We start from the raw sequence: 42,057 nt of genomic DNA on the forward strand, positions 1-42,057 counted from the left end.
GGTGCGCGGGTCGGCCATCGCGAACCGCAGGAGCCCGCGCGCCGCCCCGTCGGCGATGTCGGCCCAGGTGAGCTCGGTGTGCCCGGCCATCTGACGGAGCCGGGCCGCTGCCTCGGGGGCCAGCCCGACGGCCACCGGCGACAGCATCGTGCTGACCCGCGGCGGCACCGGGATCCCGGCGGCCTGGAGCCGCAGCTTCAGCAGCCGGTCGGAGGAGATCCAGGCCAGGTCGTGGTGGTAGCGGCCGCTTTCCAGTTCGCTGTCGCTGAGGGTGGGCGCGTAGTCGAACGCGAGCCGCAGCCCGGTGTCCTCCTCGATCTCCGGCAGGACCGGTTCGAGGTCGCGCAGGTCGGAGCTGGCCAGCACCGAGACGGTCGTCGGCCTGTCCCTGGGGGAGCAGGTCACGGCCAGGCCGACCACGAGGAGCAGGAGGATGGCGACTGCGGTCAGCCGCGGGCGCGTCATGGCAGCCGCCGGCAGGCGGGGAGGAGTTTCCCGATCATCGTTTCCAGGATGTCGGCGCTGGGCAGGTCGGCGATGGTCTCGTCGGCCTCGGCGCGGCCGCCCGGAGTCTTGTCGGATCTCAGGTCGCGGAACGGCGGCAGCGGGATGCCGCGGCGGGTGAGTAGCGCGTCCAGCTCGGGTTCCTCTCCGAACGCCTGCTTGTCGAGCAGGCGGAAACCCAGTTCGACGGCGCGTCGGCGCAGCGGCTCGTCGGTCTGCAGGAGGCGGCCCAGCTCGTCGGCGCCGCTGCCGTCGCGCAGCGAGATCAGCTCGGGCTGGGTGACGATCTGCGGGTTCGGGTAGAGGAGCACCCGGTCGCGGTCGATCTCCTTGCCGGCGGCTCTGCGTTCGAGCTGCAACGCGAGATACTGGTGTTCGTAGATCGCGACGATCGGTGCGATGCTCGGCCCGCTGGGCGACTTGTAGTTGAGGAACAGGTCGTCGTCGGCGAGCGCGTCGACCTGCATCAGCCCGCGGATCTTCTCGGCGACGGCCTCCGCGTCGGCGGGGCCGGTGACCTGGTTCCGCTGACGCACATAGGCGACGAGCCCCAGATAGGTGATGGATCCGTTGGACGTGCACAGATCGGACGTCCGGGCGGCGATCCAGCCGTTGTTGTTGAGGCTTCCGTCGAGCCCCTTCCAGCTGGTTCGCCGGCCCACCAGATCCAGATATCCGCCCATGTCGAGGGTGAAGTAGAGGGCCGTGTCGGCGGTCCCGCCGACCGGTTCGGCCACGCCCGCCCTGGTCAGCGCTTTCGCGAACGCGCGGAAACTGCCAAGGACCAGCGGGCTGACGAACGGCCGGTACTCCTCGGCCCGCATCCGGTTCGCCCGCAGATGCTGCACGAGTTTCAGCCCGTACGGACGTCCTGAGGGGAACGCGAAGTCGTACCGTTCGGTGCCGTACAGCGGGATCTCCCGCGACCCCGTCTTCGTCAGCACGACCCGCAGGTTGTGCCCCAGCAGCAGCCTCCTGACCTCGGGATCGTCGAGGTAGTCGGCTTTGGAGGCGATCGCCCCCTGCAGGGTGCGGATCGGCCGGAGCGGAACACTCAACCGGTCGGTGACGGCCAGCACGGTCAGCCCGACGGCCGTCGCGGCGACGAGGCTGAGCAGCCGCCGTTCGGCGAGCGCACGGAGCAGCGACCACTTCGGCTCGACCTGCAGTTGTCGCCGCTCCAGCATCTGACTCGTCATCCGCCCTCCGCCACCCCGCCCCAACCGAGGATCACGCTAAGGGGACACACCCGCATAGAGCCGACAAGTACCAATTGTTCATCTTTCACCGCCCCCAGGCGAGCCGGCGGGCCTGGCTCGGTGCACGGCGGCTCTCCTCAGTGAGTTCGATCGTGCCTGCGGCCGCGCCGAATGCCGGAGACGGCTGCCGTCTCCCATCGAACGGAGTCTGAGCGGAAGCGAAAGACGGGCCTGTTTTGGGTGGACTTGGGGGTCAATTGAATGTAATGATCAGTCCATGGAAAGTGAGGGTAGGCGGCGGTACAGCATGGGCTCACGGGCGGTGGCCGTGGAGGTGACGCGGCTGCGGGTGATGCAGGCGGCCGCGACGCTGTGGGCGCGGCACTGGCATGACGAGGTGACGCTGCAGGACATCGCTCGCGAAGCGGGCGTATCGGTACAGACCGTCGTCAATCGTTTCGGTGGGAAGGACGGGCTGGCCGAGGCCGTCTCCGACTGGATCGCCGAGCAGACGCTCGACGCGCGTCAGGCCCCGGTCGGAGACGTACCGGCGATCGTGGCGGTGCTCTTCGACGACTACGAGAGCCATCCCGAGGCCAACGTCCTCTGGATCGCGCAGATGGACCGCGTCCCCCTGGCCAAGCGCGCCGCCGCCCACGCCCGGCGCGAGCACCGTGCCTGGCTGGAGCGGGTGTTCGCCGACCGTCTTCCCGGGCAGGGGCCGGCGCGGGCGCACGCACTGAACCTCCACTACGCCGCCACCGACGTCTACCTCTGGAAACTGTGGCGTCTCGACCTCGGCCTGCCGCGCGAGGACGCGGAGCGCGCCATGCACGATCTGCTGATCTCGATCGACCCCCGAAGGAGCACCGATGTCTAAGGACTTCCTGTTCGCCGTCTGGTCCGGAGGTGGGGCCGTGCCGCCCGTCCTGTCGGTCGGACGGGCTCTGCGCGAGCGCGGCCACCGGGTGCGCGTCCTCGCCGACGCCGGCCTGCGCGACGAGGTGGCCGCCGCCGGGCTGGAGCACATCGCTTGGACGACCGCGCCCAACGGCGATCCGTCGGATCCGGCCAAGGACGTCATCCGGGACTTCGAGGCGCGTACTCCCATCGGTGCCTTCGCCAGACTGCGCGACAACATCGTCTGCGGCCCGGCGGCCGGCTACGCGCGCGACACCGCGGCCGAGCTGCGCGCCCGTCCCGCCGACGTCCTGGTGGCCGACTATGTGCTTGTGGGGGCGCTGGCGGCGGGCGAGGCGGCCGGGGTTCCGCTCGCCTCCCTGGTCACCACCATCTACCCGCTGCCCGCCGAGGGCGCGCCGCCTTTCGGCCCCGGGTTCGCTCCGGCGCGAGGCCCGCTCGGCCGGCTCCGCGACAAGGCCGTCGCCGGTCTGGCGGTCCTGCCCTGGAAGAAGGGGCTTCCCGCGGTCAACGCCGCCCGCACCGGCCTCGGCCTGCCGCCGGTCGGTTCCGTCATCGAGGCGTTCGAACGCGTCGACCGTATGCTCGTTCTGTCGCCGCGCTCCCTCGACCACGAGGCCCGTCGTTTCCCGCCGAACGTGCGCCATGTCGGCGCGCGGCTGGACGATCCGGCCTGGACGGACGAGCTCGTGCTGCCCGAGGGCGACGCCCCGCTGGTGCTCGTCGGCCTGAGCTCGTCGTTCATGAACCAGCGCGACGTACTGGAGCGCATCGCCGAGGCGCTGGGAACCCTGCCGGTCCGCGGGCTGCTGACCACCGGTCCCGCGGTGGATCCCGCCACGGTCAAGGCCCCCGCGAACGTCCTCGTCACCCGTTCGGCTCCGCACAGCGCCGCCTTGCGGCACGCCGCGCTGACGATCACCCACGCGGGCCACGGGACGGCCGTCAAATCCCTGGCCGCGGCCGTCCCCCTGGTCTGCGTGCCCCTAGGCCGCGACCAGATCGAGGTGGCCCGTCACATAGAACTCCTGGGAGCCGGAAAGACGATCCGCAAAACCGCCTCACCCCGGACGATCGCCGCCGCCGTCCACCAGGTCCTCACCGACCCCTCCTACCTGCGCTCCGCACAACGCCTAGCCGCCGATTTCGCCGCCGAAACAGCCACCGACCACGCCCTCCTCGAACTAGAAGCCCTAGCCCACCAAACAGACCAAACCCCCCTCACCTAGCGGAATCTCATGGCCACGGAGCCGAGCCGGCGAGTAACTTGGTGGCCTCGCCAAGGAGGGTTGACGTGGAAGCATGGCCGACGGGCGTTGCCGCCATCACCTTGTTCTTCGAGGATCTGGAGGCGGGTAAGCGCTTCTACCGGGAGGCGTTCGAGCTTCCCGTGTATTTCGCGGACGACGACTCGGCGGTCTTCAAGTTCGGCAGCATGTTGATCAATCTGCTGCGGGTCGAGGCGGCTCCCGAACTCATCGAACCCGCGACGGTGGCTCCACCGGACTCCGGCTCCCGCTTCCAGCTCACCCTCCACGTCGACGACGTCGACGCGCTCTGCGCAACCCTGCAAGCACGCGGCGTGGAACTACTGAACGGCCCCATGGACCGCCCGTGGGGCCCCCGCACCGCCAGCTTCCGCGACCCCGCCGGACACATCTGGGAGATCGCGACCTAGACCCGCCCAAATCCCTCTCGGCCGTTTCAGTCGATGTCGAGGTCGAGCTGCTCCCAGGTGAGGGAGATGTCGATGGGGTCGGTGGTTTCGCGACAGGACTGGAGTGCGCCCAGGCCTTGAGAGCGTGTGCAGGACGGCGAGGCCGGTTCGGTGGACGGCTAGGTGGCCCCTGGTTTGGTCATGCCCGGCATAGGTTCGTTTCATGACCGACATCCTCAACGTCACGACGGCCACAGGTACGAGAGCCGAGGCGCTGGCCGTACTGCGCTCCGCCGTACACAACAAGTTCGCCGCATCGGGCCAGGTGACAGGCCCGGTCGCGGCGGCGTGGTGGCACAACGGCGAGTTCGGCGAGAGCGAAGAGTGGGTCGTCCAGCTGAAGACGACCAGCGAACGGCGCACCGACTTGGAGCGGCACCTCGCTGAGGTCCACCCGTGGGGCGGGGCCGCGGAGTTCACCGCGGCGCCCGTTGACGGGTCCACGTACTACTCGGAGTGGGTCAGGCGTACGACGCTGGGTCGGTAAGCCGGCCCCGTCGAAGTGAAGACGTCGCGCCGCGTAGGCGACGGTCAGTTTGTCTCCGGCAGGTCGGTGGGGGGAGCGGGCGAACAGAAGTCGCGGTAGGCCTCGCGCAGGTCTGCGGCCTCGGGCAGACGCCTGGTCTCGACGGCGTCGATCACCTCTGCCGCCCGCCAGTAGTTCGACGGGACGAGCAGTCCGCTCGTGACGGCCGTCAGCGTCTCGCGCGCGGCCTCGTCCGCCTCACCCGAAGCGATCAGCGCCAGCGACAGATCAAGGCGGGCGGACGCCGCGCGGCGAAGACGGGGCGGCCCGTCGGGCGGCGCCTGCATGTGGGCGAGGACCTGCCGGGCGAGCGGCTCGGCGGCAGGGTCTCCGAGCCAGGCGAGGGTCGTGGCCGCGTAGGCGGTGGCCTTGGCCGGGTCGTACCGGTAATGGTGCTCGGGCCTGTCGGGCGTGGCCAGGCCGCCCGCGATGCCGGTCACCCGGTCGAGCAGGAGATGGGTCTGCCGGTGGTCTCCGAGCCGCGACCAGGCCCGCCCTTCCTGCGCGGACGCCTGGATATAGGCGGAACTCGCCTTCGGCGCGATGCCCTGCGCGGCCTGCGCGAGGGTCACGGCGCGCTGGTAGTCGCCATCGGTCAGGGCCTGCCACGCCTCGGTCTCCAAGCACCACGCGGTGATCTCAGGATGCCCTGCCTGCTCGGCGAGCTGGACGGCGGTCCGCAACCGCGCGCCTGCCGTCGGCCGCTGGTGCAGGTCGACATGGCAGGTCGCGGCGAGCAGGGACAGCCAGCCGCCCGTGACGAGCAGACGGCGATGCTGGCCAAGGGTCTTACGTCCGTCGAGGAGCCGTCCGACGTAGGCGAGGTGCCGGCGGACTCGGCCGAGGAGTTCGGCGGGCGGGGTGCGGGAGTAGCTGGTGGCCAGGTCCTCGAAGGCGAGTTCCAGGTGGGTGAGTGTCTCCTCTCCGACGTCGCTGGCGGCGACCCGGCGGGCGAGGCCGAGCGCCTCGATCTCATCGTCGACAGCCGGTACGGCGGGCGGAGCGAATACTTTGTGGCAGAGCTGGAGATAGCGGGCGCTCCGCTCGTGTTTGCCCGCCTCCCACTGCTTGATCATGTCCATGAGGCTGGCGTCCGACGGCAGCGCTTCGTTGGCCACCGCGCGCAGACGGCGCGCAAGGTCGGCCCGCGACCATCCGCGTGCCTCGCGCTCGGCGCGCAGTCCTGCGCCCGTGCTGATGTCCGGCATGGCGTGCACCCTTCGCCACCGGGGGAGGTCCCTCCCCTTCGCCCTCCCCCCAGTCTCCCCTGCCGAATGCGCGACGCGGCGGGTCACGGTCGCGCCCGACGAAGTGAGCGAGACCCGGGGGAACACCCTCATGGAAGACAGCCGGGACGACCTCGTCGCCCGGCTGCGGTCGCAGGAGGACAACGGCGGCGAGGCCGGATAACGGTGCCCCGTTCCCGGCTCCCGCCACCCACTGGCATGTGTCGGTTCCAGGGCGGGGGCCGAGTTGTCCCAGCGGGAACGTGGATGCGGGTCAGCCGAGGCGGTTGTTGGCTTCGGTGGGATCGAAGGCGGCCGGGTCGAGGTCGGTGGGGGAGTACAGGTCGAGCCACTCCAGGTAGTGGGCGTGCTCGGGGTGGTGGGGGTCGGCGAGGGCTTCGCGGAGGTGGAAGTAGCCGGGGATACCGCCGCAGTCCTCCGGTGGGCAGGCGCCCGCGCCGGCGGTGCAGAGCGGGTAGGCGGTGCTTTCGTCGGCGGGGAGGGTGGCTTCGACTTCGATGGTGTGGGTCCAGCCGTCGCCGAAGTCGTACTCGTAGGTGAACCGGCGGCCGAGGGCGGAGAGGTTGACGCCGGTTTCGTCGAGGAACGGCAGGTCGTGCATACCGGGTTCGGTGTAGGTGGTGCCGTCGGCGGCCGTGAACGCGTGCAGGTGGGAGAACTCCCAGCCCATAGCATCCTGGATGATCGTGTGGAGGCGGGTGAGGGGCGCCGTCGCGGGGACGAGGACGCGCCGCCAGATCTGCGGGTCGGCACTGCCGTCCAGGGTGATCTTCAGCTGGTGGACGGGGTCGCCGGGGAGCGGGGCGCCGAAATGGCGGGCCAGGACGTAGCGGCCCAGATCCGACAGGGTGATCGGGTCCGCGGCGGCGGTGAGGCCGAGATCATGGAGGGTCTCGGCGAGGATGCGGACGTCGCGGTCGCCGAAGCTCCGCAGAGTGCCGAGCTTGACGTCGGGGATGTCGTCGAGCCAGTACGCGGTCGTCGCTACCGTCCACGCCAGGTCCTTCAGGTCGGACAGGGGCACCGGGGCGTTCGCGCGGTACAGGCGGGACAGGACGGCGGGGGCGACGCGGTCGAACTCCTCGCCGGTCAGGCTCTCCCAGCGGTCAGGGAACAGGGCCGGGGCGAGGCCGGGGAGCGCGGTGAGGATCGTGCCCAGGAGTTCGCCGGGCTGGTCGAGAAGGGCGGCGTTCTTCTTCACCGGGACGAGCCGGCCGCCCGTCACGCGCGCCAGCCGGACGGCCTTGGCGACGCCGACGACCTTCCGCAGGCCCCACAGGTCGTCGCTCGACTGCGTCTTCCACACCTTGTCGCCGATCACCGGGTCGATGGTGTCGGCCGTCGTGAGGAGCGCGACCAGCTCGCGGGCGTCCTTGAGGGTCAGGTGGCCCTTCTGGGTGAGTTTGCGGCCTGCGCCGAGCCAGCCGGTGAACGCGACGAGGCGTCCGATGAGCGGGGCGGACGCGGCGGTCTCGTTCACCGCCCGCAGCGGCGATGGGCCCGGCTTCGGCTTCGGACGGGCGGTCGGCCGTGGCGCCTCCACCGCGGGGGCCGGGACGGTGCGGGGCAGCGGCGGATCGTCGTACCAGGATGCCTTGTGGCGGCGCAGCAGCTGCTCGCCGTCGCGGTCCCAGCCGAAGCCCGGCTTGTTCAGCAGCTTCTGGAACACCTTGTCGACGTCGGCGGGGGCGGCGTCGCGCACCAGCCGCGAGATCGGGACGGGGCTCGGCTCGTCCCGCAGGTAGGCGGTGACGACGTCCCGGAACTCCCGCTTCGCGATCAACGCCGGGTCAGCGAACGCCCGTTGTGCCTTCGCGTAGTGGAGGTAGAAGCCGAGCCCGTCCACCTCGTCGAAGATCAGCGCGACGCTGTCGGCGGCGTCCCACTCCTCCGGGAACGGCATCGGCGGCACCGACGCGTCCGCCACCCCGTGCCACTCCTGGACGCGCCGGTAGACGGCCGCCGCCCGCACCGGGGCCTCCCCGGCAGGGACGATGAGCACATCGTCCCCGTACAGGTCGAGGAACGCCCGCCGCTGCTCCGCCTGCATCTCCCGCCCGGCCGCCAGTTTCTCCGGATTGCGGAACACCTCGCGCGGATGAGCCAGCACCAACTCCGGCAGCCGCGCCCTGATCTGGGCCTTCTCCACGGGCGTCCGGTAGACGAGCGCCGGACCGGTGATCATCCAGTCGTCCAGGACGGGCGCCAGCCTCCCGGCGAACAGCACCCCGGGATCCAACGCCGCCAGACCGGCCGCCCCCATGTTGGAGCGGATCACGTAGGTCAGCTCGTTGAACAGGTTCCGCCCGACGACACCGCCGTCGCCCGTCCGCTCGACGATCTCGAAGACGCCTTGGACGGGGTCGGTCCACGACCGCAGCAGCTCCCGCTCCTCGCCGGTCAACCCCGGATGCGTCGCCGCGAACCGCTCCACGACCGTCCCGCCGCCCTTCACTGGCACCTGCAGCACGAACGTGTCGATCAGCGTGTTCACCTGCGACTCGTCCTCGAACCCGTCGAGCCGCTCCGAGACATACGCTTGCAGCTCCTTGCGGAACCTCGGCCCCATCGCGAAATCCCCGAGCGCGACCTTCAGATCTCCGAGCCGCCCCAGCAGCTCCGCGTACTTCTCCACCCGCCCATCCAACCGGATCAGCGGGCCTCGTCCACGACCTCCTGGAACATCTCGCGCAGCGTGGTGAACCTGCGTTGGACTCGGCCGGTGTCGCCGATACCGACCGAGATCGACTGGAAGAAGTCGACGTCCTCCATCAGGTCCATGTAGCGCTCCTGCACCTCGAACCGCTGGTCGATCAGAACATCGCGGTCCGGGAGGTTGTCGGCGAGGCCGACGGACACCGCTTCGAACAGGGCTTTGCTGATGGGCTGCCGTCGGGTCTGGCCGCGGTACAGCTTGCGGAAGGCGTGCTCGTTGAAGATCGCGGCGGCTAGCGCCATTGAGGCGTGGAATTCTTCCTTGAGCCGTTCGAGCGTCGGCTCGTCGACGTTGTTGAGCTTGTGGGTCGCGTCGCGCAGGAACGCGTCGAGGTCGCCCTTGCGGTACTCGGACGGGTCGGTGAGCCGGAACGCCAGGAAGCGCAGCACCATCTCACGGTCGGCCATGCGGGTCGGGCTGATGCTGTGCTGCGTCGCCGTCAAGAACGCCTCGGAATCCGCGAGCTCTCGCAGCAGGATTCGCGTCCTGCCCGGGATGAGGGCGTGCCGAAGCTCCTGGAGGCTCAGCGGCTGCCCACCGGTGTTGATCCGGGCGAAGATGTTGAACATCACCTGCTCGGGGGTGCCCTGCATGATGAGGTTCACCGTCAGTTTGGCCTCGAGGATGTCGTCCTGGAGGTCATCCGGCAGCTCATCGAAGGTTCTGCCCTCGAAGTCGAGGTACTCAAGGCCCTTGAGCCGGAGCGGCTCGGCGTCGGTCAGCCCAGGCTTGACGAAGCGGGCGATCGTGCTGAGCCGTTGGATGCCGTCGACGACGGTGAGAGCGTCACCGGGGCCCTCCGACATATAGAACGTCGGCAGCGGGATTTTCAACAGCAGCGACTCGATGAGGCGGCTCTGCCGGGTGTCGTCCCACACGCCGGTCAGACGCTGGAAGTCCGGTTGGAGGTCGAGACGGTTCTTCTCGAGGCGTCGCAGCAGGTTGCTGACGACCATCGGTTCGGTGGTGACCTTGATGTGCTTGGGGTCGAACGGCAAATGGGCGGCGGACAGGGTCTCCGCTTCGACGCCCGCGTCAAAGCCCTGGTCATCCAGCTCGACCGCGAGTCGCGCCGCCACTTCGGTCATCCGCCTACCGCCTCCGTGCGTACCGCGTTCACCTTGGTCTTCCCGCCAAGACTAGCGAGACCGCCGTAGTCCGCTCCGTGTACATCACGCGCGTGCGGCTCAGGGATATCAAGGGCTTCACCGGGCCCCGTTCCGTGGACCTCAGCTTCGTGCGTCCCGATGGCACCTACGCCGGTTGGACCGTCCTCGCCGGTCGGAACGGGACGGGCAAGACCTCGCTGCTCAGAGCGATCGCGCTCGTCATCGGTGGCCCGAACACGGCCCTCGCTCTGATGCCGGACTTCGCCAACTGGGTGAGCACAGGTTCGTCCGAGGCACGGGCGATGATCGCCATCGCCTATGACCGTGACGACAAATGGTCGATCGGCGGCCAGCCGACCTACGGGGAGAACCCCATCACCGCCCCCGCGCTCGGTCTGACCTGGAGGCTGCCGGACGACTTCAGCCTCGTCGGCACGCAGCCCTATCTCGCTGTCGACCGGTTCGTGGAGCCGAAGGCCCTGGAGGGGCCGTGGTTCCAGAACCCACACGGCTGGTTCTGCGCCGCGTACGGCCCGTTCCGGAGGCTTTCCGGCGATGCGCGGGGCCTGGTGCGAGGGCCTCGTCAGGTCGCCAGATTCGCGAGTCTCTTCTACGAGGACGCCGCGCTATCGGAGGGCGTCGCGTGGCTGATCGAGCAGAAGACGAGAGCCCTTGAAGGGCACCAGGCCGCTGCGAAGCTCGTCGAGGTGGTCCTTGAGATCCTTTCCGACGACATGCTTCCCGACGGGCACACCTTCGATCGTGTCGACTCTGACGGGCTCCAAGTCGTCAAAGGTGGCCGTAGCTTTCCCCTGACGGGCATGAGCGACGGCTACCGAACGGTCGTCGCGCTGGTCGTCGACATTCTCAAGCAGATCCACGACGCGTTCGCCGAACTCGCGATCGCGTACGACGAGGAGACTCCGACGGTTCCGGCGGCCGGGGTCGTCATCATTGACGAGATCGACGCGCACCTGCACATCGCCTGGCAGAAGCGGATCGGCTGGTGGTTGAAGACGCATTTCCCGAACGTCCAGTTCATCGTCACCACGCACAGTCCCTACGTCTGTCAGGACGCTGACCCGGGCGGGCTGATCCGCCTTCCCGGCCCGGACGAGGAGGCGAGCCCGGAGGTGGTCTCGGAGGACCTCTGGGAACGGGTCGTCTACGGCAGCGCCGACGACGCCGTCGTCTCGGAGATCTTCGGGATCGATTCCACGTTCTCCACCGTCGCCCGCCGGATGCGGCGCGAACTGACAGGACTCGAGCTGAAAGTCATCAAGGGGACGGCGACGGAGGCCGAGACCGTTCAATACCAAGCGATCAGGAAGAAACTACGCAGTTCACCCGCCACCCGAAGTCTCGAGCTAGGTGCGGTGCTGCGTGACGGGGGAGCGGCCGGCGAATGATCCGGATCGACCGGCACCCCCTGCCCCCGACGGTCGTCACGGCCATGGCCGGATACACCGAAGAGATCGCCAAGGCGGCGGAGCGTAAGAAACGTGCCCAGGAGCTGTGGAAGCACACGACCGTCCGCAGGAACACCCGCCAGCAACTGGACGATGTTCTGCGGAGCATGGCCCCCGGCCGTGAGTACTGCATGTTCTGCGGAGACAGTGCGGGAACCGCCATCGACCATTTCGAACCGGTGTCCCGCAATCCGCTGCGCACATTCGACTGGCTGAACCATCTGCTGGCCTGCACCCATTGCAACAGCCATTTCAAGCGCGACCAGTTCCCCGTTGACGAGCAGGGCTGCCCGCTGCTCATCGACCCGACGGCCGAGGACCCGTTCGACCATCTCGAACTCTCCTTCAGTACCGGGGAATACATGTCCGAGACGGCCAAGGGAACCGCCACGATCAATGTGTGCGGCCTCAACGAAAGGCGTCTTCCAGAAGGCCGTATGTGGGTCGCATACGATCTCCAGCTCCACCTGCGTGAATGGCTCCGCGCCGACGGCCGCTTGGACGAGCGGGAGAAGACGAATCTCATCCACCTGATCTGGAACCGGCCTATGGTCGACGTCTGCCAGGCCATGCTCCGGCAAGCCCACAGCGACGGGCTCAAGCTCGTCCTCGGCTCGGAGTTCGTTGATCTTCTCCGCCGTCCCGACCTGAGGGAAGCCCTGCTGGCGAGCCCGCCGCCTACCGGAATCCCGGCACCGAGACTCGAAGGCGGAATTAGCTTTGTGATCTGAGGGAGGTGATGCGGTGGGTGTTGAAGCCCAGCCAGTGCATGCGGCCCCTGTAGCGGGCGTGTTCGATCTTGATGCAGAGGTCGGCGACGACGGTCAGGCCGGCTGACTCGGCGATCTGGTTGGCCTCCTCGTTGACGACGCCGAACTGGCACCAGAGGGATTTGGCGCCGATCGTCACCGCGTCGGCGGCGATGGCGGGCAGGGCGTCGGGGGCGCGGAAGACGTTGACCACGTCGACCGGTTCCGGGACGTCGAGGAGGGAAGGGTAGGAGCGTTCGCCGAGGATTTCGGGTTCGCGGGGGTTCACCGGGATGACGCGGTAGCCGTGCCGTTGGAGGTAGTAGCCGACGAAGTTGCTGGCCCGCAGTTCGTTGCCCGACAGGCCGACGATCGCGACGGTCCTGGCGGTGGTGAGGATCCGCTGGATGTCCAGGGGGTTCTGGCGGCTCATGCGGAGACTCCCTTGCGGACGTGGGCGAAGCCCTGCTCCAGATCCCATAGTAGATCTTCGATGGATTCCAGGCCGACGGAGAGGCGGACGGTGCCGGGCGCGATGCCCGCCGCGGCGAGTTCGGTGTCGGCGAGCTGGCGGTGGGTGGTGCTGGCCGGGTGGATGACGAGGCTTTTCGCGTCGCCGACGTTCGCGAGATGCGACCAGAGGGACAGCCCGCGGATGAGGTTCTGGCCGCCGTCGCGGCCGCCCGCGCAGGCGAAGGAGAAGACGGCGCCCGCGCCGCGCGGCAGATATTTCTCGACGAGCGGCTTGTAGGCGCTGGACGGCAGCCCCGGATGGCTGACGTTGGCGGCGAGGTCGTGGGCGTCGAGGAACTCCGCGACGGTCGTGGCGTTCGCGACGTGCCGGTCCATCCGCAACGACAGTGTTTCCAGTCCCTGGAGAAACAGGAACGCGTTGAGCGGGGCGAGGGCCGCCCCGAGGTCGCGGAGTGTTTCGGCGCGGAGTTTCATCAGATAGCCGTACATGCCGAACGTCTCATGGAATTTCAGCCCGTGGTAGGCGGGGGACGGTTCGGCGACCACCGGGTACCGCCCGTTGGACCAGTCGAAAGTACCCGCCTCGACGACGATCCCGCCGATGCTGGTGCCGTGCCCGCCGAGGAACTTGGTCGCCGAGTGGACGACGATGTCAGCGCCCCAGTCGATCGGCCGGCACAGGTACGGCGTCGCGAACGTGTTGTCGACGATCAGGGGGAGGCCGTGGTCGTGGGCGATGCCGGCGACGGTCTCGATGTCGAGGACGTTCCCGGCCGGGTTGCCGATCGTCTCGGCGAAGAACGCCTTGGTCTGCGGGCGGACGGCCGCGCGCCAGGCGTCCGGGTCGTCGGGGTCGACGAAGTCGAGGGCGACGGCCGATTTGCGGAGCAGATGCTTGAGCTGGTTGACCGTCCCGCCGTACAGCGCCGACGACGCCACCACATGATCCCCGGGCTCCAGCAGCGTGAACAGCGCCGCGGCCTGCGCGGCGATGCCGCTGGCGAACGCGACGCCGCCGACCCCGCCCTCCAGGTTCGCGACGCGCTCCTCGAACACCGCGACCGTCGGATTCATGATCCGCGAGTAGGTGTTCCCGTACTCCTGGAGGTTGAAGTAGGCGGCCGCCGACTCCGGATCCTCGAACACGTAGCTCGTCGTCTGGAAGATCGGCACGGCCCGCGCCCCGGTGTTCGGATCGGGCCGCTGCCCGGCGTGGAGCTGCCGGGTCTCGAACCCGAACGCGCGGTCCTGCTCTGCTGCGGTCACGTGCTCTCTCTTTCGCGGTGGAGGAACCTGCGGACGATCGGCGTCTGCGCCGCCTCCTCCAGCAGGAAGCAGTCGTGCCCGTAGGGGGCGTCGATCACGTGGGATTCGACGGGCCTGCCGAGCGCCCGGAGCGTGTCCGCGATCTCCGCCGACGCGGACGGCGGATACAGCCAGTCGGAGCTGAACGAGATCAGCAGGGTCCGCGCCCTGACCCTTTCCAGTGTTTTGGCGAGGGAGCCGCCGCCGTGTTCGCGGGCCAGGTCGAAGTAGGTGAGGGCGCGCGAGGTGTACAGGTAGGTGTTGGCGTCGAAGCGGCGGACGAACGCTTCGGCCTGGTGGCGCAGGTAGTTCTCGACTTCGAACTCCGGCTCGGTCAGTGTGTGGCGGGGCTCGTCGGCGAACTGGAGGCGCCGCCCGAACTTGGTCTCCAGCGCGGCCGGCGACAGGTAGGTGATGTGCCCGACCATCCGGGCGACGCCCATCCCGGCGTCGGGACGGCGGCCGGTGCCGTAGTACCGGCCGTCCTGCCAGCCGGGGTCGCGCAGGATCGCCTCTCTGGCGATCGCGTTCCAGGCGACGCCCTGCGGGTGGAGGGCGTGCGTGCTGGCGATCACGATGATCGCGTCGACGTCGGCGGGGTGGCGGACGGCCCATTCGAGGGCCCGCATCCCGCCGAGCGAGCCGCCCGCGACGGCCGCGAGCCGTGTGATGCCGAGGGCGTCGAGGAAGGCCCGTTCGGTGCGGACCATGTCGGGAACCGTGACGACGGGGAAGTCCGCCCCGTAGGGGAGCCCGGTCGCCGGGTCGGTCGAGGACGGCCCCGTCGTGCCGCCGCATCCGCCCAGGAGGTTGGTCGCGACGACGAAGAAGCGGTCGGTGTCGAACGCCTTGCCGGGGCCGATCATGCCGTCCCACCAGCCGAGACCGGCAGTGCCGTCGGTGCCGTCGGCGCCGAAACCGTCACGGGTGCTGCCGGCGGACGGGACGCGGGAGATCCCGGCGGCGTGCGCGTCTCCGCTGAGCGCGTGGCAGACGAGGATCACGTTGTCGCGGGCGGGGGAGAGCTCGCCGTAGGTCTCGTAGGCCACCCGGACGGGGTGGAGCGACCGCCCGCAGTCCAGCCGCACCGGTTCGGGAAGGTCGAGATACCTGGTCTCGACGGTCCCCGCGGAGCCCGCAGAAATCGTCTTCGGATGCTCCTCCATACCCCTATGGTGCCCGCCCCACCAGGTGTATTGTCAAGTAATCATGTAGGGAATCAAGGCAATAAGCACGAGGAGCGACGGGCACCCATGACCACTGTTTCCAACGGAGTGAACGTCCAGGCGCTGCTGGACGCCCGCGAGGCGCTCAAGGCCGCCCCCGAAGCCGCCCAGTTCACCTGGAAGGCCACCTCCACCTGGCGCGACGGAGTCCACAGCACCACCCGCATCCAGCCGTTCTTCGGCCTCGGCCAGGAGCAGTCCCACAAGGAGGAATCGGTCTTCGAGGCCGACCATCCGGCCGTCTTCGCCGCCGAGGACAACGGCGTCACCCCCATCGAGTACCTGCTCGTCGGGCTCGTCGGCTGCCTCACCGCCGGTGTCGCGTCCGTCGCGCAGAACCGCGGCATCCAGCTCAGGTCCGTCGAGGCGTCCGTCGAGGGCGCCCACGACATCCGGGGGATCCTCGGCGCCGACGCCGACGTCCGCAACGGCTTCAACGACATCAAGGTCACCTTCACGATCGACGCCGACGCCACCGAGCAGGAGATCCAGGCGCTCGTCGCCCAGTCGCAGAAGCGTTCGGCCGTCTACGACGCCCTCACCAACCCCACCAACGTCACCGTCGAAGTCGCGTAGGGCAGAACCATCGAGCACGTCACGACGGTCGTCGTCGGAGCCGGGCACGCCGGCCTCGCCGCGAGCCACTTCCTCACCGCCGCGTCCCTCGACCATGTCGTCCTGGAGCGCGGCGAGGTCGCCAACTCCTGGCGGCGCGAGCGGTGGGACTCGCTGCGGCTGCTCACCCCGAACAGCCAGACCCGGCTGCCCGGCCACGCCTACGACGGCCCCGACCCGGACGGCTACCAGACCGCGGGGGAGGTCGCCGACTTCCTCGAAGGCTACGCGAAGGTGTCGGCCGCGCCCGTCCGGACGGGCGTGACCGTCACCTCGGTCGAGCCCGTCGGCGGCGGCTACGAGGTGACGACCGACCAGGGGGTGATCCGCTGCCGGACGGTGGTCCTCGCGAGCGGCGCCTGCAACGTCCCGGTCGTGCCGCGCCTCGACCTTCCGGCGGGCGTCGAGCAGATCACGCCGTTCGGCTACCGGGATCCGTCGGGGCTTCCGGACGGCGGTGTGCTCGTCGTCGGGGCGTCGGCCACCGGGGTGCAGCTCGCCGCGGAGCTGCGGCGTTCGGGCCGTCCCGTCACCCTCGCGACGGGCGAGCACGTCCGGATGCCGCGCCGCTACCGGGGCCGCGACGTCCTGTGGTGGATGGAGTCCTCCGGTCTGTGGGATCAGCGCCATGACGAGCTCGACGATCTCGAACGGGCTCGCGGGCTGCCGTCGCCGCAGCTCGCGGGCGGAACCGAGACCCTCGACCTCAACGCGTTGACGGGTCTGGGCGTCGAGCTGGTCGGACGTCTCGCCGCCGTCCGCGACGGCGAGGCCCTGTTCTCCGGCGGCCTGCGCAACGTCGCCGCCCTCGGCGATCTCAAGCTGGAGCGGCTCCTCGACTCCTTCGACGCCTGGGCGGGCGACGGCGGCGGCGAACGTCTCCCGCCGACCGCTCTGCCCGCCTCGACCAGGCTCCGTGTCGACCTGCGGCGCGGCGAGTTCCGCACCGTGGTCTGGGCGACGGGCTTCCGCCCCGACCACTCCTGGCTGAACGTCCCCGTCCTCGACCCCAAGGGCCGCCTCCGCCACGACGGCGGCGTCACCCCTTCCCCCGGCCTCTACGCCCTGGCCCTCCCGGTGCTCCGCCGCCGCCGTTCGACCTTCCTGTCCGGGATCGAAGCCGACGCCCGCGACGTCATCACCCACCTCCGCGACCATCTGACCCGCGCACCGGTTTCCTGACCGGCGGCCGCTTCCGGTCGTCTTCGCCGGAGGGCTGCGGAATCGGCGGAAGACGGGATGAACTCTGCTGAGGAGATCATCTTGTGGCGGCTCCGGGAGGTGAGCGGGTGGCGCGGTTGACGCGTGGGCGGGTGTTCGACGACGCGGTCGCCGAGGGGCTGCGGGCGGAGGAGTTCGCGGGGCTGCTGGGGCGGACCGGCTCGCCGACCCAGTACGAGCAGGCGCTGCGGACCAGGCTGGAAGCGGAGATCCGGGACGAGGAGGCGAAGAACCTCGTCCTGGACGGCGCGGCGGACGCCGAGGCGAACTACGCGGCCGCCCGCCGGTGGAGGCGGCTGCGGCCGTGGTTCGTCGCGTCGGTGGCCTTCGTCGCCGTCACCTGTTTCGGGGCGGCCGTGCTCGTCGGCTGGTCGGTCGCCAAGGAGGACGCGCTCAAGGAGAAGAAGGCCCTGCTGATGACGGAGCTGGGCAAGCAGACCCTCCTCGCGGTCATCACGGGCGTCGTGATCATCTCGATCATCGTGGGCATCGTCGTGGCGCTCACCGGCTACGCCGACTACGTCGAACATTCCACCGAGGACGAATGGCCGGTCGCGCTCGCCCTGGTGTTCGCGCCCGGAGCGGCGCTCGGCTTCGCGTCGCAGGACCTGGCCTGGATCTACGACCACAACGCGCCCTCGAACAAGGACACCGACGCCTACCCGTGGGGCTGGTGGGTCTTCCTCACCGTCACCCCGATCCTCATGGGCGCGGTCCTCGCGGCGTTCCACCTGGACCGCGCCCGGTTCCGCGGCCGGGTGGGCGAAACGGCCCAAGCCTGGCGCGACGCGGTCTCGCGGGCCCTGCTGGGGAATCTGCGCGAGGCGCTGAACCGGATGCTGGTGCCGCAGTACGGCACCGTCCTGCGGATCGGGGCGCATGACGCGGCGGAACTCCAGCGGGTGCGGGCCACCCCGCAGCACTCCCGGACGTCAGCGGACGACGACCTCAGGGCCGTCACCCACGGCATGGACGGCGGGAGCATCGCGCTGGCCGGCCCGCGCGGCGTCGGAAAGTCCCAGTTGCTCCGGACTTTCTGCTCCCAGCCGTCGGTGCTCGGCATCCAGGTGAGCGCGCCGGTGGTGCACGACCGCCGGGAGTTCATGCTCCATCTGTTCACCCAGGTCTGCGAGGCGACCCGCCACCCCGCGCTGGCCCGGCTGCACCGGCCCGCCCAGCGGCACCTGCGGGAGATCCGGTTTCTGCAGACGGTGGGCGGCGAGACCGGGTGGGAGGCCGGCTGGAAGTCGGTCAAGCTGGCCAGGAAACGTTCGGTGAGCTCGGCCCGTCAGCCGCTCAGCTACCCGGAGATCGTGCACGCGCTCTGCGGGTTCCTGGCGGAGGTCTCCGACGAGGCCCGCCGGCACAGCCTGCGGCTGGTCGTGGGCGTCGACGAACTCGACCGGATCCACCCGCCCGACAAGGCCGCGGAGTTCCTCAACGAGCTCAAGGCCGTCTTCGACGTCCCGCACTGCCTGTTCGTGATCACGGCTTCGGACGAGGCGCTGCGCAGCGCCGGCCTGGGCCGCGGCAAGGACGCCTTCGACAGCGCCATCGACGAGACGATCCGCCTGTCGCCCCTCGACCTCGGGGCCTCGACCCTGCTGCTCAGCTCCCGGGTGATCGGGCTGCCGGTGCCGTTCACCGCCCTGTTCAACATCCTGGCGGGCGGCATCCCCCGCGATCTGCTGCGGACGGCGCGGGCCGGGGTCAGCCAGGTGTCGCGCGGTCGCGGACAGGGGGTGCCGCTGGCCGAGATGACCGGGATCTTGGTGGCCAGGGAGCTGGTCCGGCTCAGCGGCGCGTCCGACGGGCGCCTCCCGGATCTGATCCGCACCGAGGCGGTCCCCGAGTACGGTCCGCTGCGCCTGCTCGGCGAACGCGTCCTCACCCAGGCGGCCCCCGACGCGCTCGTCTTCGCCAGCCATCTGTTCCGGCTCGACACCGTCTGCGGGATCTTCGCCCACCGCGTCAACCAGACCACCCTGACCTCGGACGAGCACGGCGCGTCCCTCGACGACCTGGCCCACACCCGCGACCGCATCGGGCAGATCGGCGGCAACGCCCTCACCACGGTCGCCCAGGTCAGGCGGCACTGGTCCCTCGACCGCCTGCCCGACTGGACCCACCTTCCGGACACCAGCCCTTAGGGACGCTGCTCGGCGAGCGCTTCGACCTCTCCGGCGTCCGAAACCTGACCCCGCGGATACAGGACCAGCACCAGCCCGATACCGACGGCCGTGCCGACGAGCTGGGCGACCACGAACCCCGGGACGGATCCCGGCCTGATCCCGGCGAAGGTGTCGGTGAACGCGCGGCCGACCGTCACGGCCGGGTTGGCGAAGCTGGTGGAGGAGGTGAACCAGTAGGCCGCCCCGATGTAGGCGCCGACGGCCGCGGGGATGGCCGCGCCGCGTTCCGTGCGGACCAGCGCGAAGATCAGCAGGATCAGCCCTGCGGTGGCGACGACCTCGCCCAGCCACAGGTGGCCGTGGGTCCGGTCGGTGGTGGAGGCGGTGGCGGCGGGCAGGTCGAACATCAGGTTCGCCAGGACCGAGCCGCCGATCGCCCCGGCGATCTGCGCCGGGACGTAGACCGCGAGCTCCTTGACCGGACGGTCGCCGAGCACGCAGTCGGCGAGCGTGACGACCGGGTTGAACTGCGCGCCGGAGACCGGCCCGAGGATCAGGATCAGCGCGGCCAGGCCGAACACGGTCGCGGTCGAGTTCTCCAGGAGCTGGAGGCCGACGTCGTCCGGCGACAAGGTCTGGGCCATGATCCCCGAGCCGACCACGACGGTCACGAGGAGCAGGGTGCCGAGCGCCTCGGCGAACGCGCGGCGGGGCAGCGAGGGGATCACGGGCAGGGCCTCTTCGGGGGTTCGGCGCGGGCGGCGTCGGCGAGCTCGCCGAGCTGTGCGGAGAGCGCGGCGAGGGGTTCGGGCCTGAGCCGGTAGTAGGTGAACCGGCCGACCCGCTCGGTGGTCACGAGCCGCGCCTGGCGCAGGGCGCGCAGATGATTCGAGACGTTCGTCTGCTGGGCGCCGGTCTCCTCCACGAGGTGGCAGACGCACAGCGACTCCCGCGCCAGCAAGCCGATGATCTGCGCCCGCAGGGGATCGGCGAGGAGCTTGATCACGTCAGTGTCAAGTGATATCAGCATAGGCTGATATGTTACCAGGGTCTGGTTTCCCCGAGAGAAGGAACCATCACGGTGTCCGACAAGCCCAGCGTCCTGTTCGTCTGCGTCCACAACGCCGGCCGCTCCCAGATGGCCGCCGCCTGGCTCGCCCACCTCGCCGGCGACAGGGTCGAGGTCCGCTCCGCCGGATCCGCCCCCGCCGACTCCGTCAACCCCGCCGTGGTCGAAGCCATGAGGGAAGTCGGCATCGACCTCGCGGCCGAGACCCCCAAGGTGCTGACGGTCGAGGCCGTCCAGTCCTCCGACGTCTGCATCACCATGGGCTGCGGCGACGTCTGCCCCATCTTCCCCGGCAAGCGCTACCTCGACTGGACCCTGGACGACCCCGCCGGCCAGGGAGTAGAGGCAGTCCGCCCCATCCGCGACGAGATCAAGACCCGCATCGAAGGCCTCATCGCGGAACTCGGCGTCTGACCCGGTCAGCAGCCGCAAGCACGGGTGCAGTTCGCGAGGCCCGTGGCCGTGCGGAGTTCGGCGTCTGGCCTGGTCAGCAGCCGCAGGCGCGGGTGCAGGGGGCGAGGCCCGTGACTGTGCCGCGGGCGTCCCTGTGGATCCGGCAGCACTCGGCGAGCAGGGTGGCGAGCGCGGCCCGGCCCCGCTGGACGCGCGATTTCAGGCCTGACAGGGAAAGGCCCGCGGTCCTGGCGGCGTCCTGCTGGCGGGTGCCCGCGAGGTCGACCAGGCGGAGTGCCGTCGCCTGCTCGGCCGGGAGTTGGTCGAGGAGCCCGGCGGCGCAGCGGGCGGCGCGATCCCGCTCGGCCCGCGGGACGTCGGTGATGATCGCAGTGTCGGGGACGGCCTCGACCGGGGCCTCGCGGCGGGCGCGCCGGTAGTGGTCGGTGAGGACGTTGCGGGCGACGGTGTACAGCCACGCGGGGCCTCCGGTCGCGGGCGGGGTGCGCACCGCGCGCAGGAATATCTCCTGGAGGAGGTCGTCGGCGTCGCGGGGGTCGGCGAGGCGGCGGGACAGGAAGCGGTGCAGGTCGGCGGCGTGGTCGCGGAAGAGCCGGTCGGGCATGGTGCGTCCTTTTCGGGAGTGCTCCGTCTGTAGGGGTGTCAGTCCACCTACCTGGGAGGTCACCATGACCGCTTCCGATTCCACCGCCGCCTGCTGCTCGTCCGGCGAACTGGCCGTCTGCTGCGAACCCGAGGCCAAGGACGCCTGCTGCGGCACCCCGGCGCCTTCGGCCTGCGGCTGCCGCTGACGGATCCGGGTGTGGGCGGTCATCGGGCCGCTCACACCCGCGGGACGAGCACGGCCGACAGCCGGCGCATCGCCTCCGGGACCGCCCAGTAGAACACGAACGTCCCACGCCGTTCGCAGCCCACCAGACCGACCTCGCGCAGCACCTTCAGATGGTGGGAGATGGTCGGCGCGGACAGCTCGAACGTCGGCAGATCGCACACGCACAGCTCGCCGGGCGCGGAAGCGATCGCGCTGAACAGCTGGAGCCGCACCGGATCACCGATCGCCTTGAACGCCTTCGCCAGCGCCGCCGCGTCCTCAGCGGAGATCGCCTGCTGCGCCAGCGGGGCGCAGCAGACGTCGCCCTGCGGAAATTGATTCGACATACCTCTAATTTGACACACGTCGATCCAAGATGCCAAACTCCAGCCACCGGCTACTTAGATAAACTTCTAACCAGGGAGAGATTCCGATGAGCGACACCACCCCGTCCGGCTGCTGCGGCCCCACCACCACCGACCCCGCCACCGGCGAAGCCCGCCGGGAGTTGAGCTTGCCGGTCGTGGTGATCGGGGCGGGGCCGGTCGGGCTCGCCGCCGCGGCTCACCTGGCTGAGCGCGGCCTCCGTTTTCTGCTTCTGGAGGCCGGGGACGAGGTCGGCGCGTCGGTTCGTCAGTGGGGGCACGTCGGGTTGTTCTCTCCGTGGCGGTACGGGGTGGATGCCGCCGCCCGCCGGCTGCTCGACGGCTCCGGGTGGGCCGCCCCCGACCTCGACGCGCTGCCGACCGGCGCCCGGCTCGTCGACGACTATCTCGCTCCGCTGGCGGCGCTGCCCACGATCAAGGAGCATCTGCGGACCGGCGTCACGGTGGAGGCGATCTCCCGCGCCGGATATGACCGGCTCCGCTCCGCCGGACGCGAGGACGCCCCGTTCGTGCTCCGCGTCGTCAACGCCGACGGGTCGCGGGAGCAGCTCCGAGCCCGCGCGATCATCGACGCCTCCGGCAACTGGACGTCCCCCAACGTCCTCGGTGCGGCAGGCCTGCCCGCCCTCGGCGAGCACGAGGCCGCCGCGTGGATCGACCACGCGCTGCCCGACGTCCTCGGCGCCGACCGCGAGCGGTTCGCGGGCAAGCACATCCTGGTCGCGGGGGCGGGCCACTCGGCGGCCACCTCGCTGATCGCGCTCGCCGAACTCGCGGAGACCGCACCCGGCACGAAGATCACCTGGGCGATCCGCGGCACGTCGGCCGCCCGCACCTACGGCGGCGGCGACAACGACGAGCTCCCCGCCCGCGGCAGGCTCGGCACCCTCGTCCACCACCTCGTCACCACCGGCAAGATCACCCTGTTGGCGGGGTTCTTCACCGAGGAGGTCCGCCCGGCGGCCGACGGCGTAGAGGTGATCTCCCGCGCCCCGGACGGCGCCGAGCAGACCGTCACCGTCGACCGGATCATCGCCGCCACCGGCTACCGCCCCGACCACACGATCGCCTCCGAGCTGCGCCTGGAACTGGACGCGATCATGGGCGCCACCCCGGCGCTGGCCCCGCTGATCGACCCCAACCGGCACTCCTGCGGCACCGTCCCGCCGCACGGCGTCGACGAGCTCGCCCACCCCGAGCCCGGCTACTACATGATCGGCGCCAAGTCCTACGGCCGCGCCCCGACCTTCCTGCTGGCCACCGGCTACGAGCAGGCCCGCTCCGTCGTCGCCGCGCTCGCGGGCGACTGGGAGGCGGCGCGCAACGTCGAACTCGACCTCCCCGAGACCGGAGTCTGCTCGTCCAGCAACGCCGTCGGCCTCGGCACCGGCATCTTGGCCCTGCCCCTGCTGTCCGCCGACGCTCCCGGCGGAAGCTGCTGTGGCTGACACCACCGCCGCCCCGGCCACCACGCGCCGGGGCGGCGGCGTGCCCTATGGCTGGCGGCTCGTCGGGATCTTCTCCCTCACCCAGACCGTCGGATACGGCGTCCTGTTCTACTCCTTCGCCGTCATCCTCACACCGATGCGCACCGAGCTCGGCCTGTCCACCGCGACGGTCTCCGGCGCCATGACCGTCGGGCTCCTCGTCTGCGCCGTCGCCTCCGTTCCCGCCGGACGGATCCTCGACCGGCACGGCGGCCGCGCCCTCATGACGCTCGGATCGATCGCCGGGACCGCGCTCGTCGCCGCCTGGTCGCAGGTGCAGAACACCGTCCAGCTCTACCTGGTGTTCGCCGGGATCGGCCTGGTCTCCGCGATGGTCCTGTACGAGGCGGCGTTCGCCGTGATCGTCACCTGGTTCGAGCGGCGGCGCGGGACCGCGCTCCTGGCCGTCACGATCGTCGCCGGATTCGCCTCCACCATCTTCATGCCCCTCACCGGATGGCTCACCGACGCCCGCGGCTGGCGCGACGCCGTCCTGATCCTCGCCGTCGTCCACGGCCTGTGCACGATCCCGCTCCACCTGTTCGTCCGCCGCCCCGACGGGGACGCCGAACAGCCCGTCACCGTCCAGACCACGGCATCGGATCGGGCCGAGATCCAGCGCGCGGCGCTTCGCGACCCGTTCTACCGGCTCCTCGGCCTCGCCCTGGTCGCCCACGCCCTCACCTCGACGGTCCTGGGCGTCCACCTCGTCGCCTACCTCATCGACCTGGGCCATCCGGCGGCGTTCGCCGCCACCGTCACCGGCCTGCTCGGCGTCCTGTCGGTCACGGGACGGCTCGTCACCACCGCGGTCTCCCGGCGGGCGTCCCTCACCACCATCGCCGCGGTGATCTTCACGATCCAGGCGGCCGCGGCGCTCCTCCTCCCCCTGGCCGGACGCGGAAGCGCGGGAGCGATCGGCTGCGTCCTCGGCATCGGCCTGGGCTTCGGCGTCGTCAGCATCATCAAACCCGCCCTGCTCGCCGCCCGATACGGCACCGCCGCCTTCGGCACCCTCTCCGGCCTGATCATGCTCCCCACCGCGACGGCCAAGGCCCTCGGCCCCTTCGCCGCCGCCGCACTCCTCACCGCCACCGACTCCTACACCCCGGTGATCCTGACCGTAGGCGCCGCGTTCCTCCTCTCCGCCCTGACCACCCACGCCGCCGGCCGCCACCTCCCTGAGCGTTCGGGGCCGGGCGCCGGACCCCTTCCTCACCAGCCCTGACGGCACCCGGGAAGTCGCCGAGACGGTCCGCGGCAGCCTCGAAACCGCCTTCACTGAAACCGGCTGTCCCGCCCATCGCGAAGCCCTCCCCGGCGGTCCGGTTCTCCAGATCACGCTCACGGAAACCACGTCCGGGCGATTGGCCGGAATTGCCCGGGAGATTCCCGAGGCGGCCCGTTCTGTGTTCTCTTAATGAGACGTCCGAGATGGGATGTTCCGGCCATCTCGGCGTTCAGTTGCCGCCTTGCCGAGGAGGTAGTGCGTGTCCCGCGGTTCTCTCCGTGCTCGCTGGTGGCAGAGGCCGGGCCGTGGGGCGGTGATCGTCGCGCTGCTTCTGTCGGCCGTCGGAGCGGGGCCTCCGGCCGGTGCGACGGCCGCGGCACCCGCCGCGGTGGGCGCCGCACCCGTCGCGGACGCCGGAACTCCGGTGGTCGCGGAACTCGAGGGCGGCGACACGGTGCTGCTGGCCCGCCGCTTCGGGAACCTGGTCCGGCGTGTGCACCACGCGGCGGACGATTCGTGGAGCCCCTGGGAGAGCACCTCCGGCGCCGCGGCGAGCGATCCCGCGACGGCCCGTGAGCTGAACAAGCGGCTGTCGGTCGTCGCGACGCGTGCCGGCGGCCACCTGTGGTGGCAGCGGCAGAAGGCCGACAACACCTGGTCGGACTGGATCGACCTCGGTAGACCCACCGGTACCACCGCCGTCGGCTCCCCGGTGCTCGTCACCAACGACAACACGTACGGCAACCGCGCATCGGGGAACGGCGGCATCTTCGCCGGCAACACCTCCGGCGTCATCTCCGGGATCGTCGCCGGCAGCATCGCCGGCAACAGCGACGGGCGTCTGGAGGTGTTCGTCCGAGGCGCCGACGGACGCCTGTGGCACCGGATGCAGATGTCCCCCAACGGATCGGACTGGAGCAGCTGGGAGGCCCTGCCCGGTAGCTGGTCCGGCGGCTTCACCGCGATCACGGGGCCCGACGGCCGGATCACCGTGGCCGCCCGCAGGGACGACGGCAGTGTGCGGGTCACCACGCAGAAGAAGCCGAGCAAGTCCGACTCCCCGCTGCCCGCCGACAACTGGCCGAGCTGGAAGGAGGTCGGGACGGGCTTCAACGCCGGCCTCGCCCTCGCCGCCACCAACCACGGCGGCACGGCGCTGCTGCAGCTCTTCGGCAACAAGAGCAACAACACCCTGTGGACCGTCGCCCAGACCTCGCCCCGCACCGATCAGAACCCCAACGGAGAGTGGGGGACCGGCACGAAGCTCGGCCCGGCCGTGACCGGCCGGCCCGCCGTCGCCACCCACAGCGACGGCCGCCTCGCGGTTTTCGGCACCGACTCCCTGGGCTACATCACCTACCGCACCCAGACCTCCTCCGCCACCGAGGACAGCTCCAACGGGACCTGGAACGGCGTCTGGGCGACCCTCGGCGACCGCACGGTGCGGTCCTTCACCCTGCGCCCCGCGTCAGGCCCCGGGAACGACGGCTTCGGCGTGTTCGCGCTCGACAAGGACACCGACACCCTCTACCACCGCACTCGCCTCGCCCTGGGATCCGCCAACGGCGACCGCTCGGACGTCTGGATGGACTGGAACAGCCTCTCCGCTGCTGGCGACGGCCCGTGCGACGGCCCCGGCTCCGTCGACTGCGTCGACATCAACAGCGACCTCGGATACACCATGGGCTTGGTGGACCCGAACAACCCGGACAGCGAGATCAACCGCGAGCTGCCCGGCGTCCCCGGAACGGCTCGCCAGACGTGGGCGCTGCGCCGGACGGACGCCTGGAACGGCGCGGTCGAGATCGTCAACCGTACCTGGAACCGATGCCTCAAACGGAAGGTCAACGACGGCTGGAACACCGTCTACCTGGAGCTCGTTCCATGCGATTCCCCCGCTCCGCACCAGTGGCTCCTTGAACCGGTCCCGGCCGAGGGCACTGACGCGGCCTCCCGGGGCCTCGCCGGCTACCGGATCAGGGACAGCGCCGATACCGCCTTGTGCGTGACCGCGCTGGTGACGAGCAGGTGGTGGTACGACGCCACACGGCCGGCGATGATCCCCTGCAAGAGCACCGACTCCAACGACCACAACATCTGGAAGCTGGAGCGCGCCGGCACCCCTTCGCCCGGCGTTCTGAACATCGCGCTCGACCAGGTCTCCCGGAAGTGCGCGAAAGATCCCAGCCACACCGTCGACGTGTGCACGTTCGTGCCCACGCAGCAGCCCGCGGCCTACCGGGCGGTGGGCGGCTGCGTGGCCGGAAGGGTCGTCTACAACCAGAGCACCGTCATGAACATCTACAGCCTGTCCTGGAGCCAGACCACCGGCACCGAGCTCACCATCGGCGGGACCGTGGGCGCGACTTTCGAGGAGCTGAGCTTGGAGTTCAACGCCTCCAACACCTGGATCCAGCAGGACAACGTCACCGACCTGATGACTCTCAACGTGCCGCCGGGCGAGTTCGGCTGGATCGAGACCGCTCCCGTCCGCCGCGAGACGATCGGCTACTGGGAGTTCACCGTCAACGGCGAAAAAGCCTGGACCATCCCCGGCCGCAACCTCTCCTACGCCAAAGACGGCACCGACGCCGCCACCGTAGAAAACACCTTCCGCACCTCCCCAACCCCCCCGACCAGCAAACGCTGCGCTTAGCCCTCCAAGACGGGCAGATCTGCGTTCTGAGCGAGTGACCACGGTGAGCGGCCCCGCGGATCAGCCGTTGTAGCGGTAGAGCCTGCGGCCGGTGTTCCAGAAGACGGAGCGGCCATCGCGGGTGGTCACCAGGGGGGTCCACAATGCCGAGGCTCCGGGAGCTTTGATCTGTTTCGCCCTGAGTTTCGATGTGACGTGGAGGAAGGAGCGGGTGCCGTAGCCGGCCCAGAAGCCGCCCTTTCCGTCCCTGGCAAGCGGGTCCGCGCTGTACGGCATCGTGTACTTCCGCCAAGAAGAGCCGTTCCAGTGGAGCAGACCGGGATCTCCTTCGGGCACCTCGGAGAGGGAGACCCAGACATTGCGGTCGGACAAGGCGAGGACTTCGTCGACTCTGGATCCGTCGGGGGAGAGCCTGAGCGGTGTCATATCGCGCCAGCTCGTTCCGTTGAACCGGTAGATCCGGTTGGTGAAACCGTCGCCGTTGGTTCCCGTCGCCCAGGCGCTTTTGGCGGAAACGGCGCTGATATCGAAGAATTCCGCACCGTCTGGTCCGGGTGCGGCCTTCCATTTTTTACCGTTCCAGTGCCAAGCGCCGGAGCCCTTCCTGTCGTAGATGATCCCGTTCACCCAGACGTCGTTCTCGGCGCGGACCTCCACCTGGGTCGGCCCGCCGGCGAACCGGTGGGCGACGCGCCATTTACCGCCCTTCCAGCGCAAGACCACGTTGGTGCCGCCGGGGACGGTCTTACCCGTCCCGCTGTCGACGGCGTTGACCGCCGCCCACATGCCCGCGCTCGGCGTTCCGCCGGCTGCCCAGATCTCGCCGACGATTCCCTTCGGAAGCGGAACGGCCTTCCAGCGGCGCCCGTCGAAACGCCACGAGCGCGGTTTTCTCTTGGCATCGGAAAAGGCCCAGAGTTCGGTGCGGCTCACCGCAGTGAAGAAATACGGCGACGCCCCCTTGAAGGCCGCCACCTGCGTCCACTTCGATGCTGCCCACGCAGGGGCGGCATCGGCGAGCAGAACCGCCACCACAACGCCCGCAACAAACCGTTTCAACCGAAACCTCCCGTGATCAGTGGCAGGAGGATCCCACAGATCACTTCAAGACCCAGCATCCGAGACAGGCTGCACTCGATTCGGCCCTACCTCCTGACCTCGGGGACGCCCACGGTTGGCCCTCGAGCGGTGGTGGGTCAGTTTGTGGGCCCGGCTGCCGCGCCGGGTGTGCGGGGTTCCACGGGCCCTGGTGGTGTTCCTTCCTGGGTGGTCGGGGTGGGGAGTGGGGGTCAGGGTGCGCGCAGGGTCTGGAGCCGGCCGATCGCGGCGTCGATGAGTGGGGACCAGGTCCAGGAGCGGGCGAGGCGGAGACGGAACCGTCTGCCGCCTCGGACCAGCTGTCCGGTGGCCGAGAACAGCCGCAAGCGCAGGCGTTTGGGTTCCCAGCGGCGGGGGGAAGGTCGGCCAGGGCGAGCATCTGCATCCAGGCGTGCAGGTCCAGGGAGATCGCGACGATCTCGAGCCAGAGCTGGTTCTGCGCGCTGCCATGCAGGGGAGGCTCCGCAGCCCGGTGTCCTTGCCAGTACGGATGCGGTCTTCGCAGCGGGCCCGATGCCGGTGCCGTAGTTCCAGGTCCGCGAGCTGACCGCGGCCACCGCCGGGCCGGGTGCCGGTGACGAAGCAGGTGAAACGGTGCCCGTTGATGTCGGTGAACCGCAGCTGCGCGCCGGGATGGGGGCGTTCGCGGCGGACGATGACGCGCATGCCGCCCGGCCAGGAGGTCAGGTCGAGCAGCCCGGTCAGCTCGGCTACCCACGCGCCTGGGCGGGGCTGCCCGCCTGAGCCGAGTGGTCCGGGCGGCGTGGGGGTCGGTCAGCCCTCGATGGGTGGGGGATGCGGCCGGTGGCGCAGAAGCCGCCGTCTTCGGTGGCTGCGGGGTTCCGTTGCTGCTGGTCCTCGGGTGGGGGCCAGCCGAAGAGGTCGAGCCGCCAGCGGGGTGGGAGGGCGTCGTCGGGGTGTTCGCCGACGCCCGCGAACGGCAGGGCGAGCCGGAGTTCGCCGGGACCGTAGGACAGGCAGGCGATCGCCCCGGTGACGGTGATTTCGCCTTCGCGGGCGAACTCGACGGTGTACGGGCCGGTCAGCTCCTGCCGGAAGCGGGCGGCGAACCACTTGGCCGCCGCTTCGCGGTCCGCGGGATCCGCGGGGGCGGCCGCGGGATTGCCGGGATCGTTCTGGAGCCGGATGAGCGTCTCGACGTCGCTATTCCTGACCGCGGTCACGGTCTGGTCGACGGCCTCGCGCAGTGTGGCCGTGCCGTCCGAGGGGAGTTCCGGCAGTCCGGGACTGCCGCCGCAGCCGCCCGCCGTGACGGCCAGCAGCACGGCGACGCCGAGCGTTTCGCGTACTGTCACCAGTTCACCATATGCCGACATCAATAAGGCGGCGTTCCGTCCGGACGGGAAAGGTTCTGGCCATCGGTAGCGATAATGAGACGGATCAGCTGTGGGATGTGACCACCGGTAAACCATCTCCACTCTCAGCGGCCAACCCTGCCCGCCGACCATAACGCCACTACCGGCACATCAGCATGGCCATGCTCGCCATGGCCTTTCTCGCCGTCCTGCGCCACTCCGCTAAAAAGGGGGACCTCACCCTGTGGACAACACCCGACATCTGACACCACAAAAGCCCCAGACGGGGACGAATATGAACAAGAACCTGGCATTCGGCCCGCTCCGAGCCAACGACGACTCATCAGCCTGTCCATGGCCGAGATCCGCCACCTGTTCAACCTTGCCACAGCAATCAATAACGGGCTTGACCTGGGCATCTACTGGTCCAACTACCGGCGCGCCCACCAAGCCGAAGCACGCAGGCGCCATTTCAGACGGCGCCTGCGCCTCCAGGTTATGAAGATCTAGGCATGTAGTACTAGACGCTAACCCTAGTCTGTTGCCGGCCTTGCTCGGAGAGCAGGCCGCCGAGTGTCTCCACGCTACGTGGGGAAGCCCACCATAGCCATTCATCTGGTCCCCGGCCCCGACGCTGGTGATGTGCCCCTCCCGGAGATGCCGTACAGCGATGTGACGATCGGTGGACAGGCCAACGGTCTGCTCGGGGCCGCCTGGCCGGGCGCGCTCTATTTGGTGGTCGGCCCGTACCTGGGGCCGGTTCCCTTCAGGACCGAGCTGCACGACAGCCGGCCTGCGATACCCGGCCCGGAACGGGACGAGGTCGTCGATGCATCCTCCAGGCCACGGAGATCGTCCAGATGGACATAGAGTGCCGCCAGAAGGGCGTCCAGCTCGGTCTTCACAAACCGATCTTGGACGCCCTTCCTCATGCCCGCAGACGATCACCGAATTTCACATCAACGATCTAGGGGGGAGTGTTGGTCGAACGTCGGGGGTAGCTCTCCGTGATGGCGTCATGGCAGGAGGATGCGGTGGCGGAGGAGATCGAAGCTTGCGCGTCCGTGCATCTGGCGCATGATCCGTTTGGTGCGGGTGTTGACGCCTTCGGTGCGGCCGTTGTGGAAGGGCAGAGTGAGGGCGGCGTCGACCGCGGAGCGGTCGAGGTCGATGCCTTTGATCATGCCGTGCAGGTGCGGCAGGTCCGCGGCGCGGGCATCGGCCATCCAGGCGGTGAGCAGCTGGTCGTTGCCCGGGGCGGGGGTGAGAAGCCGACCGAACACGCCGATCAGTCGGACGAGTTCGGCCAGTTCGGGGCAGGTCGCGGTGAGGTCGTTGAGCAGAGCGGCGTCTTTGTCGCGTAGATGGTCGGGGCGGGTGAGCAGGAGGCGGGCGAGGTGGCGTGGGGTGGTGACGGGCCGGTCGCCTTCGGCGCGTCCTTGGTTGAGGTAGCGGTAGAGAAGGTTGAGGCTGCCGGTATAGCCCAGGTCGGTGATCTCTTTCAGGAGCTGGGTGACCGGGACGGCGGGGTCTTCGGCTCGTCGGGTGCGCAGGTGGTCGCGGTAGGGGTCGACGAGGGTCGGCCGGTAGCGTGGTGCGATCCGGTCGACTTCGGGTTCGCCTCGGCGTGAGTAGCGTTTGACGGTCCCGAGGGACATGTTCAGCCGGCGGGCGCATTCAAGCAGACCGACGCCTTTGCCGAGCAGGTCATGGACCTGCTGCCAGCGTTCCCGGGTGGTCTGCTCCCGGATCCCGCCGGGCCGCGGCGGGTTGACCGTAGCCCAGCACGCGGTGTGGGAGCGGACCTCGGCCAGGGTCTTGTCACACAGGTTTCGCCACAAATGCCACCTATCGCTGACCTGGATCGCGTCTGGGAGCGCCCGGCGTATCGCCTCGGCATAGACGAGCGAGCCGTCCCGGCAGACGACCTCGACTCCTGGATGCGTGCGCAGCCACTCCTCGAGCACGGCCGCTCCACGCCCCACCAGCACGTCGACCGGTTCACTGGTCTCCGCATCTATCAAGATCGTGGCGTACCGGTGCCGGCGTTTCAACGCGAAGTCATCCACGCCCAGCACCCTCGGCACCCGCAACGGCGGAAGCGGCAGCCGCATCAACAACCGCAGCGCACTCGACCTGGACAACCCGACTGCCAGCGTCACTGACAGTCGGGCGCCGGCCCGGCCCGCGAGCTCGTGAACCACTGCGCCGAGCTGGTCCGCCAGACGGCTGGTCCGCCGCTGATACCGCTCCAGCAAGCCCGGCACCTGCTCACGGAACGTCCGCCGCGGACAGCTCCACCGCCCGCAACGCAGCCGCCGCACCCGCACGCCGATCACGACCCGGCGGCCATCCACGGGCACGTCCCTGATCATCCGCCCACACCAGTCATGCACCTGCCTCGTCGGCACCCCGCACTCGGGACAGGGCACCGGATCATCCCTCGTCCGCGCCGATACTCCGATCCACTCACCCTGATCCACCACATCCTCAACGACCAGCGCCGACAACCCCGAGAACACCGCGCCAACCAGCGCATCGACCTCCAGCACCCTCCAGACTCCCACGAAGTCACACAGAGCTACCCCCGATTACGGGACAGAGCCGGTCGAACGGTGGGGCCAGCGCCTCAGGCCGTGCCCCTGCACGGGTTCGACTCGTTAACCGGATCACACCTGCATGGCTGCTCGATCCTGGCGTGGTCGGGTTGCGTCGTGCGTTGGTGTTGTCCTGCCGGTTCGCGGTCGGGCATGGGGATTCGTGACGGTGGCCCAAGATCAACCATTCACCCAACCCCTGCCCCCTATCCGGCACCTACGACCTGGACGCGGCGTAACCCAGATGCCCGCCCGAACCTGCCCCGCCGCTCGTACCGGCGGGGCATTCGCCTTTCATGGACTTGCATCCCGATCCACCAACAGGCGAGGGCTCCTCACCTGGCAGGTACTGAACGACTGGACCGACGGAAACCCTTGTCGATCACCTATGGCAGCCAGGGTTCAGGCAACGCTGCCGTGGGCGCAATGAAGTATGGCTGCTTCTGAGCGATTTTACCTTCCAACGTGGACAAAACCTCTACGCTGGGGTCATGAGCAAATCGCCCGATGCCAAGCTCTCTAACACGCCTTATCTCATTCAGAGTGATACGGCAACGGCAACTCGGTTCGTCAAGGTGCAGAGCAGATCGAATGAGGTTCGAGAACGTGCAGCTATCGTGCATGATCGGATATCAACCGAAGCTTCAGAACTTCTCGGACCATATCAAATAGCCATGCGAAGCGATCTGGTTGCCGAGAGTAACAGGATTGAAGGATACGATTGGAATCAGCACCAAGTAAGGGAACTTGTCGCGACCCATAAAGAGCTTGTAAGTGGTCCTATTGGCGCCTTTGTTAATGCCCTTCGAGGTGATGGCCGGATCTACCAGGCCCTTGGTCTGTATCGGGCACACGAGCTTGCCGATGAATGGGCGGCAATCGATGTCCGTCCGCGCGAGTACGAGATTAGAAGTCTTCACGGAATAATCATGGCGGGCAATCAATTTGCTGGCCGCTATAAAGTCGCGAGCAATTCGATAGGTGGCTCTGCCCACAAGACAACCGAGCCCTGGGATGTGCCTAGGGCAATGGGTGAACTCGCAGATTGGTGGGAAGAAGGTACTTCCGATCCCGCCCTTGACGCGACGGTCGCACATGCATGGCTAACGCATATCCATCCTTTTGAAGATGGCAACGGTCGGATGGCTCGTGTGCTTGCCAACCTCGCACTTGCACAGGGTGGATACCCTCCGTTTTTGCTCAGGTCAGAGGCCGACCGGGGTCAGTATTACGATGCCCTTGCCGCGAGCGATGGTGGTGACATCCTCCCGCTATACGATTTGGTGGTCAGCGTCCTTCGGCGGACAGTGAAGACGATGGCGAGGCCAGACTATGTCATTGAAATTGCGCGGGACCGACTGCTTACCAGTGAAAGGAACATATACGGTCTCTGGAAGGCTATGCCGCAGGAATTTGCCCGGATTCTAGATGTTGAGCTAGCAAGGTACGGTTGGAGCTCTGAAGTGCAAGGTTATCCGGACCTGAGTTCCTTTGCGCTGCTGCGCGATCGTCAATCTGACGGAAATTCCTGGTTCATGAAGGTTTTTAGTCCTGAAGGAGTGCCGGAGTGGCTCCTCTGGTATGGCTACACCAGCAACATTTGCTTGGACATAATTGGCGATCAAGATAGATATCCGTCAATTTTCTTCTCTGTCCGGGATAACAACCCATCGTCCGTGCACCCGTATCAGTCGATGATTGATATGAGAAGCGACCTGCCGAATGAGGTTGTTTTGCGACCTCTTGTGAAGAAAAAGGCTGTCCTTCGGTGGGACTATGAGACTGACGATATGGATATTAAGGAGGCGGCGCGGCTTATTGCAAAGGAGCTCGTTCGCCGTTGACGCTGGCTTACCGTGGGCATCTCTGTGACAGCACGCCGTTCCAACTTCAGGTATTGGCGGCCGGCGGCGGGATCTTCCGGGCGATCAGACAGATGCGTTCCCGCACCCACTCACCGATCCGTCTCGGACGACCCCCGCTCCATATTGGGTCCAACGCATCGAACCCGCTCGTGGGAGTGTTCGCTCGACGGTGGGTTTTGAGCTGCCATAGCCACCCCGAGTACGGTCCGCGTGTGCCGGCTGGTGTGGAGGCCGCTCTCTACAGCGGCGACGGTTCGCCAGGCCAGTGCCAGTATCTCGACCCAGCCTCGACCGGCGGGCTCGTCGTCAGCATGGCCACGCTCGCTTGGACCGTGTACCAGGACCACAAGAAGAAGCACAACGCGGCTCCTCCCGTCCATCCAGCCGAGAACACCTTCATCGTGGGCGTCGCCCACCCCTCGATCGCCTGACCCCGGGCGCCAGCTCCAACAGGAGATTGTCGAGTAAACGGCGGGGCCATTGCCTCAGGCCATGCCCCGGCACGGGTTCGACTCGGCAACTGGATCCCGGTCAGATGGCTTCATCATCAGGCCGCGCCGTCAGCTGTCGCTGCGTGATCGGTTTGTTATCCGACCCGCCGTCTGACCTGGGGATTCCGTGAGCGGGTGGTTGCCGCTGCTCGCCGGGTATGGGGGTTCGTGTCGGTGGGGGACCTGCACCTTAGCTACACGAACGCCATTCGGTCCTCATGAACAGGCCACTCGACTGCGTCTACGCGATCTTGTTCATCGACGCCATCCACGTCAAGATCAGGGACGGGAAAGTCGCGAACCGTCCCATCTACATGGTCATCGGCGTCACCGCCGAGGGCTGCCGCGACATCCTCGGCTTGTGGGTCGGTGACGGCGGCGAGGGCGCGAAGTTCTGGGCGCATGTCCTCACCGAGCTGCGCAACCGCGGCCTCAAGGACGCCCTGATGGTCGTCTGCGACGGTCTGAAGGGCCTGCCCGACGCGATCAACCAGGTCTGGCCACTGGCTGTGACCCAGACCTGCATCGTTCACCTGCTGAGGAACACGTTCCGTTACGTTCCGCGGCAGCACTGGCAGCAGCTCGCCGACGCACTCAAACCCATCTATACCGCCCCGACCGAGGGCGCTGCTCTCGAGCGGTGGATGGAGGTCGCCGAGTCCTGGGGCCTCCGCTATCCCGCGATCGTCCGCCTATGGGAGAACGCCTGGCCAGAGTTCGTCCCGTTCCTCGAGTTCGACGTCGAGATCCGGAAGATCATCTGCACGACCAACGCGATCGAGAGCGTGAACGCCCGCATCCGCCGCGCGGTCCGCGCCCGCGGCCACTTCCCCAACGAGGCCGCCGCCCTCAAGTGCGTCTACCTCGCCGTCATGAGCCTCGACCCCACCGGCGCCGGCCAAGCCCGCTGGACCAAACGGTGGAAAGCCGCCCTCGGCGCCTTCGACCTGGCCTTCGACGGCCGCCTCACCAACCCACGTCACTGAACAGCAACAACCACCTGTCCCACCTTTAACTCAACACTCCCGCGTCGCGGGCGCAGAGCAAAGATCAACCGGCTGGTGGCCGACCGGTGCTAGAAACACGTACGGCCACCTAGATCAACTAGGTGGCCGTGTACGTAAGGTACGTGTCCGAGGGGGACTTGAACCCCCATGCGCTCGCTGAAGCGGCCCAGGGTGTGACCTGGGAAAACATGCACCTGACCAGGGACTTCTTGCTTACATGGTTGTAGTCCGATGGGGCCCGTTGGAGGGCGTTCCGGACCGTGTTGCAACCCCGGTTGCACCCCGATTGCACTCGATTTGGGCCTACCTCTTGACCCTATGGACTCTTACGGGTGAGGGTCTGAAGGAACCGGGAGGCACGATCTTGGAGAGCAACATGGAGAAACCTCGCAGCGGTGACGACGAGCTGACGGCTACCTTCTTCTGCAAGGACCCCGACTCCAACCACGGAGAGGACTGCGAGACGTTCTACGCGACGGACCGTGGCTCCTGGATCGTGCAGAGTAAGAAGCGCGGAGAGGCCGTCCGGGCTCAACTCGTGTCCCTGGCCGATGATGAGACGTTCGGGGAGATCTCCGGCCGAACCATGGATGCGTTCGTCCGTAAGTACGTGAGGGAGCGCTATGGATTTGATCTCGCCGACGCGGCGGAGTGAGCTGATCTGGACCTCTAAGGAGGTCCGCAAGCTGGAGCTTCTAGACGACTATCCGGCGGATGCGGAGCTGTTCAGCGCCTGGCGCAGCGGTGATGTGGCCGCTGTCGAACGGATAAGGGATGTATGGCGCGCGAAACTGGCCGATGAGTCGGGGGCGGGCCTGAAGTGGCGTAGGGTCCGTGTGATCTCCGAGCCTCTCTCGGAGTATCAGCGCATGGCGGTGGAAATCGCTCTCCCTGAGGAAGACCTTCGGTGGCTACCCCGGAGGCTGGTCTCGGCCATCCCGCTACCGGCGAACGACTGCTTCGTTCTGGACTCCGAAGCCGTGATCTTCAACGTTCACGGCGGAGACGGGCAGCGTAGCGAGATCCAACTTTCCCTGGACGAACAGGCGGTCGCCTTCTGCCGGGACGCCTTCGATGTTGTCTGGTCCATGGCCGTCCCCACAAGCGAGTACCAGGCCCGGCTGACCCTTGTCTGAGTTGCAGCCGTCGAACGCGGCCAAGAAGGCGTTCGGCATTCGCCTTAAGGACATGCGCCTTGATGCCGACCTGTCCGGCGTTGCTCTCGCTCGTCAGTGGGGCTGGCACAAGTCCAAGGTCTCCAAGATCGAACACGGTATCTACACGCCCTCTGAGGACGACATCCGCAAGTGGGCTACGGCCTGCGGTGCGGAGGATCAGGTGCCCGAGCTGATCGCCGCGAACCGCCAGATAGAACAGATGTGGTCCGAGTGGCGTAGGGAGCTAAGGGCAGGCCAGAAGCACATCCAAGCGCGCGGCTTGACTCGCTATGCGGCGACACGTCTCCTGCGTGTCTATGAGCCCTTGGTGATCCCGAGCAGCCTCCAAACCCTGGGTTACGCTACGGCGGTTCTGACAATCAACGCCCGTGTTCACGGCTTGCCTCTAGGCGATGTGGAGGAGGCGGCGCGCAACCGTGTCGCCCGCCAGGAGCTGGTGACCTCGGGAACGACGAACACCTATAACTTCATTCTTGAAGCCTCTGCGCTTCGCGTGATCTACGGTTCCGTCTCGACCATGCTCGAACAGCTCGACTTCCTAGAGCAGATTGCCGGTCGTCCGAACGTCGCCTTCGGAATCATCCCCTTCACGGTCCAACGCACCCAGTTTGCAGGCGAGGGTTTCTACCTCTTCGATGAGCGCGAGGTACGACAGGAGTTCTGGTCTGGTGCCTTCCGAAGCTCACGTGTCGAAGACATCGCCTACTTCGGCCGAGTCTTCAGCTTCCTGCGAGACCAAGCCGTCTACGGTCAGGAAGCCCGCACCGAGATTGAGACTGCCCGGAGGCAGTTGCAGCAACCTGGAGCAACTCCGTAGCCCATGAAACACTCACGCGCCTACCGTCGTGGTCATGACGATGAAGAGCGGCACGGAGAGACAGGGTGAGGCGCTGCGGGCGCTTGGTGATGATCTGGAGAGTCGGGGCTTCGGGATTCGGCTGGTTGAGCCGCTTGGGGCGGCTCCGTTCTTGCGGGTGACTAGCCCGTCGTCGGGGGAGTTCTCGGAGCATGTGACGGTCAGGCCGGATGGTGAGGTGCTGGCGTTCTTCTGGTCGTGGGATGCGCCGATCGTTCCTGTGTCCGAGGTCGCCGAGGCGGCGGAGCGGATCGCTTATGTGCTGACTCCGCAGGGTGCGGCGTGAGCGGGCCGTCTGATCCCCAGGTGTTGATGCGTAAGGCCGGGGCTGCTGCTTTGGAGGGGAAGGCGGCGGGTTGGCTTGTGGGGTTCGGGGAGTACACGAACCGGTTCTGGGCTTTGGCTGGGCATCTGGTGAAGCCGGTCCATCTGTCGGCGGGGACGCTGGCGGAGTTGGAGTGCCGTATGTGGGAGATCGAGACCACGTGTCCGAAGTGGCGGGCGGGCTGATGGGGGCTGATCTCGCGGCGATCGCGTGGACGCTCCTCGCTTACGGCGGGGTGTGCGTGGGGTTCGGGTTCATGCTCGGGACCGTGGGCGGCCCTCAGCTTCTTGACCGGGTGTCGCGTCGCAGACGCCCTTGATGCTCCCTGGTCGGGCGGTCCCGTCGAACCAGGTGTGTGCACAGCAACCGTGACAGGAGCGCGGCCGTCCGGCCGGGGTTCCCTTTATTAGTAGTTCGAAGCGGTGGAGAGGATGGCGAAGATGGGCCACGGCAAGAAGGACCAGTGCGGTGCGTGTGGCGGCAAGGGCAAGATCGACGTGCCGAACGACGGAAACAGCGAGGACACCGGTACCCACTCCGAGACGTGCCCGACCTGCAACGGGAGCGGTGAGAAGTGACCTTCACCTACGGGTCGGTGGAGCTGCCCGCCGACCGGCGGCTTTTCGTGCCGGACACGATCTACGTCCGTGAAGACAAGTGGCTGGTACCGCTGCGGCGCTCGGAGCAGCCGGAGGAGTGGGAACGGCTGGTCAGCCTGGACGACGCGGTGACCACCCGGACCGATGAGGACGATCCTCAGCTTCCGGGGGCGGACTACCCGCCGGGCAAGGGGTTCTTCCCCCTGTCGTCCTCCAGCGCTCCGAGCCTGATGGCGCGCATGATCGAGGCCCTGGACGTGAAGCCGGGCATGAGGGTTCTGGAGATCGGTACCGGCACCGGGTACAACGCCGCGTGCCTGGCGGCACTGGGCTGTGAGGTCGTGTCGATCGAGATCGACCTTGAACTCGCTGACCAGGCACGCGATACCCTTCGGGACGCGGGCGTGACGGGCGTGGTGGTCATCGGCGGAGACGGCGAATACGGTGCTCCGACGTACGCCCCTTATGACCGGGTCATCGCTACGGCGGCGGCCCACACGATCCCGTATTTCTGGGTGGAGCAGACCAGGAACGGCGGTCTGATCGTCGCTCCCTACACGGGCGAGGGCCACAAGGCCGCGCTGCTCGTCCTGAACGTGCACGACGGCATGGCGATCGGCGAAGTCGAAGGCGGAGCGGCGTTCATGCCGCTCCGGGGCCAACAGCTCACGCAACCCGAGTTGAACGCCATCGAGACCAAGCCCGGCCTCCGCGTCGAGGTCACGGCCGAAGGGCAGCGGCTCACCACGGCGTCGGCCTGATTCTTTCTTCTTCAAACGCACGATCCAACATTCCATCGACGGCAGGCACCAGAGAGAGCGAGCCGCGAGAATCCGACATGACCGCACGGTTCGAATGCGGAGTGCGGTGTGGCTGAGCTGCGCTCCGATCTCGGTGCGGAGCGCGGCCGCCAGGTGAACGTGCCGGACGCTCGTGCTCCCTTTGCTGAAACCTCGCCCGGATACGTGCACCGGATCGGCGCACGGTCCGATCATGATGCCCGTCATCCAGGCGGTCTCGGCGAAGGATGGCTGACTACCGCTCCACCGGGGACGCTGCGGCACGCCTTCCCCCGGTTCCGCTGAGCAGGTTCGCTAGACCCGCAAGCTGGTGGAGCCCCTGTTCACCGGTACCGGGCGTGAATCGGGGCAGCCGGACGGCTGGTTCTGGACGGCCCTGACCACGCGACGCCATCGAGGTTTTCGAGGGGGCGAAGCCCTCCTCGCCAGCCCCTGGGGCGAAGCCCCAAAAGGATGAGCCCGAGCAAAGCGAGGCCCAAGCAGTTGACCCTAATGGCTGGGGGTCCGGGGGTCACCCCCCGGGAAAACACAAAGGACCCAGTGCGGTAAGCGACCTAAGTCGCGAACACACTGGGCCCTGGGACCGTGTCCGAGGGGGGACTTGAACCCCCATGCCCCGCAAAGGGCACTAGCACCTCAAGCTAGCGCGTCTGCCTATTCCGCCACCCGGACGTGGGTGCTTCCGCGCCCTGAGGCGCGGTGGCGTTCGCAACTGTATCAAAGGTGCGGGGTGGTGGCGATTCGATCTTGTCGAGGGGGTGGGGGAGGGGGCGGGATAGGGTTTTCGGGAGGGTTGGCGTGCGCGTGGGGTGGAGGTGCTGTGGACGAGCTCGTGGTGGACATCTGCCGGGATCTGATCCGGATCGATACGAGCAACTTCGGCGATCATTCGGGGCCGGGGGAGCGGAAGGCCGCCGAGTATGTGGCGGAGAAGCTTGAGGACGTCGGGATCAAGACGACGGTCCTGGAGTCGCACGCCAAGCGGACGTCGGTCGTCGCCCGGATCGAGGGGGAGGATCCGTCGCGGGACGCGCTGCTGCTCCACGGCCACCTCGACGTCGTCCCCGCCCAGGCCGGCGACTGGACTCACGACCCGTTCGGCGGGGAGATCGCCGACGGGTGTGTGTGGGGGCGCGGCGCCGTCGACATGAAGGACATGGACGCGATGATCCTCGCGTCCGTGATCGACCGGGCGAAGACCGGCCGCAAACCCAAGCGTGACCTGGTCCTGGCGTTCCTCGCCGACGAGGAGGCCGGCGGGAAGTTCGGCGCCCACTGGCTGGTCGACAACCATCCCGGGCTGTTCGAGGGGTGCACCGAGGCGGTCGGCGAGGTCGGCGGGTTCAGCCTGACCGTGCCGGGTGACCGGCGGCTCTACCTGATCGAGACGGCCGAGAAGGGCCTGGCGTGGATGCGGTTGAAGGCCGTCGGGACGGCCGGGCACGGCTCCATGGTCCACTCCGACAACGCCGTCAGCGAGCTGGCCCGCGCCGTCACCCGGCTGGGTGATCACCGGTTTCCGATCCGGCTCACCAAGACGGTCCGCCGCTTTCTGGAGCAGGTCTGCGAGGCGTACGGCGTCGAGTTCGACCCGAACGATCCGGAAGCGTGCCTGCCGCACCTCGGCACCCTGTCCCGCATGATCGGCGCGACGCTCCGTCACACCCTCAACCCGACCCGCCTGGACGCCGGATACAAGGTGAACGTCATTCCGCAGGAGGCGACGGCGCAGGTCGACGGCCGTTTTCTGCCCGGTCTGGAAAAGGATTTCTTCGACCAGGTCGATGCGCTGCTCGGCGACAAAGTCACCAGGGAATTCGTCCATTACGACATCGCCGTCGAAACGGACTTCGAAGGCGGCATCGTCGACGCGATGGAGGAGGCCCTGACCTGGGCCGACCCGGGCGCGATCCCCGTCCCCTACTGCCTTTCGGCCGGGACGGACGCCAAGTCCTTCGCCCAGCTCGGTATGCGCTGCTTCGGTTTCGCGCCACTCAAACTGCCACCCGAATTGGACTTTTCCGGAATGTTCCACGGGGTCGACGAACGAGTTCCCGTGGACGGTCTGCAGTTCGGCGTGCGTGTTCTCGACCGTTTCCTCGACCACGCATAACCATTCGGCTATGGATGCCCGCACGTGAACTGAACGTGGTGCTACGGTGACCGACCGTAGGGACAGTCCCTACGGTTCCGAGGAGGCCCCGTGGCGTGGACGCAGGCGAGGACGGTCACCGTTCTCCGTGCCGCCCTCGCGCACGTCCTCCGGAGCGAGACCCTGCGCCGTGTGCTCACCGTCGTCGGCCTGGTCGCCGTCGGCTGGCTGATCGGCGGCGCGGGCCAGGCGGCGCACGCCGAGACCGGTGAACCGGGTGAGCCCGTGCTGACAGCGGTCTCCTCGGTGCTGCGGCTCGCGTCCGCCGTCCCCGCGCACACTCCCGCCCTGGAGACGGTCGTGCCGGCCGTCCCCGGCGGCGGGCCCAAGCCCGCTCCCGCGGGCGAGATCACCCATTCTCGGACGCCGCGCCCGGCACCTCAGGCGCGCACCTCGACGGGGACGTCCGCGAACCGTCCGGCCAGCCGACCGGCCGTTGCGAAGGCGGCCGAGAAGAAGGCCGTCCCAGTCAAGGTCCGGCACAAGAAGTCCCGTCCCGTGGCGGGGTCCCGGCCTGTTCCGGCGGCTCCCGTCCAGGAGACGGGCGTGCTGCCCCCGGCGGCGGGCGGCGCGGCCGTCGCCTCCGGCT

Annotated in this window: 41 protein-coding genes, 1 tRNA gene and 3 pseudogenes; 27 read left to right on the forward strand and 18 right to left on the reverse strand. The window is 68.4% G+C overall.

What is annotated here, in order from left to right; translation table 11 throughout:
- Both ACYVE7_RS02425 and ACYVE7_RS02430 read right to left on the reverse strand, forming a co-directional pair.
- A partial coding sequence (locus tag ACYVE7_RS02425) for a hypothetical protein (protein WP_460362803.1) occupies positions 1–465 on the reverse strand: 465 nt, incomplete at its 3' end.
- Positions 462–1,703 (reverse strand): hypothetical protein, encoded by a 1,242-nt coding sequence (locus ACYVE7_RS02430; RefSeq protein WP_460362805.1) that lies wholly within the window; start codon positions 1,701–1,703, stop codon positions 462–464. The genes ACYVE7_RS02425 and ACYVE7_RS02430, both read right to left, overlap by 4 nt.
- 322 nt (positions 1,704–2,025) lie before the next feature.
- On the opposite strand from ACYVE7_RS02430, the gene ACYVE7_RS02435 reads away from it, so the two are divergent.
- The 4 genes from ACYVE7_RS02435 to cutA all read left to right on the forward strand — a co-directional run bounded on the left by ACYVE7_RS02435 (position 2,026) and on the right by cutA (position 4,828).
- Positions 2,026–2,583 carry a TetR/AcrR family transcriptional regulator gene (locus tag ACYVE7_RS02435; protein ID WP_460362807.1) on the forward strand — a complete coding sequence of 186 codons (558 nt, stop codon included), beginning with the start codon at positions 2,026–2,028 and terminating at the stop codon, positions 2,581–2,583.
- Entirely contained in the window at positions 2,576–3,853 is a 1,278-nt protein-coding gene (locus ACYVE7_RS02440; RefSeq protein ID WP_460362809.1) for a glycosyltransferase, read from the forward strand. Before ACYVE7_RS02435 ends, ACYVE7_RS02440 begins: the two co-directional genes overlap by 8 nt.
- Positions 3,854–3,918: 65 nt before the next feature.
- Positions 3,919–4,302, forward strand: coding sequence for a VOC family protein (locus ACYVE7_RS02445; protein WP_460362811.1), 384 nt, complete (start codon positions 3,919–3,921; stop codon positions 4,300–4,302).
- Between the two features lie 202 nt (positions 4,303–4,504).
- Positions 4,505–4,828 (forward strand): divalent cation tolerance protein CutA, encoded by a 324-nt coding sequence (gene cutA / locus ACYVE7_RS02450; RefSeq protein WP_460362813.1) that lies wholly within the window; start codon positions 4,505–4,507, stop codon positions 4,826–4,828.
- 44 nt (positions 4,829–4,872) lie between these two features.
- Here the strand turns inward: cutA and ACYVE7_RS02455 are convergent, their stop codons facing one another.
- From ACYVE7_RS02455 to ACYVE7_RS02465, 3 genes are all read right to left on the reverse strand, one after another.
- The gene (locus ACYVE7_RS02455; RefSeq protein ID WP_460362815.1) at positions 4,873–6,075 is read right to left on the reverse strand and encodes a helix-turn-helix domain-containing protein; all 1,203 of its coding nucleotides are present in this window, start codon (positions 6,073–6,075) and stop codon (positions 4,873–4,875) included.
- A gap of 292 nt (positions 6,076–6,367) precedes the next feature.
- On the reverse strand, positions 6,368–8,749 hold the full coding sequence (locus ACYVE7_RS02460) for an IS1096 element passenger TnpR family protein (RefSeq protein ID WP_460362817.1): 2,382 nt from the start codon (positions 8,747–8,749) through the stop codon (positions 6,368–6,370).
- Between the two features lie 17 nt (positions 8,750–8,766).
- Entirely contained in the window at positions 8,767–9,918 is a 1,152-nt protein-coding gene (locus ACYVE7_RS02465; RefSeq protein ID WP_460362819.1) for a GmrSD restriction endonuclease domain-containing protein, read from the reverse strand.
- A 92-nt stretch (positions 9,919–10,010) separates the two neighbouring features.
- Between ACYVE7_RS02465 and ACYVE7_RS02470 the strand changes: the two genes are divergently transcribed.
- On the forward strand, positions 10,011–11,348 hold the full coding sequence (locus ACYVE7_RS02470; protein ID WP_460362821.1) for an AAA family ATPase: 1,338 nt from the start codon (positions 10,011–10,013) through the stop codon (positions 11,346–11,348).
- A 44-nt stretch (positions 11,349–11,392) separates the two neighbouring features.
- Positions 11,393–12,139: an HNH endonuclease family protein gene (locus ACYVE7_RS02475; protein ID WP_460362823.1), complete on the forward strand. Its 747-nt coding sequence runs from the start codon at positions 11,393–11,395 to the stop codon at positions 12,137–12,139.
- On the opposite strand, the gene ACYVE7_RS02480 is transcribed toward ACYVE7_RS02475, so the two are convergent.
- The 3 genes from ACYVE7_RS02480 to metX are packed head-to-tail and all read right to left on the reverse strand — an operon-like array spanning position 12,123 to position 15,102.
- Positions 12,123–12,590: a CoA-binding protein gene (locus tag ACYVE7_RS02480; RefSeq protein WP_460362825.1), complete on the reverse strand. Its 468-nt coding sequence runs from the start codon at positions 12,588–12,590 to the stop codon at positions 12,123–12,125. The genes ACYVE7_RS02475 and ACYVE7_RS02480 overlap by 17 nt on opposite strands.
- A complete protein-coding gene (locus ACYVE7_RS02485) occupies positions 12,587–13,897 on the reverse strand; it encodes an O-acetylhomoserine aminocarboxypropyltransferase/cysteine synthase family protein (RefSeq protein WP_460362827.1) in 1,311 nt (436 codons plus the stop codon). Before ACYVE7_RS02485 ends, ACYVE7_RS02480 begins: the two co-directional genes overlap by 4 nt.
- On the reverse strand, positions 13,894–15,102 hold the full coding sequence (gene metX, locus ACYVE7_RS02490; protein ID WP_460362829.1) for a homoserine O-acetyltransferase MetX: 1,209 nt from the start codon (positions 15,100–15,102) through the stop codon (positions 13,894–13,896). The genes ACYVE7_RS02485 and metX overlap by 4 nt, the downstream gene beginning before the upstream one ends.
- Before the next feature lie 87 nt (positions 15,103–15,189).
- Here metX and ACYVE7_RS02495 point away from each other — a divergent pair, with 87 nt between their 5' ends.
- The 3 genes from ACYVE7_RS02495 (at position 15,190) to ACYVE7_RS02505 (ending at position 19,148) form a co-directional block, all read left to right on the forward strand.
- Complete coding sequence (locus ACYVE7_RS02495) at positions 15,190–15,738, forward strand: OsmC family protein (protein ID WP_460362831.1); 549 nt, start codon at positions 15,190–15,192, stop codon at positions 15,736–15,738.
- Between the two features lie 9 nt (positions 15,739–15,747).
- Positions 15,748–16,959, forward strand: coding sequence for a flavin-containing monooxygenase (locus tag ACYVE7_RS02500; protein ID WP_460362880.1), 1,212 nt, complete (start codon positions 15,748–15,750; stop codon positions 16,957–16,959).
- 83 nt (positions 16,960–17,042) lie between these two features.
- The gene (locus tag ACYVE7_RS02505) at positions 17,043–19,148 is read left to right on the forward strand and encodes a hypothetical protein (protein WP_460362833.1); all 2,106 of its coding nucleotides are present in this window, start codon (positions 17,043–17,045) and stop codon (positions 19,146–19,148) included.
- On the opposite strand, the gene ACYVE7_RS02510 is transcribed toward ACYVE7_RS02505, so the two are convergent.
- Positions 19,145–19,858, reverse strand: coding sequence for an aquaporin (locus ACYVE7_RS02510; protein WP_460362835.1), 714 nt, complete (start codon positions 19,856–19,858; stop codon positions 19,145–19,147). The genes ACYVE7_RS02505 and ACYVE7_RS02510 overlap by 4 nt on opposite strands.
- On the reverse strand, positions 19,855–20,160 hold the full coding sequence (locus ACYVE7_RS02515) for an ArsR/SmtB family transcription factor (protein ID WP_460362837.1): 306 nt from the start codon (positions 20,158–20,160) through the stop codon (positions 19,855–19,857). The genes ACYVE7_RS02510 and ACYVE7_RS02515 overlap by 4 nt, the downstream gene beginning before the upstream one ends.
- A gap of 45 nt (positions 20,161–20,205) precedes the next feature.
- Here ACYVE7_RS02515 and ACYVE7_RS02520 point away from each other — a divergent pair, with 45 nt between their 5' ends.
- Positions 20,206–20,613, forward strand: coding sequence for an arsenate reductase ArsC (locus ACYVE7_RS02520; RefSeq protein WP_460362881.1), 408 nt, complete (start codon positions 20,206–20,208; stop codon positions 20,611–20,613).
- Between the two features lie 73 nt (positions 20,614–20,686).
- Here ACYVE7_RS02520 and ACYVE7_RS02525 read toward each other — a convergent pair whose 3' ends face one another.
- The gene (locus ACYVE7_RS02525) at positions 20,687–21,217 is read right to left on the reverse strand and encodes a sigma-70 family RNA polymerase sigma factor (protein ID WP_460362839.1); all 531 of its coding nucleotides are present in this window, start codon (positions 21,215–21,217) and stop codon (positions 20,687–20,689) included.
- A gap of 64 nt (positions 21,218–21,281) precedes the next feature.
- Between ACYVE7_RS02525 and ACYVE7_RS02530 the strand changes: the two genes are divergently transcribed.
- Positions 21,282–21,404, forward strand: coding sequence for a hypothetical protein (locus ACYVE7_RS02530; protein WP_460362841.1), 123 nt, complete (start codon positions 21,282–21,284; stop codon positions 21,402–21,404).
- A 31-nt stretch (positions 21,405–21,435) separates the two neighbouring features.
- Here the strand turns inward: ACYVE7_RS02530 and ACYVE7_RS02535 are convergent, their stop codons facing one another.
- Positions 21,436–21,771, reverse strand: a complete 336-nt coding sequence (locus ACYVE7_RS02535) for an ArsR/SmtB family transcription factor (protein WP_460362843.1) — start codon at positions 21,769–21,771, stop codon at positions 21,436–21,438.
- An 86-nt stretch (positions 21,772–21,857) separates the two neighbouring features.
- Here ACYVE7_RS02535 and ACYVE7_RS02540 point away from each other — a divergent pair, with 86 nt between their 5' ends.
- The 3 genes from ACYVE7_RS02540 (at position 21,858) to ACYVE7_RS02550 (ending at position 27,184) form a co-directional block, all read left to right on the forward strand.
- Positions 21,858–23,258 (forward strand): FAD-dependent oxidoreductase, encoded by a 1,401-nt coding sequence (locus ACYVE7_RS02540; RefSeq protein WP_460362844.1) that lies wholly within the window; start codon positions 21,858–21,860, stop codon positions 23,256–23,258.
- A complete protein-coding gene (locus tag ACYVE7_RS02545) occupies positions 23,251–24,525 on the forward strand; it encodes an MFS transporter (RefSeq protein WP_460362846.1) in 1,275 nt (424 codons plus the stop codon). The genes ACYVE7_RS02540 and ACYVE7_RS02545 overlap by 8 nt, the downstream gene beginning before the upstream one ends.
- A 262-nt stretch (positions 24,526–24,787) precedes the next feature.
- Positions 24,788–27,184 carry a PLL family lectin gene (locus ACYVE7_RS02550; protein ID WP_460362848.1) on the forward strand — a complete coding sequence of 799 codons (2,397 nt, stop codon included), beginning with the start codon at positions 24,788–24,790 and terminating at the stop codon, positions 27,182–27,184.
- A 60-nt stretch (positions 27,185–27,244) separates the two neighbouring features.
- Here the strand turns inward: ACYVE7_RS02550 and ACYVE7_RS02555 are convergent, their stop codons facing one another.
- From ACYVE7_RS02555 to ACYVE7_RS02565, 3 genes and pseudogenes are all read right to left on the reverse strand, one after another.
- On the reverse strand, positions 27,245–28,243 hold the full coding sequence (locus ACYVE7_RS02555; protein WP_460362850.1) for a hypothetical protein: 999 nt from the start codon (positions 28,241–28,243) through the stop codon (positions 27,245–27,247).
- 230 nt (positions 28,244–28,473) lie between these two features.
- Positions 28,474–29,017, reverse strand: a pseudogene (locus ACYVE7_RS02560) (transposase); the annotation flags it as partial.
- Positions 28,993–29,598 carry a hypothetical protein gene (locus tag ACYVE7_RS02565; RefSeq protein WP_460362852.1) on the reverse strand — a complete coding sequence of 202 codons (606 nt, stop codon included), beginning with the start codon at positions 29,596–29,598 and terminating at the stop codon, positions 28,993–28,995. The gene ACYVE7_RS02565 and the pseudogene ACYVE7_RS02560, both read right to left, overlap by 25 nt.
- Before the next feature lie 354 nt (positions 29,599–29,952).
- On the opposite strand from ACYVE7_RS02565, the gene ACYVE7_RS02570 reads away from it, so the two are divergent.
- Positions 29,953–30,108 carry a hypothetical protein gene (locus tag ACYVE7_RS02570; RefSeq protein WP_460362854.1) on the forward strand — a complete coding sequence of 52 codons (156 nt, stop codon included), beginning with the start codon at positions 29,953–29,955 and terminating at the stop codon, positions 30,106–30,108.
- 218 nt (positions 30,109–30,326) lie between these two features.
- Here the strand turns inward: ACYVE7_RS02570 and ACYVE7_RS02575 are convergent, their stop codons facing one another.
- Together ACYVE7_RS02575 and ACYVE7_RS02580 are read right to left on the reverse strand one after the other, a co-directional pair.
- Positions 30,327–30,503, reverse strand: a complete 177-nt coding sequence (locus ACYVE7_RS02575) for a hypothetical protein (RefSeq protein WP_460362856.1) — start codon at positions 30,501–30,503, stop codon at positions 30,327–30,329.
- Positions 30,504–30,614: 111 nt separating this feature from the next.
- On the reverse strand, positions 30,615–32,150 hold the full coding sequence (locus ACYVE7_RS02580) for an ISL3 family transposase (RefSeq protein ID WP_460362858.1): 1,536 nt from the start codon (positions 32,148–32,150) through the stop codon (positions 30,615–30,617).
- Between the two features lie 536 nt (positions 32,151–32,686).
- Between ACYVE7_RS02580 and ACYVE7_RS02585 the strand changes: the two genes are divergently transcribed.
- From ACYVE7_RS02585 to ACYVE7_RS02630, 10 genes and pseudogenes are all read left to right on the forward strand, one after another.
- A complete protein-coding gene (locus ACYVE7_RS02585; RefSeq protein WP_460362860.1) occupies positions 32,687–34,039 on the forward strand; it encodes a Fic family protein in 1,353 nt (450 codons plus the stop codon).
- Positions 34,040–34,272: 233 nt separating this feature from the next.
- Positions 34,273–34,491 (forward strand): hypothetical protein, encoded by a 219-nt coding sequence (locus ACYVE7_RS02590; protein WP_460362862.1) that lies wholly within the window; start codon positions 34,273–34,275, stop codon positions 34,489–34,491.
- A 275-nt stretch (positions 34,492–34,766) separates the two neighbouring features.
- Positions 34,767–35,537 (forward strand): annotated as a pseudogene (locus ACYVE7_RS02595) (IS256 family transposase); the annotation flags it as partial.
- 385 nt (positions 35,538–35,922) lie between these two features.
- Positions 35,923–36,213 carry a hypothetical protein gene (locus ACYVE7_RS02600; RefSeq protein WP_460362864.1) on the forward strand — a complete coding sequence of 97 codons (291 nt, stop codon included), beginning with the start codon at positions 35,923–35,925 and terminating at the stop codon, positions 36,211–36,213.
- Positions 36,182–36,694 carry a DUF6879 family protein gene (locus ACYVE7_RS02605; protein WP_460362866.1) on the forward strand — a complete coding sequence of 171 codons (513 nt, stop codon included), beginning with the start codon at positions 36,182–36,184 and terminating at the stop codon, positions 36,692–36,694. Before ACYVE7_RS02600 ends, ACYVE7_RS02605 begins: the two co-directional genes overlap by 32 nt.
- Positions 36,687–37,553, forward strand: coding sequence for a helix-turn-helix domain-containing protein (locus ACYVE7_RS02610; RefSeq protein WP_460362868.1), 867 nt, complete (start codon positions 36,687–36,689; stop codon positions 37,551–37,553). Before ACYVE7_RS02605 ends, ACYVE7_RS02610 begins: the two co-directional genes overlap by 8 nt.
- 34 nt (positions 37,554–37,587) lie before the next feature.
- Positions 37,588–37,878 (forward strand): hypothetical protein, encoded by a 291-nt coding sequence (locus ACYVE7_RS02615; protein WP_460362870.1) that lies wholly within the window; start codon positions 37,588–37,590, stop codon positions 37,876–37,878.
- A gap of 20 nt (positions 37,879–37,898) precedes the next feature.
- Positions 37,899–38,102: a hypothetical protein gene (locus ACYVE7_RS02620; protein ID WP_460362872.1), complete on the forward strand. Its 204-nt coding sequence runs from the start codon at positions 37,899–37,901 to the stop codon at positions 38,100–38,102.
- Between the two features lie 246 nt (positions 38,103–38,348).
- On the forward strand, positions 38,349–38,495 hold the full coding sequence (locus ACYVE7_RS02625) for a hypothetical protein (RefSeq protein WP_460362874.1): 147 nt from the start codon (positions 38,349–38,351) through the stop codon (positions 38,493–38,495).
- The gene (locus ACYVE7_RS02630) at positions 38,492–39,277 is read left to right on the forward strand and encodes a protein-L-isoaspartate O-methyltransferase family protein (protein ID WP_460362876.1); all 786 of its coding nucleotides are present in this window, start codon (positions 38,492–38,494) and stop codon (positions 39,275–39,277) included. Before ACYVE7_RS02625 ends, ACYVE7_RS02630 begins: the two co-directional genes overlap by 4 nt.
- Before the next feature lie 625 nt (positions 39,278–39,902).
- Here the strand turns inward: ACYVE7_RS02630 and ACYVE7_RS02635 are convergent.
- Positions 39,903–39,988: transfer RNA gene (locus ACYVE7_RS02635), tRNA-Leu, on the reverse strand.
- Between the two features lie 148 nt (positions 39,989–40,136).
- On the opposite strand from ACYVE7_RS02635, the gene ACYVE7_RS02640 reads away from it, so the two are divergent.
- Both ACYVE7_RS02640 and ACYVE7_RS02645 read left to right on the forward strand, forming a co-directional pair.
- On the forward strand, positions 40,137–41,429 hold the full coding sequence (locus ACYVE7_RS02640) for a M20/M25/M40 family metallo-hydrolase (RefSeq protein WP_460362878.1): 1,293 nt from the start codon (positions 40,137–40,139) through the stop codon (positions 41,427–41,429).
- Positions 41,430–41,519: 90 nt separating this feature from the next.
- A pseudogene (locus tag ACYVE7_RS02645) lies at positions 41,520–42,057 on the forward strand (hypothetical protein); the annotation flags it as partial.

This window comes from Actinocorallia lasiicapitis, from assembly GCF_054778695.1.

Bases quoted from the DNA above. Each gene is read 5' to 3' on its own strand.
- ACYVE7_RS02570 (WP_460362854.1), top strand. From the start codon at position 29,953: ATGGCCGAGATCCGCCACCTGTTCAACCTTGCCACAGCAATCAATAAC.
- ACYVE7_RS02615 (WP_460362870.1), top strand. From the start codon at position 37,588: ATGACGATGAAGAGCGGCACGGAGAGACAGGGTGAGGCGCTGCGGGCG.
- ACYVE7_RS02430 (WP_460362805.1), bottom strand. From the start codon at position 1,703: ATGACGAGTCAGATGCTGGAGCGGCGACAACTGCAGGTCGAGCCGAAG.
- ACYVE7_RS02585 (WP_460362860.1), top strand. From the start codon at position 32,687: ATGAGCAAATCGCCCGATGCCAAGCTCTCTAACACGCCTTATCTCATT.
- ACYVE7_RS02465 (WP_460362819.1), bottom strand. From the start codon at position 9,918: ATGACCGAAGTGGCGGCGCGACTCGCGGTCGAGCTGGATGACCAGGGC.
- ACYVE7_RS02605 (WP_460362866.1), top strand. From the start codon at position 36,182: ATGGATTTGATCTCGCCGACGCGGCGGAGTGAGCTGATCTGGACCTCT.
- ACYVE7_RS02540 (WP_460362844.1), top strand. From the start codon at position 21,858: ATGAGCGACACCACCCCGTCCGGCTGCTGCGGCCCCACCACCACCGAC.
- ACYVE7_RS02495 (WP_460362831.1), top strand. From the start codon at position 15,190: ATGACCACTGTTTCCAACGGAGTGAACGTCCAGGCGCTGCTGGACGCC.
- ACYVE7_RS02535 (WP_460362843.1), bottom strand. From the start codon at position 21,771: ATGTCGAATCAATTTCCGCAGGGCGACGTCTGCTGCGCCCCGCTGGCG.
- cutA (WP_460362813.1), top strand. From the start codon at position 4,505: ATGACCGACATCCTCAACGTCACGACGGCCACAGGTACGAGAGCCGAG.
- ACYVE7_RS02475 (WP_460362823.1), top strand. From the start codon at position 11,393: ATGGCCGGATACACCGAAGAGATCGCCAAGGCGGCGGAGCGTAAGAAA.
- ACYVE7_RS02455 (WP_460362815.1), bottom strand. From the start codon at position 6,075: ATGCCGGACATCAGCACGGGCGCAGGACTGCGCGCCGAGCGCGAGGCA.
- ACYVE7_RS02625 (WP_460362874.1), top strand. From the start codon at position 38,349: ATGGCGAAGATGGGCCACGGCAAGAAGGACCAGTGCGGTGCGTGTGGC.
- ACYVE7_RS02530 (WP_460362841.1), top strand. From the start codon at position 21,282: ATGACCGCTTCCGATTCCACCGCCGCCTGCTGCTCGTCCGGCGAACTG.
- ACYVE7_RS02480 (WP_460362825.1), bottom strand. From the start codon at position 12,590: ATGAGCCGCCAGAACCCCCTGGACATCCAGCGGATCCTCACCACCGCC.
- ACYVE7_RS02525 (WP_460362839.1), bottom strand. From the start codon at position 21,217: ATGCCCGACCGGCTCTTCCGCGACCACGCCGCCGACCTGCACCGCTTC.
- ACYVE7_RS02440 (WP_460362809.1), top strand. From the start codon at position 2,576: ATGTCTAAGGACTTCCTGTTCGCCGTCTGGTCCGGAGGTGGGGCCGTG.
- metX (WP_460362829.1), bottom strand. From the start codon at position 15,102: ATGGAGGAGCATCCGAAGACGATTTCTGCGGGCTCCGCGGGGACCGTC.
- ACYVE7_RS02515 (WP_460362837.1), bottom strand. From the start codon at position 20,160: ATGCTGATATCACTTGACACTGACGTGATCAAGCTCCTCGCCGATCCC.